Origin of the sequence: Streptomyces sp. NPDC046712, assembly GCF_040645695.1 — a bacterium.
Classification (GTDB): domain Bacteria; phylum Actinomycetota; class Actinomycetes; order Streptomycetales; family Streptomycetaceae; genus Streptomyces.
This window is the reverse complement of record NZ_JBEYYW010000001.1, coordinates 450,000-491,255: the sequence shown is the minus strand read 5'-3', so window position 1 is coordinate 491,255 and position 41,256 is coordinate 450,000. Positions and strand designations below refer to the sequence as shown.

Genomic DNA, 41,256 nt, shown 5'->3' with positions numbered 1-41,256 from the left:
CCACCCCGAAGGGCTTCATCGTTCGACTTGCATGTGTTAAGCACGCCGCCAGCGTTCGTCCTGAGCCAGGATCAAACTCTCCGTGAATGTTTACCCGTAATCGGGTGCACACCACGAGAGCGGAACGACCGGTCGGAATAGGACCAGTCGTTCACAGCGTCCTCGCTGTGTTGTTGCCTACCCGGTCACTAGGACCCGGCAGGGCTTTCAAAGGAACCTCGCCATCCGAAGATGGACGGGGTATCAACTAATCTGGCGTTGATTTTTGGCACGCTGTTGAGTTCTCAAGGAACGGACGCTTCCTTTGTACTCACCCTCTCGGGCTTTCCTCCGGGCTTTCCCTTCGGTCTTTCGTGTTTCCAGCTTAGCAGATCCGTTTTCCGTTTCTGCCACCCGCTGGAGCGGGTTTGCCGTTTCAGGAATTTGCTTTTCGCGCTCTCCCTTGCGGCGGGGTCAAACACTACCAGGCTTTTTCGCTCGCCCCGACCACACCCTCCGCAGGCATGCAGAGGTGTAGACCACTGGGGTTAGGATCTGGCTTGATAGGTGCTGCCGACTCACGACTCAGAGCCGCGTTGGGGTCAGGCAGGAGTACGACAGTACATCCCACCGTCAGTAGAGGCAAATCGTTTCGGGGTAGTCGCTAGGTCCGCCAACTGGTACGCAGCGTGCGGAACTAGGACTTCGTATGACATACGCTTCTGAACAGTACGCCGTCCAGGACAGGCAGTGACGGCGCCACACAATCTCCGCCCCTGGGAGGCTTCCCATGACAACCGTGACGTCGCCACTTGCTGGACGCGCCATCGGTCTCGCTGCTGTACCCGACCCGGTCTTCTCCGGCGCGATGGTCGGTCCCGGCACCGCCATCGACCCCGTGCGTGAGCCGTCGGAGGCCGTCTCGCCGGTCGACGGCGTCATTGTCTCTCTGCACCCGCACGCCTTCGTGGTCGTCGACGCCGAAGGACACGGGGTGCTGACGCACCTCGGCATCGACACCGTTCAGCTGAACGGGCAGGGCTTCGAGCTTCTCGTGAACAAGGGCGACACCGTGACGCGGGGACAGGCCGTCGTCCGTTGGAACCCGGCCGAGGTGGAGGCCGCGGGCAAGTCCGCCATCTGCCCCGTCGTGGCCCTGGAGGCCACGGCCGACTCTCTCTCCGATGTCGTCGAGGACGGCGATGTGAAGGCCGACGACCAGCTCTTCAGCTGGCGCTGACGTCGGCGTCGTCATCGTGACGACCGCTGGTACGACATTCATCGCGGCGGCCGGTGCCGCCGCTCTATCGGAGACGGGTGAGATGGAGACAACGCTGCGAGGCGTCGGCGTCAGCCACGGAGTGGCGATCGGCGAGGTTCGGCACATGGGTACGGCGGTGCTGGAGCCGCCGGCCAAGCAGATTCCCGCCGAGGAGGCGGAGCGCGAACAGGGGCGCGCCCGCAAGGCCGTGGAAGCTGTGGCTGCCGACCTGATTGCGCGCGGCAATCTGGCCGGGGGCGAGGCACAGCATGTGCTGGAGGCCCAGGCGATGATCGCCCAGGATCCGGAGCTCATCGCCGATGTCGATCGTCGGATCGCGGTCGGCAGCACGGCCGAGCGCGGTATCTACGACGCGTTCTCCCACTATCGCGAGCTGCTCGCGGGCGCGGGTGAGTACATGGCCGGCCGCGTGGCCGACCTCGACGACGTGCGGAACCGTATCGTCGCCCGCCTGCTGGGCGTGCCGATGCCGGGTGTGCCGGACAGCGACGAGCCGTACGTGCTGATCGCGCGGGACCTCGCTCCCGCGGACACGGCGCTGCTCGACCCGACGCTGGTCCTGGGCTTCGTGACCGAGGAGGGCGGGCCGACCAGCCACAGCGCCATCCTGGCGCGGGCGCTCGGGGTGCCGGCCGTGGTGGCTCTGCCGGGCGCCGGTGAGATCGGTGAGGGCACGGTCATCGCGGTGGACGGTTCCACCGGTGAGCTCTTCGTGAATCCCAGTGAGGAGCGGAAGGCACAGCTGACGGCGGCCGCCGCGGAGCGCAAGGCCGCGCTCGCCGCGTCCAGTGGTCCGGGCGCGACCTCGGACGGGCACAAGGTGCCGCTGCTCGCCAATGTCGGCGGTCCGGCGGATGTGCCGGCCGCGGTGGAGGCCGGGGCCGAGGGCGTCGGTCTGTTCCGTACGGAGTTCCTCTTCCTTGACGACAGCAAGAAGGCGCCGTCGGAGGAGAAGCAGATCGAGGCGTACCGCAAGGTTCTCGAGGCGTTCCCCGAGGGTCGTGTGGTCGTGCGGGTGCTGGACGCCGGTGCGGACAAGCCGCTCGACTTCCTGACGCCGGCGGACGAGCCCAACCCGGCGCTGGGTGTGCGGGGTCTGCGTACGCTGCTCGACCACCCCGAGGTGCTGCGGACTCAGCTGACGGCGCTGGCGAAGGCCGTCGAGGGGCTGCCGGTGTACCTCGAGGTCATGGCGCCGATGGTGGCCGACCGTACGGACGCGAAGGCTTTCGCCGACGCGTGCCGTGAAGCGGGGCTGCAGGCGAAGTTCGGAGCGATGGTGGAGATTCCCTCCGCCGCTCTGCGGGCGCGTTCGATCCTGCAGGAGGTGGAGTTCCTGTCGCTGGGCACCAACGACCTGGCGCAGTACACCTTCGCCGCCGACCGTCAGGTCGGTGCGGTGTCGCGGCTGCAGGACCCGTGGCAGCCGGCTCTGCTCGACCTCGTGGCGCTGTCCGCCGAGGCGGCCAAGGCCGAGGGCAAGAGCTGTGGTGTCTGTGGTGAGGCCGCTTCGGATCCGCTGCTGGCCTGTGTGCTGACGGGTCTGGGTGTCACCTCTCTGTCGATGGGTGCCGCGTCGATTCCGTATGTGCGGGCGACGCTCGCGAAGTACACGCTGGCGCAGTGCGAGCGTGCCGCGGCAGCCGCTCGCGCGGCGGACACCGCCGAGGAGGCCCGGGTGGCCGCGCAGGCGGTGCTGTCCGGGGAGTAGTCCGGATCGCTCGGTTGTGAAGGGGCTCCCGCCGTACGGCGGGGGCCCCTTCGTCGTCATTCTTCGGGGGCGAGGGGGAAGCCCGCGCGGTAGTCGACGCCGGGTTCCGGGGAGAGGGGTTCTCCGGTGCGGGCGTCGGTGCAGTAGGCGCTGAACACCTCGGCCTCGGTGAGGGGGTGCAGGGTGCCCTGGGTGAGGCGCCAGCCGTGGAGGCGGTCGCGGGCGCCCGGGTTGGTCGTGCGCAGGACCACTCCCCCGGGGCTTTCGTGGGCGATGCCGACGGCCAGGACGGCGACGAATTCGGCTGCTTCGCTGCTGTCGAGACGGGCGGGGCCTTCGGTGTCCTGGAGGGTGTGGAGGATGGCGAGGAGTTGTTCGTCGTCGGCGGGGACGCTGCAGACGAGGTGGTGGGTGCCGGGGCCGGCGGCTTCGAGAAGTCGCATGAGCAGGTGGGAGGCCCGGTCGAAGGCGGCCCGGCCGATGTCCTGTCCGCAGTCGGCGCAGTCGCCGGTGTCCGTGAGGAGTGTCGTGGCGTACTCCCAGGTGGCGCGGCGGACCGCCGTGTCGATGAGGGTGGGGACGAGGGTGGTCATGGGCTGGCCGGTGTACGGGACGCGGGCACCGGTGGCGGCCAGTTCGGCGGTGAAGCGGCTGCGGCTTGCGGGACGGTCGGGGTCGAGGCCGGTGTCCTCGCAGTACTGCGCGTACTCCTCGGGGTCGAAGAGGGCGACCGTGGTGTGCCCGCCCTGGGCGGCGAGTGCCTTGAGCAGGCCCTCGATCTGACGGAGGTAGGCCGAGTGGTCGTCGAAGGCGAAGGTGTCGTACCGGCGCATGGCGGTGAAGTCGTCCTCGTCGGCGAGGAGGCCGACGGTGCTGGGGACTTCGCGGCGCAGGGCGCGGCGCAGGGATGTGGTGGTGCCGGGTCGTGTCATGTCTCCCCCTGAGCGCTGTCGATCAGTGCTCACTCACCGTAACCGGCGCCACTGACAGTGACCGCTTGGCGAGGTGTCGGCGGACGAGGCGGTGCTGGCCGGCGCAGGTGGCGACGAGGCCGGCGCCGAGGAGGGGCCAGGCCAGGGGGCCGGCCGCGATGACCCCGGTGAGCAGGAGGGGGCCGGCGAAGCGCTGGGTGGCGGCGGCGAGGCCGTGGACTCCGAGGTAGGCGCCCTGCGCGTCGTCGGGGGCGAGGGCGACGGAGAGTTCCCAGGAGGCGGTGGCGTGGATGATCTCGGCGAAGGTGAGGGCGACGGCTGCCGCGACGAGGGCGGCGACGGCGACGGCCGGTCCTTCGACGGCCGAGGCGGCGAGGGCGAGGGTGCCGGCGACGAAGAGGCAGGCGAGGGGGACGAGGAGGCGGCGGGCCGCGTCGGTGGTGGCGCCGAAGCGGGCGAGGGGGACCTGGAAGAGGACGACGAGGACGCTGTTGAGGACCAGCAGCAGCGGGGCGAGGCCCACGGGGGCGTCGGTGGCGTGGACGATCCAGAGCGGCATGGCGACCTGGAGGATCGTGTCGTCGAGGAAGAGCGCGGCCTCGGTGGCGGTGAAGAGCAGGAAGGTGCGGTCGCGCCAGGGGTTGGCGGGCTTGGCACGCGGGGCCTCGGTGGTGGAGCCGGCCGCGACGCGGGAGGGTGCCGGCGGTTCGGCGCAGCGGAAGGTGAGGGCGGCCATCACGACGTACGTGAGGACGTTGCCGAGGAGCAGGAGCTGGAAGGCGGTGCTGGTGGCGACGGAGAGGGCGGCCGCGGCGCCGAGTCCGCCGAAGGCCCAGCCGAGGTTGGAGACGGTCCGGTTGATGGCCTGGTAGCGGACGCGTTCGGGGCCGGCGATGCGGGCGGCGTAGAGCTTGGTGAGGACGTTGGTCGCGCGGTCCGGGAGGGCGCCGATTGCCGAGTAGAGGACCAGCAGGGCGAAGTGGTCGGTGGTGAGGAGCGCGAGGAGGGCCGCGGCGCGCAGGAGTTGGGTGCCGATGAGGACGCGGGTGAGGGGGAAGCGGTCGGCGAGGCGTCCGGCGAGGGGTGCGCCCGCGATGCCGACGCCTCCGGAGATGCCGACGAGAAGACCGACCTGGGCGATGCCGAGGCCGGAGACGTAGGTGAAGTAGAGGGCGATCGAGGTGGCCCAGAGTCCGGTTCCGCACTTGTCGATGAAGCCGATGACGAGCATCCGGCGTCCGTGGACGCCTCCCGGGATGCGCTTCTTCCACGTCGAGCGGCTCACTCGGTCCCCCTTGACTTGAGCTTTGTATTGATACATAGTTCAGTACGTGGCAACACAATATTCGATTGTTGGGACGACGGCCAAGGGAATTGCCGCGTCCGTCGAGCAGGGCGTGGCCGAGGGCGGGCTCGGGCCCGGGGACCTGCTGCCTCCGGTCCGTCGGCTCGCGGACGAGCTCGGGGTCAGTCCGGGCACGGTCGCCACCGCGTACAAGGAGCTGCGGCGGCGCGGCGTCGTGATGACGCGCGGGCGGGGCGGGACCGTGGTCTCGGAGGTTCCCTCCGTGGCCTCACGACGGCCGCCGCGGGTCCCGGCCGGCCTGGTGGACCTGGCCGGCGGTCATCCCGACCCGGCGTTCCTGCCGGATCTTCGGCCGCCCGCGCTGGTTCGGCCGGGGTACGGATCCCACCGCGCGGCGCCCCGCCTCGGGGCGCTGGAGGAGCTGACCCGGGCCTGGTTCGAACGGGACGGGGTGCCCGCGGAGCATGTGACGTTCGCGCACGGTGCGCTGGACTGCATCGCGCGCCTGCTCTCGACGGAGCTGCGGCCCGGTGACGCGGTGGCGGTCGAGGATCCCGGGTTCCACCATCTGCTGGACCTGGTACCGGCCTTGGGGCTGCGGATGGTGCCGGTCGCGGTCGACGGCGAGGGCCTGGTGCCGGATGCCCTGCGGACGGCGCTGCGGGCCGGGGTACGGGCGGTGGTCTGCAGTCCGCGGGGACAGTGCCCGACGGGCGCGTACTTCGGCCGGGCGCGGCGTGACGAACTGGTGGCGGTGCTCCGGGAGTTCCCTGAGGTCCTCGTCGTCGAGGACGACCACAACGCGGACATCGCGGGGGCGCCGGCGTACACCCTTGCGGCGGCCGGTCTCGAGCGGTGGGCGCACGTGCGGACCGCTTCCAAGCATCTGGGGATCGACCTGAGGTGGGCCGGGCTCGCATGCGACGCGGCGACGCTGGCGCGGCACGACGGCCGGATGCTGATGACCTCCGGCTGGGTCAGTCACGTCCTGCAGGAGACGATGGCCGGGCTGCTCGGGGACCGGGCGGTGGCGGAGCTGGTGGCGGCGGGCGAGGCGGCGTACACCTCACGGCGCACGGCGCTGATCGACGCGCTGGCGGGCCGCGGGATCGCGGCGGTGGGGGCGAGCGGGCTGAACGTGTGGGTGCCGGTGCGGGACGAGTCGGCGGTGGTCAACGGACTGCGGACGCGGGGCTGGTGGGTGGCGGCCGGGGCTCGGTTCCGTATCGCCTCGCCGACGGCGGTGCGGATCACGACGGCGACCTTGGGGGTGGAGGCGACCGGGCGTCTGGCGGCGGACTTCGCGGAGGTGCTGGGCGAGGCTCAGACCACGTACGGGGGGTAGGGGAACGCCCCCACCCCCCGCCTCGTCACGTCACTTGGCCCGGTTGCGGGCCACCTCCTCGTAGAAGTGGAGCAGGTCGAGGTTGTCGACCGAGCCCGGGTTGACCGCCTTGGACATCGGGGTGCCCTGCAGGAGGCGCTTGACCGGCACCTCGATGCGCTTGCCCGTCAGGGTGTGGGGGACGCCGGGGACCTCGATGATGTCGTCGGGGACGTGGCGCGGGGAGAGTTCGGTGCGGATCGTCTGCTTGATGCGGGCGATCAGCGCGTCGTCCAGGCTCGCGCCCTCCGCGAGGTGGACGAAGAGCGGCATCCAGTAGCCGCCGTCCGGCTCTTCGAGGCCGATGACGAGGGATTCGCGGATCTCCGGAAGCCGTTCGACGGCCTCGTAGATGTCCGCGCTGCCCATCCGGACACCCTGGCGGTTCAGGGTGGAGTCCGAGCGGCCGTGGATGACGACCGAGCCGTGGTCCGTGATCGTGATCCAGTCACCGTGGCGCCAGACGCCCGGGAACATCTCGAAGTAGCTGTCGCGGTAGCGGCTGCCGTCGGGGTCGTTCCAGAAGTGGATCGGCATGGACGGCATCGGGTTGGTGACGACCAGCTCGCCGACCTCGCCGATCAGCGGCTTGCCGGACGGGTCCCAGGACTGCAGGTCGGTGCCGAGGCCGGCGGCCTGGAGCTCGCCGATGTGGACGGGGAGGGTCGGAACCGCTCCCGCGAAGCAGGAGCAGACGTCCGTGCCGCCGCTGACCGAGGCGATCCAGAGGTCTTCCCGGACCTCGTCGTGCAGCCACCGGAAGCCGTCGGGCGGCAGCGGGGAGCCGGTGGTCGCGACGCACTTGATCGCCGAGAGGTCGAAGTCCCGTCCCGGGTGGACGTCCGCCTTGGCGCAGGCCATGACGTACGCGGCGGAGGTGCCGTACAGCGTCGCCCCGGTCCGTTCGGCGACCCGCCACTGGGCGCCGGTGTCGGGGTAGCCGGGGCTGCCGTCGTAGATGACGACGGTGGTGCCGGTGAGCAGGCCGGAGACGAGGAAGTTCCACATCATCCAGCCGGTGGAGGTGTACCAGAAGAACACGTCCTCGGGGCCCAGGTCGCAGTGCAGGCCGAGCTGCTTGAAGTGCTCGATCAGGATGCCGCCCTGGGACTGCACGATCGCCTTGGGCAGGCCCGTCGTGCCGGAGGAGTACAGCACCCATAGCGGGTGGTCGAACGGAACCTGTTCGAAGACCGGCTCGGTGTCGGCCGAGGTGAGGGCCGACCACTCCAGGGCGCCCTCGGGGGCGTCGGTGCCGAGCAGCGGGATGTGGACCACGGCGCGGAGCGTGGGGAGTTCGGCGCGGAGCTCGGCGACGGTCTCGCGGCGGTCGTGTTCCTTGCCGCCGTAGCGGTAGCCGTCGACGGTGAACAGAACGACCGGCTCCACCTGCTGGAAGCGGTCGAGGACGCTGCGGGCGCCGAAGTCGGGTGCGCAGGAGGTCCACACCGCGCCGACGGCGGCCGTGGCGAGGAGGGCGGTGACGGCCTCGGGGATGTTCGGGAGATAGCCGCTGACGCGGTCGCCGGGGCGGACCCCCAGGGCGCGGAGTTCGGCGGCGAGCGAGCCGACCTGGCGGCGCAGCTCGGCCCAGGTGATCGGGCGCGGCTCATGTGTTTCGTCCACATGGAGCAGGGCCGACTCATGGGGGCGCTCGGCAGCGGCGCGCAGGGCGTGCTCGGCGTAGTTGAGGGTGGCTCCGGGGAACCACTCGGCGCCGGGCATGGAGCGGTCGCCGAGGACACGCTCGTACGGCGTGGAGAAGCGGATGTCGAACCACTCGGCGACGGCCTGCCAGAACGACTCCAGCTCCTCCACCGACCAGCGGTGCAGGGCCGGGTATCCGCCCTCGGCCGGGGCTCCGTGTCGCTCGGCGGCCCAGGACTGGAAACGGGTGACCGCGGCGGCGGCGATGCGTTCCTCGTCCGGCTGCCAAAGCGGCTCGGTGTGCGCTGATGTCATGGGGCGGCTCCTGGGCGTACGCGGGGTCTGCGTGTGTCGCGCGCACGTGCGGGGTGTGCGCGTGACGCGGCTGACAGGGACGATGCCATGGGAGCGGCTTTCGCACCAGGGTTCCCCGCCCATGGTCGGGCCTCTGAATATGTGCTCCCACCACGGGTGAACGGCAGTTGAACGAACCGCGCGCGGGCCCTGCCGAATGGCAGGGTGAGCTGCATGGACGGTCGTGAGCTGGTGCGTTCGGTGAGGGTGTTCGGATCGGTGCAGGGATTGCGGGCGGTGCGTTCGGCGTGGCGGCAGCGTCGTACGGATGCATGGGGGCTGCCGCCGAGAGGGACGGAGCGAGCCCGGGTGCCGGGGCCGGTCGGCGAGGCGGAGCCGCTGCCGGGTGGGGGGATCGTCCGGTTCGCCCGCTCCGACCTGCGGATCAGCGTGTCGGCGGGAGGCACGGTCTTCTGGGGCTGGGACGGGGCCGAACCGCTGCCCTCGTACGCGTTGGAGGGTGAGCCGCCCGAGCCGGACCCACGGGCCGAGCTGGAGCCGGACACCGACGGCGGTTGGCGTGTGGTGTCGGAGCGGGTGACGGTCGCGGTGTCCCGGCACGGGGCGGTGGAGATCCGTACTCCCGGGGGTGTCGTGCTGCGCCGGGATCTGCCGCCACGCTGGTGGGAACCGGTCGCGGGTGGGCCCGCGCGCTGGGTGCAGCGCAGCGAGGTGCCTGCGGACGCGCGGTTCTTCGGGCTCGGCGGGCGGTCGTCGGGACCGCGGCTGCGCGACGGTTCGTACCGTTTCTGGAACACCGACCCCAAGGCAAGCTTCTCCCCCGGCGACGATCCGCTGTACATCACGATGCCGGTGCAGTTCGTCGTCTCGGACGCCGGCACGCATCTGGCCTTCCACGACAACTCCTGGGACGGCCGGATCACGCTCACCGAAGGTGAGGAGGGCGCGGGTTCCGGACACGACCGGCCGGGGACCAGCGAGGTCCGGATGGGGGGCGGCCCGCTGCGCTGCTGGGTGGTGGTCGGCACCCCCGCGCGCGTGCTCCACGGCTGGGCGGCGCTGACGGGGGCGCCGGCGCTGCCGCCGTCCTGGGCGCTGGGTCCGCAGCACGCGCGCTGGGGGTTCGGCAGCGAGCGGGAGGTAGGGCGGGTGGTGGCCGGCTACCGCGAGCGGGGACTGCCACTGTCCGTACTGCATCTGGACATCGATCACTACGACGCGCACCAGGTGTTCACGGTGGACCGCGAGCGGTTCCCCGATCTGCCTGGGCTCGCGAACGAGTTGCGGGAGCAGGGGGTACGGCTGGTGTCGATCGTGGACCCGGCGGTGAAGGCGGAGCCGGGGAACGCGGTCTACGACGGCGGGACGGCCGTCGGCGCGTTCGTCCGCGACGGGCGCGGGAACGAGGTCCACGGGGTGGTCTGGCCGGGCGAGTGCGCCTATCCGGACTTCACCGATCCGGCGGTACGGGAGTGGTGGGGCGGCCTGTACGAGGAGCGGCTCGAGCAGGGCTTCTCCGGGATCTGGCACGACATGAACGAGCCGGTCTCCTTCTCCCCCTTCGGGGACCCGTCGCTGCCGCGCTCGTCCCGGCACGCCCTCGAGGGGCGGGGTGGCGACCACCGCGAGGCGCACAACGTGTACGGGCTGACGATGGCGAGGGCCGGATACGAAGGGCTGCGCCGGTTGCGGCCGGACGAGCGGCCCTTTCTCTTCTCCCGCTCGGGCTGGGCCGGGATGCAGCGGTACGGCGGCACCTGGTCCGGTGACGTGTCGACCGGCTGGCCGGGGCTGCGGGCGTCCTTGTCGCTGGTGCTCGGGCTCGGTCTGTGCGGGGTGCCGTACTCGGGGCCGGACGTGGGCGGCTTCGACGGGAGTCCGTCTCCGGAGCTGTTCCTGCGCTGGTTCCAGCTGGGGGCGTGGCTGCCGCTGTTCCGTACGCACGCCGCGATCGACGCGGGGCGCCGTGAGCCGTGGGAGTTCGGGCCCGAGGTCCTGGGGCACGCGCGCGTGGCGCTCGCCGAGCGGGAGCGGATGCGGCCGTACTTCGTGACGCTCGCCCAGCTCGCCCGGCTGACCGGGGCGCCGTACGCCCGGCCGGTGTGGTGGGGCGCGCCGGAGGACCGGGCTCTGCGGGACTGCGAGGACGCGTTCCTGCTGGGCGACGCGCTGCTCGTGGCGCCGGTTCTCTCCCGGGGCGCCGACCGGCGTGCGGTGCGGCTGCCGCGCGGGCGCTGGTACGACACGGCGACGGGGCAGGCGTACGAGGGGCCGGGGCAGGTTCTCGTCGACGCGCCGCCGTCCCGTATCCCGGTGCTCGCCCGTGCGGGGGCGGTCATTCCCGTGCGGGGTGCGGACGGGGGTCTGGAGCTGGAGGTGTGGGCGCCGGCGGCCGGACGGACGGGCGGTGGGCTCGTCGTCCGGGACTCCGGGGACGGGTGGGAGCCGGCCGAGATCGAGCGGTACGCGTCGCGGCTCGTGGACGGCCGGGTGGTGGTGGAGCGGGTGACAGACACGGGCGCGGAGGAGGTGGCACTGCCGGTGCGGGTGCGGGGCCTGGCCGGGTGATGGTCACTCGGCCCGGCGCTCCCCGTCGGTGACGGTCACCCGGCCCGCCACGCCCCGTCGGTGACGGTCGCCCTGCTCGCCGCGCCCCGTCCCTGACGGTCTTCAGCCGTCGCAGGCGTATCTCCCGGCGAACCAGCGCCGTACCGCCTCCGTGTGCAGAGGGAAGGCCAGTTCCGTCGGGGCGTGGATCAGGTGCCGGCCGGTGGTCTCGTCCGTGGGGGCGGAGGGCGGCAGTTCGGCGGCCGGGCGGGGCCTGAGCAGGCCGAACAGGAGTAGGTGGCCGGCCGGGGAGCTGAGTGCGTCGGCGAGCCGTACCTCCCCCGCCGACGCCTCGATCCCGGTCTCCTCGCGCAGCTCGCGGACGACGGCGTCGCGCCAGTCCTCGCCGTGGTCGATGAAGCCGCCGGGGAGCGCGACTCCGCCCCTGGCGGGTTCGATCGAGCGGGTGATGACGACAAGTCCGGTGCCATGTCCGTCCGTTACGGGGAGCAGGGCTACGGCGACGGGCAGCGGGTTGCGGTAGGCGACGGAGCCGCAGCCGGCGCACCGGCGGGGCCAGGCGGTGGGCTCGGCGTAACGGGTGCCGCACGCGGAGCAGTAGGAGTCCTTCACGGCAGGACCGTATGCGATCACCCTTTCCCGTGCCTCCCGGAACTGATAGACGGTGCACATGACACGACTTGCTTCCGTTTTCCGCACCCTCGGCGTGCTGGCGACCGCCGGTCTGCTCGCCGCCACCGCGGCCGTGCCGTCCGCGCAGGCCAAGCCGGAGCCGAAGGCCCCGAAGGAGTTCGTGGCGCTGAGCTCGGTGGACCGGACGATCATTCAGGAGATGCGCTACACCACGGAGCACAACTTCGTGGGCGAGGCGGTCGACGGCTACCGCCAACCGCTGTGCATCCTGACCCGTCCCGCCGCCGAGGCGCTGCATCGGGCCCAGGTGAAGCTGCTCGCGCGGGGCTACTCGCTGAAGGTCTACGACTGCTATCGGCCGCAGCGGGCGGTCGACCACTTCGTCCGCTGGGCGAAGGATCTCCAGGACGAGCGGATGAAGAAGGAGTTCTATCCACTGGTCGACAAGTCGAGGCTGTTCGCCGACGGTTACATCGCGGAGAAGTCAGGGCACAGCCGGGGTTCGACGGTCGACCTGACGATCGTCAAGCTGCCGGCCGCGCCCACCCGTCCGTACGTGCCGGGTGAGCCACTGGTGGAGTGCTACGCCCCGCAGGCCGAGCGCTTCCCCGACAACTCCGTCGACATGGGCACGGGCTTCGACTGTTTCGACACGCTGTCGCACACCGACGATCCCCGGATCCAGGGCGCGCAGCGGGCCAACCGGCAGCTCCTGAAAGGGACGCTCGCGGAGCAGGGATTCGTGAATCTGCCCGAGGAATGGTGGCACTTCACGTTCAAGCCGGAACCGTTCCCGAGCACCTTCTTCGACTTCCCGGTGGCGCGGCGGTCGGTGGCCGGTCACTGACATCGGAGAGGTGACGTCCGGAAGATGGCGGGCGGCCGGGACCACCCCCGTGGGTCCCGGCCGCCCGTTCCGTACGTAGGGACGCGGTAAAGGCCGAGATGGTTCTCAGCCGGCGGCATCCATGGCAGACTCCTGACGCTTCGTCAGATCAAGTGGATCCCGAGGTCGGGGAGGGCCGTCGTGGCACGGACGCGCAGACCGGTGGTGGCCGGATGGTTCACGGACGACGGCGGGGAGGGCGGGGCCGTCGGGGAAGGGGACTTCCGGCTGCTCGGCACCCGCTGCACGGCCTGTTCCTCGGTCTTCTTCCCACGCGAGGACTCCTGGTGCCGCAACCCCGGTTGCCCGGGCGGCGGCGAGCTCGTCGAAGCCCCGCTCTCCCGGCACGGCCGCGTGTGGTCGTACACCGACGGCCGCTACCGCCCGCCCGCGCCGTACGTCTCCGATCCGGACGCGCCCTGGGAGCCGTACACCCTGGTCGCCGTGGAGCTGGCGGCCGAGGCGATGGTGGTGCTCGGGCAGGCCGCGCCAGGGGTGCGGACCGCGGACCTCGCCGTCGGCATGGAGGTCGAGGTGGTGCCGGGAGTCCTGAACGAGGACGACGCGCACATCTGGACGACCTGGCACTGGCGGCCGGTGCACGCGCGCGTGGCGGAGGAGGGGTCGTGAACGACATCGCCGTGCTGGGGGCCGGGATGCACCCCTGGGGCAAGTGGGGGCGCAGTTTCGTCGAGTACGGGACCGTGGCGGCCCGTGCGGCGCTCGCGGACGCCGGGCTGAGCTGGCGGGACGTCGGTTCGGTGGTCGGCGCCGACACCGTGCGGTGCGGGTATCCGGGCTATGTGGCGGGGGCGACCTTCGCCCAGGCGCTCGGCTGGCAGGGGGCGCGCGTCACCAGTGTGTACGCGGCCTGTGCCTCCGGGGCACAGGCGGTCGGCGCCGCGCGGGCCCAGATCCTCGCGGGCCTCGCGGACGTGGTGCTGGTCGTCGGCGCGGACTCGGCGCCCAAGGGCTTCTTCGCCCCAGCAGGCGGGGAGCGGCCCGACGATCCCGACTGGCTGCGCTTCCGCGTCCTCGGGGCGACGAACCCCGCGTACTTCGCGCTCTACGCCCGCCGCCGGATGGCGCTGTACGGGGACACGGTCGAGGACTTCGCCCAGGTCAAGGTGAAGAACGCGGCCGCCGGGGCGCTCAATCCGCTCGCGCGCTACCGCAAGGCGGTGAGCGCGGAGGAGGTCGCGGCCTCGGCCGTCGTGGCCGACCCGCTGCGGCTGCTCGACATCTGCGCGACCTCGGACGGGGGCGCGGCCCTGGTGCTCTCCAGCATGGACTTCGCCCGCCGGCACGGGCATCCGGACCCCGTCCGCATCCGGGCGGTCTCCACCGTCACACCGACGTACCCGAAGGCGGTCCTCGACCTGCCCGACATCGCGACCGACTCCGCGGTCGCCGTCTCCCCAGCGCCGGACAGCTTCCGTGCGTCGATCGCGCGGGCCGCGTACGAGGAGGCGGGGCTCGGGCCCGAGGACCTGTCGCTGGCGGAGGTGTACGACCTGTCCACCGCGCTGGAGCTGGAGTGGTACGAGGACATCGGTCTGTGCGCGGCGGGCGAGGGCGCGAAGCTGGTACGGGAGGGGGCCACGGCGCTCGGTGGCCGCGTCCCGGTCAACACCAGCGGAGGCCTGGGGTCCTTCGGCGAGGCGGTGCCCGCCCAGGCCGTCGCGCAGGTCTGCGAGCTCACCTGGCAGTTGCGGGGCACGGCCGGCGACCGTCAGGTGCCCGGCGCGCGGGCCGGGATCACCGCGAACCAGGGGCTGTTCGGGCACGGCTCGGCGGTGGTGGCGGTGCGCTGATCCCGCCACCGGCCCGTACCCACGGCGGGTGCCGGCCCCGCCACCGGCCCGTACCCGCCGCCGGCCAGTCTCAGGTGGCGACGGGCGTGGCGCCCTGGTCCGCCAGGACCAGGGCGTGCTCGACGACGGCCACGAGGACGTTCTTCACGGACTCCCGGTCGCGCGCGTCGCACATCAGCAGCTCGACCTCGGGGTCGAGGTCGAGCGCCCCGCGCACGCTCTCGGCCGGGAACCGGCGGGCGCCCTCGAAGCAGTTGACCGCCACCGTGAACGGGATGCCACGCCGCTCGAAGTAGTCGATCGCCGCGAAGCTGTCCTCCAGGCGACGGGTGTCCGCGAGGACGATCGCCCCGAGCGCGCCCTGGGCCAGCTCGTCCCAGAGGAACCAGAAGCGGTCCTGGCCGGGCGTGCCGAAGAGATACAGGACCAGGTCGTCGCGGAGGGTGATCCGCCCGAAGTCCATCGCGACCGTGGTGGTCGACTTGTTCTCGACACCGTGGAGATCGTCGACGGGCCGTCCGGCCTCGCTCAGGATCTCCTCGGTGCGCAGTGGTCGGATCTCGCTGACGGCGCCGACCAGCGTCGTCTTGCCCACTCCGAAGCCGCCCGCGACCAGGATCTTCAGCGTCACCGGTTCGACGAGCGGCTTCTTGCGGCTAGAGCGCCCGAAGGCCATTGATCACCTCGCGGAGAATGCTCACGTCCGGCAGCTCGGCCGGCGGAACGGGGCGGGTCACATGGACGAGTTCGTCCTCGACGAGATCGCCGACGAGGACCCGGACGACCCCGACGGGGAGATCGAGTCCGGCGGCGAGCTCGGCGATCGACTGGGGGGTGTCCGAGCAGCGTTCGACGATCTCCACATGTTCCGGGGAGAGCGTCTGGTCCCGGCCTGGATCGTCCGCGGCGGGCTCGGGCACCACCACGGCGATCAGGTCCAGGCGATGACGGGTGGCGGCGCTGGTCCGGCCGCGGGTCATCGCGTACGGACGGACGACCGGCCCGGCCTCGTCGTCGAACCAGTGGTGGGCCGGCTCCGGCCCCTGGTCCTGCTGGTCTACGTCAGTCATCCCCGTTCCCCCACTCACCCTCCGGCGGACAGTCCGGAGCGAGGGGCCGTCGCGAGGTGGGCGCCGACCCGCTTGACCATCAGTGTCATCTCGTAGGCGACCTGGCCGACGTCCGAGTCGGCGTCCGCGAGGACGGCGAGACAGCTGCCGTCGCCCGCCGCCGTGACGAAGAGGAACGCGTCCTCCAGTTCCACGACGGTCTGGCGGACCCTGCCCGCCTCGAAGTGGCGGCCGACGCCCTTGGCGAGGCTGTGGAAGCCGGAGGCGACGGCGGCGAGGTGCTCGCCGTCCTCGCGGGTCAGCTCCGCGGAGGCACCGGTGGGGAGTCCGTCGCTGGAGAGCACCAGAGCCTTGCGGATGGACGCGACCCGCTGGACCAGCTCGTCGAGGAGCCAGTTCAATTCGCCGTCGGCGTTTCCGGAAGTGTTGGTTGCTGCGGCGTTCGGTGCGGTCATCGACCGTCCCCCTCGGGTGTCGTTCCTGGTGCTGTTGTCTCGGCGTTCTGCCGTCGTCCGCGCTGCCAGCCGCGCTGCATGGAGGCCATGCGGCTGCGCACTTCCTCGGCGTCGCGCTCGAAGTCCGTGTCGGCGGAGGCCGCGGAGCCGGTGGACGCCTTGTCGTCGGGGCGTTCGCCCGCCTCGCGCAGCTGGGGCGCGAGGCTCGCCTGGCGGACCCTGCGGGGCAGTCCGCCGAACGGCGCGGGCCCGTCGGGCGGTACGGAGCCGTCGGGCGGTACCGGCACCAGCGTGGGAGGCGTTGCCCTCGGGTCCCCGGGCTCCTGGGCGGAGGACGGGTGGGCGCGGCCCGGCTCGTCGATCCGGCGACCGCGGTCGACGACGAGCGTGGGCGGGCGACGCCGGGGCAACGGCACGGGGCCGCGCTCGGGCGCCCGGTCGAGCTCCTTGTCGTGCGTCTGGTCCGGGGCCTGCTGGTGCTGCTCGGCGCCCGGGGCGGGGGCGAGGCCGCGGCGGTGGCCACGCGGGCGGAAGAGGCCGCCGCGTTCGCTCTCGGTGTCCTCCAGGTCCGCCGCGGACGAGTCGAGCAGTTCCTCGAAGCCGGAGGTCCCGAGGGGCGGTTCGAGCTCGACGGGACCGTCCAGCGGGCCGTCCAGGAGCGAGGAGGCCGCGGAGCGCGTGGCCCCGGTGGCCCGGGGCGCGCCGCCCTGCACCTTGGTGAGAGCGGGCCGGCGTCCCGGCTGCTCGGCGGCGCCCTTCTCCCGGTCCTGGAGCCCGCGGTCCAGGGTCTTGCGGTCCAGTCGGAAGCCCGCGCCCTGGGTCTCGGGCGCGTCGGTGAGCAGGGCGGCCGGGATGAAGACGACCGCGGTGGTCCCTCCGTACGGCGAGGGCTGGAGCGAGACGCGGACGTTCTGGCGCTGGGCGAGCCGGCTGACCACGAAGAGGCCGAGGCGGTCGGTGTCGGAGAGCTCGAACTCGGGGGTCTCGGCCAGCCGGAGGTTGGCGTCGAGCAGAGCGTCGGGGTTCATGCCGAGGCCGCGGTCGTGGATCTCCAGGGTGAAGCCGTTGGCGACCCGCTCGCCGAGCACCTGGACGGCGGTGTGCGGGGGCGAGAACACCGTGGCGTTCTCGAGGAGTTCCGCGATGAGGTGGGTGAGGTCGGCGACGGCGGGGCCGCCCACGCCGAGGCGGGGTAGGCGGCGGACCTCGATCCGCTCGTAGTCCTCGACCTCGGCGACCGCGGCGCGGACGACGTCCATGAGCTGGACGGGCTTGCGCCACTGGCGGGACGGGGCGGCGCCGGACAGGATCACCAGGCCTTCGGCGTGGCGGCGCATGCGCGTGGTCATGTGGTCGAGCCGGAACAGGTCGGCCAGTTCCTCGGTGTCCTCGGTACGCCGTTCCATGGTGTCGAGGAGGGTGAGCTGGCGGTGCAGCAGCACCTGGTTGCGGCGGGCCAGGTTGACGAAGACCTCGGAGACTCCGCGACGCATGTCGGCCTGCTTCACGGCGGCCTCGACGGCGGCCCGCTGGAGAGTGTTGAGGGCTTGGCCGACCTGGCCGACCTCGTCCTCCTCGTACCGCAGTTGCGGCACCTCGGTCTCGACGTCGACCTGTTCACCGGCGGCGAGGCGGCGCATGACGCTGGGCAGGCGTACGCCGGAGACCTCCTGGGCCTCCTTGCGCAGCCGGCGCAGGTCGCGGACGAGTTCGCGGCCGACGCGGACGGAGACGACGACGGAGACGAGCAGGGCGACAAAGCCGAGGACACCGGCGATGCCGGCCTTGAGCAGCACGCTGTAGGCGGCGGGCTGGACGCGCTCCTGATAGCGGTCGCCGGCGGCGGTGTTTTCATGCGCCAGGTCGTCGAGGACCGGAGTCGCCCGCTCCTCCCAGCGCTTGGCGGTGATGGCGCGCGGGTCCTCGGTGGGCCCGGCGGCGATCAGGGCCTCCTCGGCACGGCGCAGCGGCTCGGTGTCGGGACTGCCCCAGTACTTCTCGAACTTCTCGCGCTCGACGGTGGGCAGGACTTCGAGGTTCACCTCGTAGAACTGCTTGCGGTAGGCGACGAGGTCGGTGACCGTGCGGAGTTCCTCGGCGGTGACGCGTTCCGAGATGAGCGCGGAGACGACCAGGGCGTCCTCGCGGGAGAGCATCTCCCGGCCGCGGACGATGCCGACGAGGGCGCGGCCCTGCTTGTCCATCTCCACGTTCTCGAGCGCGTGGAGGGTCATGAGGAAGCTGTAGCAGGGGTCGACCAAGCGGTTGTAGAAGTCGAGGGCCTGCATGCGGTCGATGGTGCGGTTCTCCACGGAGCGGCGCAGCGCGTCGAGGCCGTCCAGGGCGGACAGCAGCGACTCGAGCCGTTGCGAGGCGAGGGGCCGCATCTCTTCCCGTACGCCGGAGTCCGCGGCGTTCCGCCGGATGAGGGCGATCTGCCGGTCCGTGGCCTCGCGCTGCTCGCGCAGGGTGGTGAGGGAGTCCGAGGCACGCGGATCGGCCAGATAGATCAGCGACTGGCGGCGTTCCTTCTGGATGACGCGGGCCGTGTCCTCGATGGGGTAGCCGACCTTCTCGACGATGTAGCCCACGTCGAGGAGTTGGTCGGCCTCACGGCCGGTGAGGACCGTCGCGAAACCCCAGAGACCGGTGAGGGACACCAGGGGCACCAGCAACAACGCCACGATCTTCCGGCGGATGGACTTCCCGCGAAAGCGCATGGCCTCCCCCAGTTCGGCCTCCACCCGGCGCGGAGGTCCTTCTTTGCGACGCGTGGCGTCAACTCACAGCGTCAACACATGGCGTCAACCATCACATTCAACAAACGGCGGCGCGAGCCTACTACTGCATCACAGCCAACTCGAAGGCACGTCCAAGTGATTTTCAGCCTCTCGAGTGAGCGTTGATCATGAGATGTCCTGGTATTCGAGGAGTTGGGATTCGCCACTGTGGCGCAGGACACCTGGCGGGACGCCGCTGAAGCGAGTACGGCAGATGGCCTGAACTGTTCGTTCCGGTACGAACGTGGGGAAACCTTTTCCCGCTGTCGAGCGTCATTGTGTACGGGGAGGGGTGTGTCCGTGTAAAGCCGCTCAAGACGGGCAGCCACCCCTGAGGACGGGTCAGCGGTGGGGAGTGACGACACAATGGTGCACGAGGCGCGATCGGCGCGGCAGTTGTGGGTGGAGGACGAGAAGGGCCGGCGCCGGATGCCGGATCCGGTGCGTGCCGCCGCCGTACGGGCCGTGCTGCTCACGTCGGTGACGCTCATACAGGGAATGGTGGCCTTCCTCTGCGCGGTCACCGACTCCTGGCTCGCGTTTCCGATGCTGCTCAGCTCTGTGGGCAGCACGGTCGTGGCGACCTGGAGCGTGCTCGACGTATGGGTGACGCGTCAGGTGTGGCGACAGCGGAACGGCGTGGTGTCGGAGCCGAGCAGTGCGGCGCGCCAGCCGCGTCGCGAGCGGCGCCGGGCGCGGAAGACCGCGCAGCTGCAGGACGGCGAACCGGGGCATGGGGCGGCGGGGATACGGCGCGACACGGAGACTCCGCGGTACGAGCAGCCGGCTCGGGAGCAGAACCCCGCTCGGGACGGGCAGTCGCCTCGGGAAGAGAAGCCTGCTCGGGATGAGCAGCCCGCTCGAGGCGAGAAGCCCGCTCGGGATGAGCAGTCGTCTCGGGAGGAGAGGACGGCTCGGAGTGAGAAGCCCGCTCGGACGGCAACGCGCGCGCTGTCCGAGGCCGCTTGAGGCGGGAGCCTGCGTCGGCGCGGCCCTGAGACGGGAGCCGGTCGGCCTGAGGCGGGAGAGTCGAGGAACGGCCCGGTCCCCTTGCGGGGCCGGGCCGTTCCTCGTGCTCACTGCGGCACGGGCTCCTCCGCCGGCGTGCGGCGGAACATCCGGGTCGCGGTGATCTCGCCGTGGATGGCCTCGCCCTCCGCGCTCGGCTGCGGCAGGCCCGGGCGCAAGTGCTCCTCCACGCTGATGTACTTCAGCCCGGCCCGCAGGTCGGCGTCGTTGCGCAACCGGATGACCAGCGGGAACTCCGCGAGCGCGGTCGTGTCGAACAGACCGGTGGTGTAGAGCAGCTGGACGCCGAGGGCGTCCGAGACGGCCCGCTGGAGCTCCAGCAGATACGTGGCGTTGGCGCGGCCGATCGGGTTGTCGAGGAACAGCGTGCCCGCGTGACGGTGCTTGTCCCGGCCCCGGTCGTTGGAGCGCAGCGCGGCCATCGTGCAGTACAGCGCGATGGCGGCGGTGAGCAGCTGACCGCCGGAGAACACATCGCCCATCTGCCCGACCGGGACGCGCTCGGCCCGCAGCACGGCGTCCGGCTTGAGGATCTCGACCGCGATGCCGCGCGGTTCGAGCGCCGCCTGAACGCCACGCAGGAGCAGGGACATTCCGTCCCGGCGCAGGTCGGAGTTCTTCTTGACGGCGGCGCGGGTCGCCTCGTCGATGACCTCCCCGAGCCGCTCGGTGAGGGTGGCCTGGTCCGGCTCCTCGAAGCGGATGCGCAGGAACTCCTGCCCCGACCACTCGCCGAGCCCCTCGGGCAGCCGCGACAGACGCTGTGCCGAACGGAGCGTGGTCAGCGCGGACTCCACGAGCCCGCGCAGCCGGTCGACGATGGAGTCGCGGTTGCGCTCCAGCTGCTCCAGCTCGTCGGTGAGGACCCGGAGCCGCGGCGCGAACGCCTCGGCCCACTTCGCCGCGTGCTCGGGCAGCGCGGCCGCGGGCAGTTCGCGGATCTGCTGCCTGGCGGGGGTGCGGACCTGCTCGTAGCGGGTGGAGTTGGCGTGCCGGACGAGGATGTCGCTGGCCTCGCGGACGGACGCGTCGGCCGCGGACAGCTCGGCGGCGCAGGCGCGCAGTGAGCGGCGGGCCTCGGCGGCGGTGTGCCGGGCCTCCTCCAGCGTGCCGGGGTACGTCTCCGGGCCGTCCTCCTCGTCCTCCGCGTGGTCGCGCAGCTGGTCGCGCAGGAGCGCCGCGGTCTCGTCGAAGCCGCCCGCCGCGTCCTCGGCGGCGCGGTGGGCCCGCAGCAGGCCGGCGTGCGCGGTGCGCGCGGCTTCCAGGGCGTCGCTGCGGGAGGCGAGTTCGGCGGTCGCGGTACGGAGCAGGGTCTGGGCCTGCTCGGCGTCGACGGGGACCTGGTCCTCGGGGAGCTCGGTGTGCGACTCGCCGTCCTCGGGGGCCAGTCGTTCGGCCTCGCCCCGGAGCCGGCCGAGCTTCTCGCTCGCCTCGGACGCACGGGTCTCCAGCATCTGGACCAGGGACTCGGCGCGGGCCGCGGCGGCCTGGCGGGACGGGCCGTCGGCACCGTCGGTGGACTCCAGAAGCTGCTCGGCGCGGGTGCGGACCTTGTTGGTGAGCCGGTCGAGCTCGGCGAGGGCGGCGGACTCGTCGCTCTCGGCGCGGGCCTGTTCGGCGCGCAGGTCGGCGCCGACGCCCACCTTCTCGTAGAGCTGGGACGCGGCGCGGTACGCCTCACGGAGGGTGGGCAGCGCGGTGCGGGGGGCGGCCGCCTCCTCCTCGGGGAGCTGGTCGGGGGCGCCGGCGATCTCGGCACGCTCCGCCCGCAGGGCGCGGGCGGTGCGGTGGGCGTCGTCGGCGGCCCGCTGGGCGGCGCGACGGTCCTCGTCGGCGGCGCGGGCGCGCTCCAGGCAGGTCTGGGCGCGGGCCTCGGACTCGGTGGCGTCGTCGGCCAGTTCACGGAGCTTGGCCTGCCAGGCGGACCGCTCGCGCAGCCGGAACGCCAGGCCCGCGAGGGCGTCGGCGACGCGGCGGGCGCGCTGGGCGGCCTCCTGGCGCTCGTCCCGTACGCGGGCGGCGTCGGCGGATGCCTCGTCGGCCTCCGCCCGTACCGTGCGGGCCTCGGCGAGGGTGGCCGCGGCCGCCTCGGCGGCCTCGCGCGCGGCGGCGGCGACGGCAGCCAGTTCGGCGAGCATGCCCGGCGGGCAGTCGGCTCGCCAGGAGCCGATCCGGGCGGCGAGCGAACGGTCTCCGGTGAGCCGGGCCGCGAGCGTACGGATCTCCTCGTCGCGCGCGGCGGCGCGGGCGCGCAGGGCGTGCCGCTCCTGGTCGGCGGCGTGCTCGTCGTGCATGGCCGGGTTCGGCGGGACGAGGAACACCCCCGCGTCCTCGCCGGATTCCGGGCTCGGGACGGGCGCGAGCAGCGCGGCGGCGGTGCCGACGGCGACGGTGGAGCGCGGCAGCAGGGCCGCCGTGCTGAGCACCTCTCGGGCGCGGGCGTACGAGACGGGGTCGGTGATCACGACGCCGTCGACCAGCTCGGGACGGGCGGCGAGCACGGCCGCGTGGTCGGCGGGGTCGACGGCCTGGGCGAGGTAGCGCCAGCCCGGGAGCGCCGGGATGCCCTGCTCGCCGAGGTACTCGACGGTAGCGAGGACGTCCGGTCCTGGCGGCAGCAGCCCGCCGTCGCCGAGGGCGCCGAGGATCCGGGAGTCGTCGGCGGCGGCGGTGCGCAGGTCGAAGAGCTGACGCTCGGCGGAGGCGATGGACTGGTCGAGCAGCCGCCTGAGCTCGTCGGCGTACCGGTCGAACTCGGTGACGGTGAGGGGGCCGTGGGTCCCCTCGGGACCGGAAGGTCGGATCGGGGAGCCGGGCGCCGCGGCGAGCCCGAAGGCGGCGCCGGGGGAACCGGGTGCGGCATCCGAGTCCGCGCCGGGCTCGCCGGACGCGCCGTGCGACAGGCCGGAGGACGTCGGTCCGGGGCCTCCCGGCTCGGAGCCCGCTCCCACACTGCTCTCTCCCGCGCGCTGGCCCGGGAACGGGGAGGTCGGCTGCGCGGGGAGGCTCAGCAGTTCGGCCAGGCGTTCGTCGGAGGCGAGGGACTCCGCGGCGCGGCGCTCCGCGTCGTAGGCGTTCTCGGCGGCCTCGGCCGCGTCCGCGGCGCGCGCGGCGGCGAGTTCGGCGCGGGACTCGGCGGCAGCGGCCTCGCGGGCGCGGTCGGCGGCCGTGCGAGCGGCGTCGCGGGCCGCGTCCCAGGCGGCGACCGTGGTCTTCTCGGCGTCGCTCGCGGCGAGCGCCGCGCGCGCCGGGTCGGCGTCCGGGGCGGAGTCGTCGAGCCAGCCCGCCCGTACTGCCTCGGCGGTCTCCTGCTCGACCTCGGCGAGGCGCTGGCGCAGGTGGCCGGCCTCGCTGCGGGCGCGCTGGGCCTCGGTCGCGGCGGCGGTGGCGTCGCGGTGCGCGGTCTCGCCGGCCTCCTGGAGGGCCGCGGAGCGCTCCTCCTCCTCCGCGGCGTGCCGCTCACCGTCCTCGGCGGCGGCGTGGAGGGCCCGTACGAGATCGGCGGCGGCCTTGGCGCGGGCGGCGAGCGCGGGGGCGGCGTCGCGCTCGGCCTCACGGATCGCGGCGGCCACGCGCGCGGAGCGGTCGCCGGCCGCTCGGTGGCGGAGCACGGCCTCGGCGGCCTGCCAGGCGGAGTGCAGTGTGCGGGCGTCGGTGAGCTCGCGACGCTGGGAGGCGGCGCCCTTCTCGGCGACGGTGAGTGCCAGGGAGGCGTGCCGGTAGGCCAGTTCGGCGGCGATGAGGGAGCTGCGGCCGCGCGCGGTCTCAGCCTCGGAGACGGCGTGCGCGGCGGAGGTGACCTGCTGGGCGAGTTCGGCGGCGCGGCCGCGTTCCTCGGTGGCGCGGGCGGAGAGGCGGCGGGCGAGCGTACGGGTGCGGCGCTCGGATCCGGCGTGGACGTCACGCGCGCGTGCCCGGGTCTCGGCGGCTTCGACGATACGGCCGAGGAGGTCGACGGAGCCCGCGGTGAAGTCCCGTTCGGCGGTGAGTTCGGCGCGTCGGCCGAGCTTGTTGCCGAAGCCGCTGACGAGGTCGGCGAGGCCGTCGGTGTCGCGGGTGTCGGTGACGGCCCGCAGAAGGAGATCGGTGAAGTCGGAGTCCTTCTTGACCGCGAAGAGGCCGGCGGCCTCGCCCTCGTCGGCGTTCATCTCCCGCTGGTAGCGGAAGAGTTCGGGGTCGAGACCGAGGTCGCCGAGGTGCTCGTTCCAGCGGTCGTGGATCTCCTCCCAGTAGACCTCCAGGTGCGGGTACGCCTTGCCCGCCTCCGTGAGGGCGTCACGGAAGCCCTTCATGGTGCGGCGCCGGCCCTGCGCGCCGGAGGCGCCCTCGACGGGAGCGCGGACGGCGGTGGACTCGGCGACCGGAAGGTTGTCCAGGCTCAGGCCGGGTCCGGGGCGGAAGGAGTACCAGGCCTCGGCGAACTTCCGCGGGTCGTTGGAGACCTGGCGTCCGCGCCACTCGCTGGCCTTGCCGACGACGACGAGTTCGCCGGTGAGGGTGTGCTGCCACTCCAGGGCGACATGGCCGCAGTCGTCGGCGAGCAGGAACTTGCGCAGGACGCCGGAGCTGGCGCCGCCGAGGGTGTTGCGGTGGCCGGGGAGCATGACCGAGAAGATCAGCTTGAGGAGGACGGACTTGCCGCCGCCGTTCTCCAGGAAGAGCACGCCCGCGGGCGCGGGGCGGCGCGGCGGGCCGACCGGCTCCTCCTCGAAGAACTCCGCCTGGGTGGGGGCGGGGTGGGGCACGGGTGCGCCGACTCCGCGCAGGTCCAGGACGGTGTCGGCGTAGCGCGCACCGGCGGGACCGATGGAGTAGAGGCGGACCCGGGACAACTCGTACATGGCGGCGGACTCTCGTCGTGTCTGTCTGGGCGGTTACGCGTGGAAGGGCAGGCCCGCGTCGGCGGCGAGCTCCAGGTCGTCGCCGTCGGGCGGCGGCAGGAGGGTCGCGGTGCCGTCGCTGACGGGGACGACGCCGAGGTCGAGGAGCTCGGCCATGGCGGCGCTGCCGGCCATGTCGCGCACCTGGAGCTGGTAGCGGGCGGTGGTGCGGTAGGCGCCACCTGCGTCGTCACCGGTGCGTTGGAGGAAACCGGAGTCGGTGAGGAAGGCGACGGCCTTGCCGACGATGCCCGTGGTGGAGCCGGCGAGGCGGCGTGCGTCCTTGGTGGCGCCGGTGGAGCTGCGGCGGGCGTAGATCCGCCAGGCGGCCTCCAGGCCGGGGGCGTCGGAGGCGGGGTCGGTGTTCTCGCCCTGCTCCTCGGCGCGCTCTTCGAGGCGGCGGCAGGCCTGGCGTACGAAGGCGTCGACGCCGTTGACGGTGAGGCGGCCGATGTAGCCGTCGTCGGCGAGGTCCTCGGGGCGGGGGAAGGCCATGGCGGCGACGGCGAGGTGGGCGAGGCCGTGCAGGAACCGGTCGGCAGAGTCGGTGTTGGCGCGGCGGGCGTAGTCGCCCATGCGGACGGCGAAGACGGAGTCCTCGCCGGCGGTGACGGCCATGCCCGCACGGGGGGAGACCTCCAGGACGACGAGTCCGAGGCCGGTGGCGACGGCGTCGGCGAGGCGCGCGAAGGCGGGATCCTCGCGGTAGCGGCGGAGCAGCTCGGTGTACTCGGCGTCGCGGGCTGGCAGCAGCTTGGGCTGGAGCCCGAACGAGACGAGCCGTGCGGCGTCGGCGGCGTCCGCGGGGGTGACGGCGGTGGGTGCGGCGGGGGTGTGCGGGGGCTCCGGCTCGCTCCACGCGTCGGTGTGCTCGGCGTGGTGTTCGCTCACGGCTGGGGCTCCTCGGTACGGGTGGTCGGTGGTGCGGTGGGGACGGGGCGCGGGAGGGGCAGGCGGACGGGGGTGACGCGCACAGCCGGCCGCCGGGGCGGGATCTCGGCGGACGCGCCGGGCCCGCCCGCGGGAGGGGCCAGCCGGATGGCCCGCACGAACGGAGCCGGACTCCGCCGTGCCGGCGCGGGCGACGAAACGACCCCGATGGTCATGCCCCCCGACCGGGACGCCGCCGGATTCTGGTCCCCGGCGGTCACCGACTCCTGGGCCGTGCCTTCGCCCGGGGTATGGGTCCCCTCCGGAACCACCACGGTGCTTGCCGGGAGCGGGGCCTCGCCGGAGGCCGACGTCGAGCACGGCGCCGCAGCCTCGCCGGAAGCCGGCGTCCCGCACAGGACCGAAGCCTCGCCCGGAGCAAGGGTCCCCTCCGGGACCGCCACGGTGTTGGCCGGGAGCGGGGCCTCGCCGGAGGCCGGCGTCGCGCACGGCGCCGGAGCCTCGCCCGAGGCAGGCGTCGCGCACAGGGCCGAAGCCTCGCCCGAGGCCGGCGTCCCGCACGGGGCTGAAGCCTCGCTCGGGAGCGTGTCCGAAGCCGGAGCCTCCGCCGGGACTCGAGCCGCCGCCGGCGCCTCGCTCTCGCCCGCGACCGGGGCTTCGACCTGCAGTGGGGAGTCCCCCGCGACTGGGGCTTCGGCCTGCAGTGGGGAGTCCCCCACGACCGGGGCTTCGGCCTGCAGCAAGGGATCCTCCGTGTGCGGGGTCGGGGCCGTCGCCGTCGTAACCGCCTGGTCCGTGGTCACGAGGCCTCCGTGCGGTCCGCTGCCATGCCGAGGGCGTCCAGGAGAGCCGTACCCACTATCAGGTCGGCGCCGCCGAACTCCGGGTCGTCGAGTTGCGTGCCGTCGTCGACGGCGAAGAGCAGGCGTTCCTCACCCTGGCGGTAGGCGGTGCCGACCGGCGGGCTCGCGGCGTGGACGGCGAGGAGGGCGACCAGGTACGGGAGGTCGGGGTCGCGCCGGCGGGCGTCGGCGAGGAGGCCGGAGAGACGGCGGGGCGCGTCGTGCTCCAGGTCGAGCAGTTCCATCGCGCTCGCCAGCTGCTCCTCGCTGAAGCGGCTGTCGTCAGGGGTGGCGATCAGGTCCGGCTCGGGCATCTCCGCGCCGAGGTGCTCGCGCTCGACCGGCGGGGTGAGCAGCATGTCGACCAGGTCGCCGACGCGCACGGAGGCGGGGGTGCGCAGTCCGGTGCCCCGGGCGAAGAAGGCGTCCGTGACCTTGGTCGCCTGCTCGACGGGGAGCGGCAGGATCGGTGCGACGAGCTGCCCGTAAAGATCTATCCCGGTGTACGAGGTGGGCGCGGCGAAGGCCTGCCGGTCCTGCTCCGCGCGGAAGAGCGGGCCCGCCTCCAGGAGGCGGGACTGGAGCTGGGTGTGGCGGCGGATGCAGTCCTTGACGATGTCGACGAGCTCGGCGGCGCGGCGCTTGTGCTCGGGGTCCTCGGCCTCGTCGCGGGCCTTGCGGATGTTGGTGAGGATCGCGTTCTCGTGGCGGTAGCGGTCGGCGACGTGGTCGAGTGCCTCGGCGATCATGTCCGGAACGGCCTGCAGCCAGTCCACCGCGCGGACGTTGCGCCGGGTCGCCTCCAGGGTCTTGCGGAGAGTCTCGGCGTACTGCACGGTCCGGTACCGCGCCTGCTCGGCGGCGAGCTGGGCGTCGGCGAGCCGGCCGCGGCTGATCAGGACCTCGAGCTTCACCTCGGCCGCGATCTGGGCGCTGGTGACGTCGGTGTCAAGGGCGCCGACGAGGACGTTGACCGCTTCGTCAGTCGTACGGAGGTAGACGCCTCCGCCGTAGCCGGGGACCTCTTCGATCAGCTTGAAGTCGTAGTCGCGGCGGGTGTAGACGCCGTCGGCGCCGAACGTGCCGTAGACGGCGCGGAAGCCGCGGTCGACGCTGCCGACGTTGATCAGGTTCTCCAGGACCCAGCGGGCGACCCGTTCGTGCTCGGCGGCGGGGCGTGCGGGCGCCTGGGCGCCGACGCGGGGCAGGAGACGGGCGACGATCTGCTCGTGGTCGGCGCCGGTGTCGAAGTCCATGTTGAGCGTGACGAGGTCGATGGCGGCGAGGGCGACCTCGGCCATCGCGTAGACCGAGTACTCGCCGGCCAGGTTCGCCTTGCGGGTGTCCAGGTCGTGCAGCGGCGCGGTGCACGCGAGCGCGCGGAGGCGCCGCGCGAGCCCTTCGTCGGCGGCCGGGCCCTGCGCGGGCCGCGGCCCCGCGCTGAGCTGGGGCGGAACGAGGTCCGTCGAGGCAGGCGAAGTCACGGTGCACAGATTAGGTCCTCGCACCGACAAGGGTCGAAACGGCGCAGAAGCGACCCGCTCGGCGGGCGGGCGTGGTAGCGGCGGGTGCGACCGGCCCGCTCAGGCCTCCGGGGCCTCCGGCTCGTCGACCGCCTTCGCGTAGACCTCGACGATCCGGGTGCGGGAGTCGTCGAGATAGCGGGCCAGGAGTCGTTCCGCCGTCGCGCGTTCGCCGGCGCGCAGCGCGTCCAGAATCTCCCGGTTTCGTACGAGATACGGCTCGTGCAGGCTGCGGGCGTCGTCCACTACGTGGAAGGCGAGCCGGAGTTCGGCGAGGACGCCGCGCATCAGCTCGTCCGTGCGCGCACTGCCGGCCAGGGCGACCAGTTCGCGGTGGAAGTGGATGTTGGCGGTGGAGACGCCCTTCCAGTCCTCCGCGCGGGCGGCCCGCTCGCCCTCCTCGACCGCGGCGGCGAGGCCGTCGACGGCGAACGGCGGCTGCCCCAGATCGTGGACGACCGCGCATTCGACGAGGCGGCGGGTGCGGTAGATGTCGGCGACGTCCTCGACGGCGAGGACCCGGACGAAGACGCCCCGGTTGAGCTGGTGGACGAGCAGCCGTTCATGCGTGAGCAGCCGGAACGCCTCGCGCAGTGTGTTGCGGGACACACCGAGCGCGCCGCCGATGCTGTCCTCGGACAGCCGCGTGCCGGGCGGGAAGAAGCCCTCGGCGATCCGGGTGCGCAGGATGTCCGCCACCCGTTCCGCCGTGCTGGTCCGCCCGAGCAGCGCCCGGTCGTCGGCGAGTTCGTCGATTCCGCCCACTGTGCCTCGTTTCCTTCGTGGTCCGCGGCCGAGTCAATCGCAGGTACCTCCCGGAAACAAGAACGTGACGACATGCCTCTTGTCGGATCGTTCAACAATCCTCTACGTTGACGACACCGCACGGTCCTTCAGTACGTCTCTCAGGCACTCTCCTCCCCCTCTGCGAGGTGCAGATGAGCACGACACAGACCCAGCAGCAGGCACAGGGCGAACGGCCCGACGACACGGGCGCGTTCGCCTGGCTGCGCGCCCTCGGGCCGCGCGGCCGCCGCGCCTTCGGCGGCGCGTTCGGCGGATACGCCCTGGATTCCTACGACTTCTTCACGCTGCCGCTCTCGATGGTGGCCATCGCCGCCTACTTCGGCCTCGACAAGGGCCAGACCGGTCTGCTGACCACGGTCACCCTGGTCGTCTCGGCGATCGGCGGCGCGCTGGCCGGCATCCTCGCCGACCGCATAGGCCGGGTGAAGGCGCTGATGATCACGGTCATCACCTACGCGCTCTTCACCGTGCTGTGCGGCTTCGCGCCCAACTACGAGACGCTGCTGGTCTTCCGGGCCCTCCAGGGCCTCGGCTTCGGCGGCGAGTGGGCGGTCGGCGCGATCCTGGTCGCCGAGTACGCCTCCGCCAAGCACCGGGGCCGTACCCTCGGCGGCATCCAGAGCGCCTGGGCGGCCGGCTGGGCACTCGCGGTGATCGTCTACACCCTGGTCTTCCAGTTCGTCGACGCCGACACCGCCTGGCGGGTCATGTTCTGGACGGGCGCCCTGCCGGCGCTCCTCGTGGTCTACGTCCGGCGGAACGTCGAGGACGCACCGCAGGCCGCCGAGATCCGGCGCACCTCCGCCGAACGCGGCTCGTTCACCGCCATCTTCAAGCCTGCACTGCTCCGCACCACGCTCTTCGCGGTGCTCCTGTCGACCGGTGTGCAGGGCGGCTACTACACCCTCGCCACCTGGGTCCCCACCTTCCTGAAGACCGAACGGGGTCTGACGGTGGTCGGCACCGGCGGCTATCTGACCTTCCTGATCTCCGGCGCCTTCATCGGCTATCTGACCGGGGGCTATCTCACGGACCGGCTCGGCCGGAAGAAGAACATCGCGCTCTTCGCCGCGCTGTCCGCGCTGTCCGTCCTCGCCTACACGAACATCCCGTCCGGCGCGAACACGCTCCTCCTCGTGCTCGGGTTCCCCCTCGGCTTCTGCATGTCGGCCATCTTCAGCGGCTTCGGCTCCTTCCTCGCCGAGCTGTACCCGACGGCGGTCCGGGGCACGGGACAGGGCTTCACGTACAACACCGGGCGCGCGGTGGGCGCCGTCTTCCCGACGCTGGTGGGCTTCCTCGCCGAGAGCTGGGGTGTCGGCGGCGCGCTGGTCTTCGGGGCCGTCGGCTACGGCCTCGCGGTGCTCGCTCTCCTCGGACTGCCGGAGACCCGCGGAAAGGAACTGGTATGACGCCCACGGCAGTTCTCGACCCGCGGGCGGCACGCGCGCGTGCCCGTGCCGGATCGACCGCCCCGACCGCCGGCTGGGCCCCGGGCCACACCCAGGCCAATCTCATCTCGGTGCCCGCGGACTGGGCGTACGACGTGCTGCTGTTCTGCACCCGCAACCCCAGGCCCTGCCCCGTCCTGGACGTCACCGACGCCGGCTCGTGGACCACGGAACTCGCCCCCGGCGCCGACCTCCGGACGGACATCCCGCGCTACCGCGTGTGGGAGCACGGGCGACTTGTCGACGAACCGACCGACGTGACCCCGTACTGGCGCAGCGACCTCGTGTCGTTCCTCATCGGCTGCAGCTTCACCTTCGAGGGCTCCCTCGCGGAGGCCGGAGTGCCGCTGCGCCATGTCGACCAGGGCCGCAACGTGTCCATGTACGTCACCGACCGGGCGTGCCGGCCCGCGGGACGGCTGCACGGGCCGATGGTGGTCTCGATGCGGCCCATACCCGCGGAGCTCGTGCCCACGGCGCGGCGGCTCAGCGGACTGCTGCCCGCGGTGCACGGAGCGCCCGTGCACGCGGGTGATCCGGCGGCGCTGGGCATCCGTGACCTGGACCGTCCCGACTTCGGGGACGCGGTCGCGGCGGAGCCGGGCGACGTACCGGTCTTCTGGGCCTGCGGGGTCACTCCTCAGGCAGCCGTGATGGCCTCGCGTCCGCCGTTCGCCCTCACCCACGCACCGGGGCGGATGCTCGTCACCGATGTACGCGACGCCGAGTACCGCGTCGCGGCCTGATCCGCACCACCGCCGCCCGTACTACCGCACGCCCGCACCACCGCACGTCCCGGGAAGGAAGGACCGTCACCATGACCTGGGCCTCGATCGATCTCAACGCCGACCTCGGAGAGGGCTTCGGCCGCTGGACGCTGACCGACGACGAGGAGCTGCTCTCCGTGGTCACCAGCGCCAACGTGGCGTGCGGCTTCCACGCCGGGGACGCGGTCACCATGCGGCGTGTCTGCGAGCTGGCGGCCGCGAGAGGCGTACGGATCGGGGCCCAGGTCTCGTACCGCGATCTGGCCGGCTTCGGCCGGCGCTCCATGGACGTCCCCGCCGACGAGCTGGCGGCCGAGGTCGCGTACCAGATCGGCGCGCTCGACGTCTTCGCCCGCGCCGCCGGTTCGGCGGTCTCGTACGTCAAGCCGCACGGCGCCCTGTACAACCGGGTGGTCCGTGACGAGGAGCAGGCCGCCGCCGTCGTCGACGGGGTCCTCCTCGCGGGCGGCGGGCTCCCCGTGCTCGGCCTTCCCGGCTCGCGGCTGCACGAGGCCGCCGGGAAGGCGGGCCTGCCCGTCGTCGCCGAGGCGTTCGGCGACCGGGCGTACACGGCGGACGGCTCCCTGCTGCCACGGGGGCAGGAGGGAGCCGTCGTCACCGACCCGGCGGAGGTCGTCGAACGGTCGGTGTCCATGGCCCGCTTCGGGGTCGTGACCGCGCACTGCGGGCGGTCCGTCGCCGTACGGGCGCGGTCGCTGTGTCTGCACGGGGACACTCCGGGCGCGGTGGGTCTCGCCCGGCGGGTGCGCGCCCAGCTGGAGGCGACCGGGGTCAGGGTGGAGGCGTTCGCATGAAGGCGCGGCGGGTGTTCCGGGTGGGTGAGCGGGCGCTGCTCGTCGAGCTGGCGAGCGGGCGCGAGACGGAGGCGTTCCACGCCGAGTTGCTGCGCCGGCGGGCGGGCGGGCTGCTGCCCTCCGTACGGGAGATCGTGCCGGCGGCGCGGACGGTGCTGCTCGACGGGGTCGACGCGCCCGACCTGCTGGCCGGGCAGCTGCGGGAGTGGTCGATTCCGCCGCTTCACGCGCGCGTGGAGCGGGTCGTCGAGGTACCGGTCCGCTACGACGGACCCGATCTCGCCGAGGTCGCCGCACTGTGGGGGGTGTCCGTGGAGACGGCGGTCCGGATCCACGCGGGCACCGAGTTCCGGGTCGCGTTCTGCGGGTTCGCGCCGGGCTTCGGCTATCTGACCGGGCTCGGCGAGCAGTACCAGGTGCCGCGCCGGGCCACTCCGCGCACGGCCGTCCCCGCCGGGTCGGTCGCGCTGGCGGGGCCGTACACGGGCGTGTACCCGCGCTCCTCCCCTGGCGGCTGGCAGTTGATCGGTTCCACGGACGCGGTGCTGTGGGACGCGGGCCGTGAGCCCGCCGCTCTGCTGACGCCCGGCTCGCGGGTGCGTTTCGTCGTGGAGAGCGTGGAGCGCCGGTGACCGATCGTGCTTTCGCCGTCGTACGGGCCGGAGCGCTGACCACCGTGCAGGACCTGGGGCGGACCGGGCACGCGCATCTGGGCGTGCCTCGCTCGGGGGCGCTGGATCCGGGGGCCGCGCGGCTGGTGAACCGTCTGGTCGGCAATCCGGAGGGCGCGGCGGTCCTGGAGACCACGGTCAACGGATGCGCGGTACGGCCCCGGTGCGCGGTGACCGTCGCCGTGGGCGGCGCCCCGTGCCCGGTCTCGGTCGACGGGCGGCCCGTCGCGTGGGGCTCGGCGGTACGGGTCCCGGCCGGGGCGCTCCTCGAAGTCGGCGCGGCCGTCCGCGGCCTGCGCGCGTACGTGGGGTTCGGCGGCGGGATCGCCGTCGAACCCGTCCTCGGCAGCCGCTCCACCGACCTGCTGTCCGGGCTCGGCCCGGCGCCACTCGCCGACGGGGCGGTGCTGCCGCTGGGAGTGGAATCGGCCGTACGGGGGTCGGTCGACACTCCCCCCTGGCCGGGCCCGCCGGACGAACTCGTCCTGCGGGTCCGGCTCGGGCCGCGGCACGACTGGTTCACACGTCAGGCGCTCCGCACCCTCGCCACGCGCGCGTACCGCGTCTCGCCGTCGAGCAACCGGATCGGTCTGCGCACCGAGGGCCCGCCCCTGGAGCGGGCGCGCACCGGCGAACTCCCCAGCGAGGGCATGGTCCTGGGCGCGGTCCAGGTGCCGCCGGACGGCCGGCCGGTGGTCTTTCTCGCGGACCATCCGACGACCGGCGGCTATCCGGTGGTGGCGGTGGTGCGGGAGGCCGACCTGGCGGCCGCGGCGCAGGCGGTGCCGGGGACCGGCGTGCGGTTCGTGCCGCTGCGCTGACACCCGCCGCGCCTTCGAAGACGCGTAACCCCTAACGGGCGGGGCCGTAGCCTCCCCCGCCCGGGGTCCGCAGGACCAGGACGTCGTCCGGGCCGACCTCGGCGGTGTCGACTCCGCCGAGGTGGTCGACGGTGCCGTCGGCCCGTTCGACCAGGTTCTCCCCGAGTGCCCCGGGCTCCCCGTCGGCCATGCCGTAGGGCGGGACCCTGCGGTGGCCGGTCAGCAGGGTGACGGTCATCGGTTCCAGGAAGCGGATGCGGCGTTCGACGCCGTCGCCGCCGTGCCACCGGCCGCTCCCGCCGCTGCCCCTCCGTACGGCGAAGGAGTCCACCCGGACCGGGTGGCGCCACTCCAGGATCTCGGGGTCGGTGAGCCGGGAGTTGGTCATATGGGTCTGGACGGCGTCGGCCCCGTCGAAGCCGTCCCCCGCGCCCGAGCCGCTCGCGACCGTCTCGTAGTACTGCACGCGCGCGTTGCCGAAGGTCACGTTGTTCATCGTGCCCGACCCCTCGGCCTGGACGCCGAGGGCCGCGTACAGGGCGCCGGTGACCGCCTGGGAGGTCTCCACGTTCCCGGCGACCGTCGCCGCCGGGTAGGCGGGGGCGAGCATGGAGCCGGGCGGCACACGCACCTCCAGGGGTTCCAGGCAACCGCTGTTGAGGGGGATGTCGTCGTCGACGAGGGTGCGGAAGACGTACAGGACGGCGGCCATCACGACGGAGGTCGGCGCGTTGGCGTTGCCCGGCTGCTCGGGGGACGTGCCGGCGAAGTCGAGGACCGCGGAGCGCCGTTCGCGGTCGACGCGGACCGCCACCTGGACGACCGCGCCGCCGTCCGTCTCGTAGCGGTACGAACCGTCCTCGAGACCGGCCACGATCCGCCGTACGGACTCCTCCGCGTTGGCGCGCACATGGCGCATGTAGGCATGGACGACGTCGAGGCCGAACTGGTCGACCATGGCGCGCAGTTCCTCGATGCCCTTCTCGTTGGCGGCGATCTGGGCGCGCAGGTCGGCGAGGTTGGTGTCCGGGTCGCGGGAGGGGTAACGCGCCCCGGTCAGCAGCGCCCGCGTCTCGTCCTCCCGCAGCCGCCCGTCCCGTACGAGCAGCCAGTTGTCGAAGAGGACGCCCTCCTCGTGGACGGTCCTGCTGAAGGCGGGCATGGAGCCGGGGGTGATGCCGCCGATCTCGGCGTGATGCCCGCGCGAGGCGACGAGGAAGAGCAGTTCGTCGGTGGAGTCGGTGGAGTCGCCCGAGTCGGTGGGGTCGCCCCGGTCGCTGGAGTCGGGCGAACCGCCCGTGTCGCCGAAGACCGGTGTCACCACCGTGACGTCCGGGAGGTGGGTGCCGCCGTGGTACGGGTCGTTGATCGCGTAGACGTCGCCGGGCCGCAGGGAGTCCCCGCCCCGCCGCAGTACCTCCTTGATGGACTCGCCCATGGAACCGAGGTGGACGGGGATGTGCGGCGCGTTGGCGATCAGGTTGCCCTCGGGGTCGAACAGGGCGCAGGAGAAGTCGAGTCGTTCCTTGATGTTGACGGAGTGGGCGGTGTTCTCCAGTCGTACGCCCATCTGCTCGGCGATCGACATGAAGAGGTTGTTGAAGACCTCCAGGAGGACGGGGTCGACGTCCGTTCCGACCGCGACGCGCGCGGGGCGGGGCCGCGCGCGGGTGAGGACGAGGTGTCCGCCGTCGCCGGCCGTGGCCTGCCAGCCGGGGTCGACGACGGTGGTGGCGTCGGCCTCGGCGAGGATCGCGGGACCGGTGACGGTGTCGCCGGGACGCAGGTCCTCGCGCCGGTACAGCGGGGTGTCCGCGGCCGTGTGACCGCTGTGCATCCGTACCGTCGCCCGGGCGGCGAGCTCCCCCGCCCGTTCGCCGGCCTCGACGGCCACCGGGCCGTGCGGTCCGGCGGTGCCCACGGCCTCCACGGAGACGGCCTCGACGACGAGCGGCCGCTCCATGGTGAAGGCGTACCGCGCGCGGTGGAGGTCCGTGAACGCCCGGGTCATCTCCTCGGTGCCGGCCAGGTCGACCTGGAGGCTCGCGTCCGTGCCGGCGTAGCGCAGCAGCACGCGCGCGTGGGTGGCGATCGCGGAGTCGGGCAGTCCGTCGGCGCGCAGCTCCCCTCCGGTCCTGTCGGCGAGTTCGGCGCAGAGCTCCGTCACGCGCGCGTGCGTCCCGGACGCGTGGAGCTCCGCCTCGACCGACTGCTCGCGCATGGCGGTCGCGTCGGCGAGGCCGATGCCGTACGCGGAGAGGACACCGGCGAGCGGCGGTACGAGGACGGTGTCGACGCCCAGGGCGTCGGCGACGGCGCAGGCGTGCTGGCCGCCGGCGCCGCCGAAGCTGGTGAGGGCGTAGCGGGTGATGTCGTGGCCGCGCTGGACGGAGATCTTCTTGACGGCATTGGCCATGTTGAGGACGGCGATCTCCAGGAAGCCGGCGGCGACCTCCTCGGGGGTGCGGCCGGCGCCGATCTCCTGCGCGAGGGCGGTGAACTTCTCGCGCACGACGGCGGCGTCGAGCCGCTGGTCGCCGTCCGGCCCGAAGACGGCGGGGAAGTGGTCGGGCTGGACCCGGCCGAGCATCACATTGGCGTCGGTGACGGTGAGCGGGCCGCCGCGGCGGTAGCAGGCGGGGCCGGGGACGGCGCCCGCGGAGTCGGGGCCGACGCGGTAGCGCTGGCCGTCGTAGTGGAGGACGGAGCCGCCGCCCGCGGCGACGGTGTGGATGTTCATCATGGGGGCGCGCATCCGCACGCCGGCGACCTGTGTACCCAGTTCACGCTCGAACTCGCCCGCGTAGTGCGACACATCGGTGGACGTGCCGCCCATGTCGAAGCCGATGACCCGGCCGAACCCCGCCTGTCCCGAGGTGCGGGCCATGCCGACGACGCCGCCGGCCGGTCCGGACAGGACGGCGTCCTTGCCGCGGAAATGAGCGGCCTCGCGCAGACCGCCGTTGGACTGCATGAACATGAGCCGGATTCCGGCGAGTTCGCGGGCCACCTCGTCGACGTATCTCCGCAGGATCGGTGAGAGATAGGCGTCGACGACGGTGGTGTCGCCGCGGGGCACGAGCTTGATGAGCGGGCTGACCTCGTGGGAGCAGCTGACCTGGGTGAAGCCGAGCGCGCGGGCGCGGGCGGCGATCCGGGTCTCGTGGTCGGGGTGGCGGTAGCCATGCATGAGGACGACCGCCGCGGAGCGGTAGCCGTCGCTGTGGGCCGCCCGCAACTCCTCGGCGACGGCGTCCTCGTCGAGCGGTCTGACGACGCGGCCGTGGGCGTCGACCCGCTCGGGGACCTCGATCACCCGCTCGTAGACGGCCTCGGGGAGCACGATGTGGCGGTCGAAGAGCCGGGGGCGGTTCTGGTAGGCGATGCGCAGGGCGTCGCGGAAGCCTTCGGTGACGAGGAGGACGGTCGGTTCGCCGCGTCGCTCCAGGAGGGCGTTGGTGGCGACGGTGGTGCCCATCTTGACGACGTCGATCCGGTCGGCGGGGACCGGCTCGTCGGGACCGAGCCCGAGGAGGAGGCGGATCCCCGCGACGGCGGCGTCGTGGGTGCGGGCCGGGTCGTGCGAGAGGAGCTTGCGGGTGACGAGCCGACCGTCGGGCCGCCGGCCCACGATGTCGGTGAAGGTCCCGCCACGGTCGATCCAGAACTCCCAGCGCCCGGTCATTCCCCCATTGTGGCCACCGTGGCGTCCAGCGACACCGCCGCGAGGGCGGCGGACAGGGCGTGTTCGGCCCGCCGGTCGAGCCGGGCGGCGGAGCCGCCGGCCCAGTGGCGCAGCTCGGCGCCCGCGAGGTGCAGCAGCTGGGGCAGCAGGTCGTGGCAGCGCCGGGCGACCCAGCCGGTGCCGGCGGTGGCGAGCCACAGCAGCGCCTCTGTGCGGGTCGGCGGGGGCTGTTCGGGTTCGGGCGAGGGAGGCGCGCCGTGGGCGAGGCCGCGGGCTTTCAGGAGCACGTGGAAGCGCGCGGCGATCGCGCGGTGGCCGCGCTCGCCGGGGTGGAGCCGGTCGGCGCTCCACAGGGACCGGTCGTCGGTCCAGGCCGCGTCGGCGAGGTGGAGATGGACGGTGTCGTAGCGGGCGGAGATCGCGTGGACGAGGGCGTTGACGGCCTTCTGGCGCCGGGCGAGCGGCCGCGCGAGTGGCGGCGGGAGGCCGAGCATCCGGCCGGGGTCGGGCAGACAGGCGGTGAGGAGTACGGCTCCGTCCGCGGTGAGGTCCGCGCAGACCCGGTCGAGGCGGCGGGCGAGCCGGCCGATGTCGAAGGTGTGGCGGAGGGTGTCATTGACCCCGACGACGACGGAGACGAGGTCCGGCCGGAACGCCACGGCCTCCGGGGCCTGCTGCTCGGCGACCTCCCGGCTCTGGGCCCCGCTGACGGCGAAGTTCCGGAACTCGACGTGCTGCCCGGGGCCGGCGAGCCCATCGGCCAGCAGCGCGGCCCAGCCACGCCAGACGCCGTCGACACGGTCCCCGACGCCCTCGCTGAGGGAGTCTCCGAGGACGGCGAAGCGGACGACGTGGGCGGGGGCGGACGGCGCGTGTGCGTCCGCTCGCGCGGCGCCGGGAAGCGGGGCCCCCGCGCCGCCCACCCCACACCGGTCCGCCCGCCGCGGGGCGGGCACGCGCGCGTGGGCCGGCTCCACCGACCCGGAGGACGTCCGGCCGGCGCCGGGCACAGCCGGGACGGACGTCCTGGGAGCGCCCGACGTGCTGTCCGGGGCAGACGCCGCGGCCGTACCCGTGGCGCCGGTCGGGCCCACGACCCCGGCGCAAGCCGTTGTCCCGGGAGGGCTCGAAGTCCCGGCTGTGCCGCGCGTCCCGGCTGTGCCGGACATGTCGGCTGCGACCGACGTCCCGGGCGTGACCACCCGCCCGGTGGTGGGCGGCGGCTCCGGGTCGTTTGTGGTCGGCTGGATGGTGGTGGTCATGTCCGGGCTCCCTGCGGCGGGACGAGGATCGAGGCCGGCGCCGCGTCGTGGGCTTGGAGGAAGGCGGCGATCGAGCGGTCCCAGCCGAAGAGTTCGGCACGCGCGCGTGCCGCCGCGCGGCGCTCCTGTTCCGGGCGGTCGAGCAGGGAGCGGATGCTCGCGGCGAAGGCGGCCGGGTCGTCGGGGGCGCAGGCGCCCGCGTCGCCGAGGACCTCCGGGAGGGCCGAGGAGGCGCTGGCGACCACCGGGGTGCCGCAGGCGAGGGCCTCCAGCGCGGACAGCCCGAACGTTTCGGCGGGCCCGGGGGCCAGGCACAGGTCGGCGGCGGCTTGGAGGTCGGCCAGGGTCTCGCGGTTCGCGACGTGCCCCAGGAACCGCACCGGTAGCCGTTCGTCCCTCGCCCGGCGCTCCAGCGTGCTCCGCAGCGGCCCGTCGCCGGCCACGACGAGCGCGGCCCGGACCCCGGCCCCCCGCAGGTGGGCGAGCGTGTCCAGGGCCGTTCCCGGCCGCTTCTCCACGGAGAGCCGCGAGCACATCACCAGCAGCACCCGCTCGCCGTCCGCGTGCTTGGCCCGCAGGACGGTGCTGCGCCGCCCGGGCCTGCACCGGTCCAGGTCCACGCCGAGCGGTGCCCGTACGACGTTGCGGGCCCCGATCCGTACGAACTCCCGCTCCGCCCACTCCGTCGTGCACACGATCCGTGAATACGCCCAGGCCGTACGTCGGTTGAGCCGGTCGGCCGCGCGGGCGGCGGCGGCCGGCGGCACGCCCCAGGTCCGCAGCACGCCGTCCGCGGTCTCGTGGGAGACCATCACCGACGGCACCCGGGCGCGCCTGGCCCACTCCCCCGTCCAGCGCAGGGTCGTGCGGTCGGAGACCTCCAGCCGGTCCGGGGCGAGCTCCTCGAGGAGGCGGCGTAGGCGGCGCCGGTCGGCGAGGACGCGGTAGCCGCCGGTCCCGGGCAGGACGGGGCCGGGCAGAGTGATGACCCGCCCCTGGTCGGTGACCTGGTCGCTCCCGACGTCTCCGGGGACGATCAGGACGGGCTCGTGCCCGGCGGCGAGGTAGCCGCGACCGAGCTGCTCGAGGGCGGTGCGCAGGCCGCCCGAGGTCGGCGTGACGAAGTTGGCGAGCCGCACGATCCGCAACGGCCGACGTATGCCGAGGGCGAGTTCGGGGGTATTCAGGCCAGGGCCGTCCACGCCGGGAAGGACCTCCCCGCGGACATCCAGGCCGGCACCCTTCGCACCGAGGTCGCTCAGGCGGGCGTCGTTCGTCCCCCCGCCCTTTCCGCCGGGGACCTTCGCCCCGCCCTTCCCGCCGAGGTTGCTCCCGCCGGGGACGCTCGTGTCGAGAACGCTCATGCCGCCACCGCCGTCCGCTCGCGCAGCACCTCCAGGTAGTGGCCGATCAGTTCGTCGCCGACGGCCTCCCAGGTACGGCCCTCGACCGCCGCGCGGCCGGCGCGGCCGTAGGCGGCGCGCAGCGCAGGGGCGGCGGCGAGGGAGGCGACGGCCTCCCGCAGCGCGGTCGCGTCGTCCGGCGGGACGAGGAGTCCGGTCCGCCGGTGGTCGACGAGGTCCAGCGGGCCGCCGGCGGCCGGGGCGACCACGGGGACACCGCTCGCCATCGCCTCCTGCACGGTCTGGCAGAACGTCTCGTACGGGCCGGTGTGCGCGAACACGTCCAGCGAGGCGAAGATCCTCGCCAGATCGGCGCCGGTGCGGCGGCCGAGGAACTCGGCGCCGGGGAGCGCGGTCCGCAGCCCGGGAGCGCTCGGGCCGTCGCCGACGACCACGACCCGGACGCCGGGCAGTCCGCACACTCCTGAGAGCAGTTCGACCCGCTTCTCCGGCGCGAGGCGGCCGATGTAGCCGACGAGAAGCTCGCCGCCGGGGGCGAGTTCGCGGCGCAGGGCCTCGTCGCGCAGGTCGGGGCGGAAGCGGACGGTGTCGACGCCGCGGCGCCAGAGCCGTATGCGGCCGATGCCGTGCGTCTCCAGGTCGTGCGCGGCGGCCGTGGATGGCGCGAGGGTGCGGTCGGCGGCGCCGTGGACGGCCCGGAGCCGGCGCCAGGCCGCGCCCTCGCCCGCGCCCATGTAGGTGCGGGCGTAGCCGGCGAGGTCGGTCTGGTAGACGGCGACGGCGGGGAGTCCGAGCCGGTTCGCGGCCGCCATTCCGCGCACTCCCAGCACGAAGGGGCTCGCGAGGTGCACGAGGTCGGCCCGGTGTGCGGCGATGGCGGCGGTCAGGCGGCGGCTGGGCAGGGCCACGCGTACCTGCGGATAGCCGGGCAGGGGCAGGGACGGTACGCGCACGACGGGGCAGGGCGCGTCGGAGTCCGGCGGGTCGGCGGGGCCGGTGACGGGTACGGCCGGGGCGACGACGAGCGGATCATGACCGCGGCGGACGAGGTGGCGCGCGGTCTGCTGGGCGCAGTGCGCCACACCATTGACATCGGGTGGGAAGGATTCGGTGACGATGACGACACGCATACCGGTGTTGTCGTCGCGCCCGGCGTGTTCCCGCCTACGTGGATCTGGACGGCCGGGGAACGTCCCATGAGCGTTTGCCGCGCCAGGCGCCCGCGGTTCCACTCCCGCCCGCGCCCCACCCCGGGCCCCGCCCCACCGTCCGGTGCGACGGGGCGGGGGCGGCGCTCAGACCTGCGGGTCTGTGCGACGGGTCGGGCGGCCCCGCTCAGACCTGCAGGTCCGGGCCTATCCGGTTGCGGACCGCCGTCTGGACCTCGGCCTCTTCGGCCGGGTCGGCCGCCAGTCGGCGCAATCGCTCCGCGACCCGTACGTCACCGGTCTCGGCGTGCAGCGCCGCGACCTCGCGCGTGGTCTCCTCGCAGTCCCAGAGGCATTCGACGGCGAAGCCCGTCGGAAAAGTCGGGTCGGTGGCCGCGAGGGCGCGGGCCGTACGGCCGCGCAGTTGGGAGGAGGCCGTCTCTCGGTAGACGTGGCGCAGGACGGGGGCGGCGCAGGCGATGCCGAGGCGGCCGGCGCCGTCGACGAGCGTGTAGAGGGCGGTCGCGTCGGGGCCTTC

29 protein-coding genes, 1 rRNA gene and 1 pseudogene (1 of these 31 cut by a window edge) are annotated in these 41,256 nt (G+C 73.2%); 13 read left to right on the top strand and 18 right to left on the bottom strand.

The window, feature by feature from the left end:
* Nucleotides 1–87, bottom strand: a 16S ribosomal RNA gene (locus tag ABZ939_RS02295); the annotation flags it as partial.
* 682 nt (nt 88–769) lie between these two features.
* On the opposite strand from ABZ939_RS02295, the gene ABZ939_RS02290 reads away from it, so the two are divergent.
* Complete coding sequence (locus ABZ939_RS02290; protein WP_361847893.1) at nt 770–1,219, top strand: PTS glucose transporter subunit IIA; 450 nt, start codon at nt 770–772, stop codon at nt 1,217–1,219.
* Nucleotides 1,220–1,301: 82 nt separating this feature from the next.
* Nucleotides 1,302–2,972 (top strand): phosphoenolpyruvate--protein phosphotransferase, encoded by a 1,671-nt coding sequence (gene ptsP, locus ABZ939_RS02285; RefSeq protein ID WP_361847964.1) that lies wholly within the window; start codon nt 1,302–1,304, stop codon nt 2,970–2,972.
* Between the two features lie 56 nt (nt 2,973–3,028).
* Here ptsP and ABZ939_RS02280 read toward each other — a convergent pair whose 3' ends face one another.
* Entirely contained in the window at nt 3,029–3,904 is an 876-nt protein-coding gene (locus ABZ939_RS02280; RefSeq protein WP_361847890.1) for a hypothetical protein, read from the bottom strand.
* Nucleotides 3,905–3,926: 22 nt separating this feature from the next.
* Nucleotides 3,927–5,189, bottom strand: a complete 1,263-nt coding sequence (locus ABZ939_RS02275) for an MFS transporter (protein ID WP_361847887.1) — start codon at nt 5,187–5,189, stop codon at nt 3,927–3,929.
* A gap of 46 nt (nt 5,190–5,235) precedes the next feature.
* Here ABZ939_RS02275 and ABZ939_RS02270 point away from each other — a divergent pair, with 46 nt between their 5' ends.
* The gene (locus ABZ939_RS02270) at nt 5,236–6,555 is read left to right on the top strand and encodes an aminotransferase class I/II-fold pyridoxal phosphate-dependent enzyme (RefSeq protein ID WP_361847884.1); all 1,320 of its coding nucleotides are present in this window, start codon (nt 5,236–5,238) and stop codon (nt 6,553–6,555) included.
* A 30-nt stretch (nt 6,556–6,585) separates the two neighbouring features.
* Here the strand turns inward: ABZ939_RS02270 and ABZ939_RS02265 are convergent, their stop codons facing one another.
* Complete coding sequence (locus ABZ939_RS02265) at nt 6,586–8,556, bottom strand: acetoacetate--CoA ligase (protein WP_361847881.1); 1,971 nt, start codon at nt 8,554–8,556, stop codon at nt 6,586–6,588.
* A gap of 213 nt (nt 8,557–8,769) precedes the next feature.
* On the opposite strand from ABZ939_RS02265, the gene ABZ939_RS02260 reads away from it, so the two are divergent.
* Nucleotides 8,770–11,124 carry a glycoside hydrolase family 31 protein gene (locus ABZ939_RS02260; RefSeq protein WP_361847878.1) on the top strand — a complete coding sequence of 785 codons (2,355 nt, stop codon included), beginning with the start codon at nt 8,770–8,772 and terminating at the stop codon, nt 11,122–11,124.
* 102 nt (nt 11,125–11,226) lie between these two features.
* Here ABZ939_RS02260 and ABZ939_RS02255 read toward each other — a convergent pair whose 3' ends face one another.
* A complete protein-coding gene (locus ABZ939_RS02255; protein ID WP_361847875.1) occupies nt 11,227–11,796 on the bottom strand; it encodes an NUDIX domain-containing protein in 570 nt (189 codons plus the stop codon).
* Here ABZ939_RS02255 and ABZ939_RS02250 point away from each other — a divergent pair.
* The 3 genes from ABZ939_RS02250 (at nt 11,795) to ABZ939_RS02240 (ending at nt 14,457) form a co-directional block, all read left to right on the top strand.
* Entirely contained in the window at nt 11,795–12,604 is an 810-nt protein-coding gene (locus ABZ939_RS02250; RefSeq protein ID WP_361847872.1) for a M15 family metallopeptidase, read from the top strand. The two genes, ABZ939_RS02255 and ABZ939_RS02250, sit on opposite strands and share 2 nt — an antisense overlap.
* A gap of 180 nt (nt 12,605–12,784) precedes the next feature.
* A complete protein-coding gene (locus ABZ939_RS02245) occupies nt 12,785–13,273 on the top strand; it encodes a zinc ribbon domain-containing protein (protein WP_361847869.1) in 489 nt (162 codons plus the stop codon).
* Nucleotides 13,270–14,457 (top strand): lipid-transfer protein, encoded by a 1,188-nt coding sequence (locus ABZ939_RS02240; protein ID WP_361847866.1) that lies wholly within the window; start codon nt 13,270–13,272, stop codon nt 14,455–14,457. The genes ABZ939_RS02245 and ABZ939_RS02240 overlap by 4 nt, the downstream gene beginning before the upstream one ends.
* Nucleotides 14,458–14,527: 70 nt before the next feature.
* Here ABZ939_RS02240 and ABZ939_RS02235 read toward each other — a convergent pair whose 3' ends face one another.
* The 4 genes from ABZ939_RS02235 to ABZ939_RS02220 are packed head-to-tail and all read right to left on the bottom strand — an operon-like array spanning nt 14,528 to nt 18,702.
* Nucleotides 14,528–15,133 carry an ATP/GTP-binding protein gene (locus tag ABZ939_RS02235; protein WP_361847863.1) on the bottom strand — a complete coding sequence of 202 codons (606 nt, stop codon included), beginning with the start codon at nt 15,131–15,133 and terminating at the stop codon, nt 14,528–14,530.
* Nucleotides 15,114–15,527 carry a DUF742 domain-containing protein gene (locus ABZ939_RS02230; protein ID WP_361847860.1) on the bottom strand — a complete coding sequence of 138 codons (414 nt, stop codon included), beginning with the start codon at nt 15,525–15,527 and terminating at the stop codon, nt 15,114–15,116. The genes ABZ939_RS02235 and ABZ939_RS02230 overlap by 20 nt, the downstream gene beginning before the upstream one ends.
* A 14-nt stretch (nt 15,528–15,541) precedes the next feature.
* Nucleotides 15,542–15,982: a roadblock/LC7 domain-containing protein gene (locus ABZ939_RS02225; RefSeq protein ID WP_361847857.1), complete on the bottom strand. Its 441-nt coding sequence runs from the start codon at nt 15,980–15,982 to the stop codon at nt 15,542–15,544.
* Complete coding sequence (locus ABZ939_RS02220) at nt 15,979–18,702, bottom strand: nitrate- and nitrite sensing domain-containing protein (RefSeq protein ID WP_361847854.1); 2,724 nt, start codon at nt 18,700–18,702, stop codon at nt 15,979–15,981. The genes ABZ939_RS02225 and ABZ939_RS02220 overlap by 4 nt, the downstream gene beginning before the upstream one ends.
* Nucleotides 18,703–19,128: 426 nt before the next feature.
* Here ABZ939_RS02220 and ABZ939_RS02215 point away from each other — a divergent pair.
* Nucleotides 19,129–19,473: pseudogene (locus tag ABZ939_RS02215) on the top strand (hypothetical protein); the annotation flags it as partial.
* Between the two features lie 365 nt (nt 19,474–19,838).
* Here ABZ939_RS02215 and ABZ939_RS02210 read toward each other — a convergent pair.
* The 4 genes from ABZ939_RS02210 to ABZ939_RS02195 all read right to left on the bottom strand — a co-directional run bounded on the left by ABZ939_RS02210 (nt 19,839) and on the right by ABZ939_RS02195 (nt 28,692).
* Complete coding sequence (locus tag ABZ939_RS02210) at nt 19,839–24,632, bottom strand: hypothetical protein (RefSeq protein ID WP_361847851.1); 4,794 nt, start codon at nt 24,630–24,632, stop codon at nt 19,839–19,841.
* A 33-nt stretch (nt 24,633–24,665) separates the two neighbouring features.
* Complete coding sequence (locus ABZ939_RS02205; protein WP_361847848.1) at nt 24,666–25,562, bottom strand: hypothetical protein; 897 nt, start codon at nt 25,560–25,562, stop codon at nt 24,666–24,668.
* 799 nt (nt 25,563–26,361) lie between these two features.
* The gene (locus ABZ939_RS02200; protein ID WP_361847845.1) at nt 26,362–27,888 is read right to left on the bottom strand and encodes a hypothetical protein; all 1,527 of its coding nucleotides are present in this window, start codon (nt 27,886–27,888) and stop codon (nt 26,362–26,364) included.
* A gap of 99 nt (nt 27,889–27,987) precedes the next feature.
* Nucleotides 27,988–28,692 (bottom strand): GntR family transcriptional regulator, encoded by a 705-nt coding sequence (locus ABZ939_RS02195; RefSeq protein WP_361847843.1) that lies wholly within the window; start codon nt 28,690–28,692, stop codon nt 27,988–27,990.
* Nucleotides 28,693–28,865: 173 nt separating this feature from the next.
* Here ABZ939_RS02195 and ABZ939_RS02190 point away from each other — a divergent pair, with 173 nt between their 5' ends.
* The 5 genes from ABZ939_RS02190 to ABZ939_RS02170 all read left to right on the top strand — a co-directional run bounded on the left by ABZ939_RS02190 (nt 28,866) and on the right by ABZ939_RS02170 (nt 33,259).
* Nucleotides 28,866–30,146, top strand: a complete 1,281-nt coding sequence (locus ABZ939_RS02190; protein WP_361847840.1) for an MFS transporter — start codon at nt 28,866–28,868, stop codon at nt 30,144–30,146.
* Nucleotides 30,143–30,931 (top strand): putative hydro-lyase, encoded by a 789-nt coding sequence (locus ABZ939_RS02185; protein ID WP_361847837.1) that lies wholly within the window; start codon nt 30,143–30,145, stop codon nt 30,929–30,931. Before ABZ939_RS02190 ends, ABZ939_RS02185 begins: the two co-directional genes overlap by 4 nt.
* Nucleotides 30,932–31,002: 71 nt before the next feature.
* On the top strand, nt 31,003–31,767 hold the full coding sequence (locus tag ABZ939_RS02180) for a 5-oxoprolinase subunit PxpA (protein WP_361847834.1): 765 nt from the start codon (nt 31,003–31,005) through the stop codon (nt 31,765–31,767).
* A complete protein-coding gene (gene pxpB / locus ABZ939_RS02175) occupies nt 31,764–32,399 on the top strand; it encodes a 5-oxoprolinase subunit PxpB (RefSeq protein WP_361847831.1) in 636 nt (211 codons plus the stop codon). Before ABZ939_RS02180 ends, pxpB begins: the two co-directional genes overlap by 4 nt.
* Nucleotides 32,396–33,259: a biotin-dependent carboxyltransferase family protein gene (locus ABZ939_RS02170; RefSeq protein ID WP_361847828.1), complete on the top strand. Its 864-nt coding sequence runs from the start codon at nt 32,396–32,398 to the stop codon at nt 33,257–33,259. Before pxpB ends, ABZ939_RS02170 begins: the two co-directional genes overlap by 4 nt.
* A gap of 31 nt (nt 33,260–33,290) precedes the next feature.
* Here ABZ939_RS02170 and ABZ939_RS02165 read toward each other — a convergent pair whose 3' ends face one another.
* From ABZ939_RS02165 to ABZ939_RS02145, 5 genes are all read right to left on the bottom strand, one after another.
* Entirely contained in the window at nt 33,291–36,944 is a 3,654-nt protein-coding gene (locus ABZ939_RS02165) for a hydantoinase B/oxoprolinase family protein (RefSeq protein ID WP_361847825.1), read from the bottom strand.
* Nucleotides 36,941–38,206: an SGNH/GDSL hydrolase family protein gene (locus tag ABZ939_RS02160; RefSeq protein WP_361847822.1), complete on the bottom strand. Its 1,266-nt coding sequence runs from the start codon at nt 38,204–38,206 to the stop codon at nt 36,941–36,943. The genes ABZ939_RS02165 and ABZ939_RS02160 overlap by 4 nt, the downstream gene beginning before the upstream one ends.
* Nucleotides 38,203–39,570 carry a glycosyltransferase gene (locus ABZ939_RS02155; protein WP_361847819.1) on the bottom strand — a complete coding sequence of 456 codons (1,368 nt, stop codon included), beginning with the start codon at nt 39,568–39,570 and terminating at the stop codon, nt 38,203–38,205. Before ABZ939_RS02155 ends, ABZ939_RS02160 begins: the two co-directional genes overlap by 4 nt.
* Complete coding sequence (locus tag ABZ939_RS02150) at nt 39,567–40,700, bottom strand: glycosyltransferase family 1 protein (RefSeq protein ID WP_361847816.1); 1,134 nt, start codon at nt 40,698–40,700, stop codon at nt 39,567–39,569. The genes ABZ939_RS02155 and ABZ939_RS02150 overlap by 4 nt, the downstream gene beginning before the upstream one ends.
* A gap of 205 nt (nt 40,701–40,905) precedes the next feature.
* Nucleotides 40,906–41,256, bottom strand: the 3' end of a protein-coding gene (locus ABZ939_RS02145) for a HEAT repeat domain-containing protein (RefSeq protein ID WP_361847813.1). It continues 1,065 nt past the right edge of the window; 351 of the gene's 1,416 nt are visible here — the last part of the coding sequence; its start codon lies off the right edge, out of view; it ends in the stop codon at nt 40,906–40,908.

Coding starts and splice junctions, on each gene's coding strand:
- ABZ939_RS02290 (WP_361847893.1), top strand. CDS start 770: ATGACAACCGTGACGTCGCCACTTGCTGGACGCGCCATCGGTCTCGCT.
- ptsP (WP_361847964.1), top strand. CDS start 1,302: ATGGAGACAACGCTGCGAGGCGTCGGCGTCAGCCACGGAGTGGCGATC.
- ABZ939_RS02280 (WP_361847890.1), bottom strand. CDS start 3,904: ATGACACGACCCGGCACCACCACATCCCTGCGCCGCGCCCTGCGCCGC.
- ABZ939_RS02265 (WP_361847881.1), bottom strand. CDS start 8,556: ATGACATCAGCGCACACCGAGCCGCTTTGGCAGCCGGACGAGGAACGC.
- ABZ939_RS02260 (WP_361847878.1), top strand. CDS start 8,770: ATGGACGGTCGTGAGCTGGTGCGTTCGGTGAGGGTGTTCGGATCGGTG.
- ABZ939_RS02250 (WP_361847872.1), top strand. CDS start 11,795: ATGACACGACTTGCTTCCGTTTTCCGCACCCTCGGCGTGCTGGCGACC.
- ABZ939_RS02255 (WP_361847875.1), bottom strand. CDS start 11,796: ATGTGCACCGTCTATCAGTTCCGGGAGGCACGGGAAAGGGTGATCGCA.
- ABZ939_RS02235 (WP_361847863.1), bottom strand. CDS start 15,133: ATGGCCTTCGGGCGCTCTAGCCGCAAGAAGCCGCTCGTCGAACCGGTG.
- ABZ939_RS02230 (WP_361847860.1), bottom strand. CDS start 15,527: ATGACTGACGTAGACCAGCAGGACCAGGGGCCGGAGCCGGCCCACCAC.
- ABZ939_RS02225 (WP_361847857.1), bottom strand. CDS start 15,982: ATGACCGCACCGAACGCCGCAGCAACCAACACTTCCGGAAACGCCGAC.
- ABZ939_RS02220 (WP_361847854.1), bottom strand. CDS start 18,702: ATGCGCTTTCGCGGGAAGTCCATCCGCCGGAAGATCGTGGCGTTGTTG.
- ABZ939_RS02210 (WP_361847851.1), bottom strand. CDS start 24,632: ATGTACGAGTTGTCCCGGGTCCGCCTCTACTCCATCGGTCCCGCCGGT.
- ABZ939_RS02190 (WP_361847840.1), top strand. CDS start 28,866: ATGAGCACGACACAGACCCAGCAGCAGGCACAGGGCGAACGGCCCGAC.
- ABZ939_RS02185 (WP_361847837.1), top strand. CDS start 30,143: ATGACGCCCACGGCAGTTCTCGACCCGCGGGCGGCACGCGCGCGTGCC.
- ABZ939_RS02180 (WP_361847834.1), top strand. CDS start 31,003: ATGACCTGGGCCTCGATCGATCTCAACGCCGACCTCGGAGAGGGCTTC.
- pxpB (WP_361847831.1), top strand. CDS start 31,764: ATGAAGGCGCGGCGGGTGTTCCGGGTGGGTGAGCGGGCGCTGCTCGTC.
- ABZ939_RS02165 (WP_361847825.1), bottom strand. CDS start 36,944: ATGACCGGGCGCTGGGAGTTCTGGATCGACCGTGGCGGGACCTTCACC.
- ABZ939_RS02160 (WP_361847822.1), bottom strand. CDS start 38,206: ATGACCACCACCATCCAGCCGACCACAAACGACCCGGAGCCGCCGCCC.
- ABZ939_RS02155 (WP_361847819.1), bottom strand. CDS start 39,570: ATGAGCGTTCTCGACACGAGCGTCCCCGGCGGGAGCAACCTCGGCGGG.
- ABZ939_RS02150 (WP_361847816.1), bottom strand. CDS start 40,700: ATGCGTGTCGTCATCGTCACCGAATCCTTCCCACCCGATGTCAATGGT.